Here is a 57442-nt window from a genome sequence, read left to right as displayed (position 1 = left end):
AAGAGCGGTCCGTAGTGGCCGAAGTCGGCCGGCCACCACTCCTGCGAATCGGTCATCAGCGCCTGCAGGTCGCGAATCACGGCGTCGAGGTCGAGGCTCGCGAACTCCTTGGCATAGTCGAACCCCTCGCCCATCGGGTTCGACTTGGCGGAGTGCTGGTGGAGGATCTTCAGGTTGAGCTGGTCGGGCCACCAATCCGCGTTCGTGCGGGCCCCCGCCGCACGGGCATGGCGCGCGGCGCTCGCGTGCGGGCAGCCAGTTTCATTCGACATGGTTGTCTCCTTTGGTGGAACTCGATCGAGGTCCGGACAACAGTCTAGAGGTTCGGCACCGGTCGATCAAAGGGGCACGGCACCGACGCGAGCGTTCGACTCGCCGCTCGCGCCGCGCCCCACCCGCTCGGCGACCGGCGCACTTGGCGTTACGCTTGTCGCAGGGTTGCCCTCCATGCCGACCTTCCTGACCGCCTGCCCGCGCAACTGCTACTCGACCTGTTCAATGCGGGTGACGGTCGAGGAGGGGAAGGTGGTGCGGATCGACGCCGCGCCAGAGAACCGGGCGACGCCCGAGGGGCCCTGCCTCAAGGGGCTCGCCTACGTCGAGCGGGCGCACTCGCCGGAGCGGATCGTCGAGCCGCTCGCCCGGCGCGCCGACGGCTCCTTCGCCCCGATCGGTTGGGAGGAGGCGCTCGACCGCATCGCCACGGCGCTGCTCGCGGCGCGCGCCGAGCTCGGCCCGCAGAGCCTCCTCTACTACACCGGCAGCGGCACCAAGGGACTGCTCAACGGCATCGGCCTGGCGTTCTGGCGTCTCTTCGGCGGCTGCACGACGACCTTCGGCGACCTCTGCTGGCCGGCCGGGCTCGAGGCGACCCGCCTGACGCTCGGCGACAACACCCACAACGCGCCGTGGGATCTCGAGAACGCGCGGCTGATCGTCGTCTGGGGGAAGAACCCGGCGGAGACCAACGTCCACCAGATCGCCCACCTCGACCGCGCGCTCGGCAACGGCGCACGGCTCGTCGTCGTCGACCCACGCCGCACCGAAACGGCCGAGCGCGCCGACCTGCTCGTCCAACCCCGGCCGGGGAGCGACGGGGCGCTGGCACTCGCCCTCGGTCACATCCTGGTGCGCGACGGGCTGTTCGATCGCGACTTCGTCGCCGCGCACGTCCACGGCTTCGCGGCCTACGCCAAGCTCGTCGCCGCCTGGACGCCGGCGCGCGCCGCGGCCGCGACCGACGTGCCCGCGGCGACGATCGAAACGCTGGCGCGCGAGCTCGGCACGCTCGCGCCGGTGACCCTCGTCCCGGGCTTCGGCATGCAGCGCTACACCAACTCGGGGCAGACGATGCGGGCGCTCCTCGCGCTGCTGGCGATCACCGGACAGATCGGCAAGCCGGGTGCCGGCTGGATGTACGCCAATCTGCAGACCGCGGTCTTCGCTCCGGTCAAGGATCCGCTCGACCTCTACCCGCCGGCGCTCCCCGACGGCGTCGTGCGGGTCGGCGTCTCCACCGCGCGGCTCGGTCGCGACATGCTCGCCCAGTCCGACCCGCCGCTCGCCGTCGCCTGGGTGGAGCGCGGCAATCCGATCTCGCAGAACCCCGAGACCGGCACGGTGCTTGCCGCGTTCCGCCGCCTGCGCTTCCGCGTCGTCGTCGAGGAGTTCCTGACCGACACGGCGCGCGAAGCCGACGTCGTGCTGCCGGCCAAGAACCTCTTCGAACAGAGCGACGTCATCGGCGCCTACTGGCATCCCTACCTGCAGCTCCGGCGCAAGCTCCTCGAGCCACCGCCCGGCGTGCTCCCCGAGACCGAGATCTACCGCGCCCTCGGCCGCCGACTGGGGATCGCCGAGGAGCGGCTCGCCGCGACGATCCCCGGTCCGGACGACGCGGGCGTCGACGCCTGGCTCGGCACGCGGCTCGCGCCGCTCGGCCTGACGCTCGACGACTTCGCCGCGGGACCGGTGCTCTCGCCCGGCTTCCGCGAGATCGCCTTCGCCGACCGAGTCTTTCCCACTCCGTCCGGGAAGATCGAGCTGGCGAGCGAGGAGGCGCGGGCACGCTGGGGGGCGGACGAGCTGCCGGACTACCGCGAGCCGACGGAGCGACCCGAGCCCGGCGGTCGCTTCCCGTTCGCCCTCCTCACGCCGAACACCAAGAACCGGATCCACAGCCAGTTCGGCAACCTCGAGACGATCCGCCGGATCGCCCCGGCGCCGTTCGTCGCCATGCACCCGCGCGACGCGGCCGAGCGGCGCCTCGCCGAAGGCGAACCGGCGCGGATCTGGAACGAGCGCGGCGAGCTCACGCTGCCGGTGCGCTTCGACTGGGGGCTCAAGCGCGGCTGCGTCGCGGTGACGAACGGCTATTGGCGCGCCGAAGGCGGCGCGGTGAACCTCCTCTCCGCCGGGCGCGAAACCGATCTCGGCCACGGTGCGGCATTCCACGACAACGCGGTCGAGGTCGAGCGCGCGTGAGCGCGGCCGTGTCGTTCACGGTGCCGCGTGGCTGACACGCGTGCGGCCTTCGTCTTCGACGGCGGACGCTGCACCGGCTGCGAGGCCTGTCGCGTCGCCTGCGGCACCGAGAACGCCGCGGGCGGCGACACCGGCTGGCGCCGCATCCTGACGTCGAATCCGGCCCGTCACCCCGCGCTCCCGACGCTCCACCTCTCCCTCGCCTGCAACCACTGCGACACCCCGGCGTGTCTGCACGCCTGCCCGAGCGCCGCCTACCACCGCGACGAGGCGAGCGGCGCCGTGCTGCTCGACGCGTCGAGATGCCTCGGCTGCCGCTACTGCTCCTGGGTCTGCCCGTACGACGCGCCGCGCTTCGACGCGCGTCGCGGGGTGATGACGAAGTGCACCTTCTGCGCCCCGCGGCTCGCCGCCGGCGGGGAGCCCGCCTGCACCGCCGCCTGCCCGACCGGCGCGCTCGCGCTCGGGCAACGGCGTGACGGCGAGCGCGAGCCGCGAGGGCCCGGGATCGTCCCGACCGGTCTCGGCCCGGCGTTGCGCCTTCTGCCGCGCCGGCAGTCGCTCGCCGTCGCCGGCGGGTCGCTCGAGCCGCCTCCGGCGGAGGGCGCGCTCGTCGCACCGCCGCCGCCGCGGAAGATCGCCCTCGGCAGCGAATGGCCGCTCGTCCTTTTCGGGGTCCTGTTGCCGGCCCTCGCCGCCTGGCTCGCCGCCGGCTGGAAGGTCCCGGCGCTCGCCCCAGCGCCGTGGCTCTTCTTCCTTCCCGGCGCCGCGGCGATCGCCCTCTCGGCGCTCCACCTCGGGCGCCCGCAGCGGGCGTGGCGCGCCCTCGCCAACCTGCGACGCTCGTGGCTCTCCCGCGAGGTCGCCGCGGCGCACGCCTTGCTCGGCTGCGGTCTCTGGCACCGGCTCGCGCCGGACGGCGGCACGGCCTGGCGGCTCTCGGGCGCTCTGGCCGCGCTCGCCGCCGTCGCTCTCGTGCTCTCGATCGACGGCGTCTACCGTGCCGTGCCCAGGGCACGTGCCTCGCGACTCCCCGGGCCGCACCCCGCGAGCGTGGCGCTCGCCGCGCCGTTCCTCTTCCTGGTCGCCGCCGGGCTCGCCCTGCCGGCGATCGCCCTCGCCACGCTGCGGGCGCTGCTCCTCGCCGTCGCCTTCCGACAGGGCACCTGGGGGCTCGGCCGCGGCTGGGCCGGGCTGCGCCTCGTCCTTCTCGCCGTCGCCTGCGCCCCCGGCCTGCTCGCCGCGCCGCCGGCGAGCGCACCGCACCTTCTCGTCCTCGCCCTCGCGCTCGCCGGCGAGTTGCTCGACCGCGCGGCCTTCGTCAGCGCGCTCGAGCCGGTGAGCCCGGGAAGGGTGATGGCGGTCCAGGCTGCGACGGCCCTGGCTCGCGCCAGAACGGCATGACGTCACGACGACCGGACGTCCTGGCGTCAGGCGACGGGCCTTCCGACACGAACAAGCCCAAGCGCGCCACGGTCGACTTCGAGCCGGATCTCCACCAGGCGCTCCGCGTGCGGGCAACCGCGTCGCACCGCTCGATTTCGGCAAGGGTCAACGAGGCCGTACGCGTGGCGCTCGCCGAGGACGGCGCCTCGTGGCCCGCATCCGTGCCCTCGCCGCCGACCCTCGCCCTCCTGGTGCCGGGAAGCCCGATGGCTCCGGCGAGCGATACCGCATCCGCCAAAGGGCCTTTCGCATCCTCGACGAGATCGACGACCGCGGCTGCTGCCTCGCGATCGTGACGGTCGGGCAGCGCCGCGAGGTCTCCCGCCCACGAGGCGCCCCCCGCCGCGGCGGCGCGTCAGACGCGTGCGAAGTCGATGAACCCGCGATCGACGTCGACGCCGAGCAGCTCGACCTGCAGGCGGTCACCGACCTCGAGGCCGGCGGCGCCGCGCACGATCCGCCCTTCGACGGGTGGCCGGAAGACGCGCGCCCAGGTCCCCTTGCTCGCCGCACCGGTGACCAGCGCGTCGAAGCGCTCGCCGACGCGCGAGGCGAGCAGCAGCGCCGCAGCCGACTTGCGCACCTGGCGCTCGACCTTGTTGGCGTTGTCTTCCTGCCGCGTGCAGTGCGTGGCGAGCGCGGTCAGCTCGTCGATCGTGTAGGGCACCGGCTGCCCGACGAGCGCCGCCTTGAGCAGGCGCTGCGTCGCCAGATCGGGGTAGCGGCGGTTCGGCGCGGTCGAATGGCCGTAGTCGCGCATCGCCAGACCGAAGTGGCCGTCGGCGCTCGTGCCTGGCAGGTCGACGGCGTACTCGCCGGCGCCGAGGAGCTTGACGACGGTCAGCGACAGCTCCTGGAAGGTCTCGGGAGCGGCGCTTCTCCGCCGGACGAGGAACCCCTCGAGCGCCGCGCCGTCCGGATCGGGCGGCAGCGTGTCCCCGAGGTCGGCCGCCAGACGCTCGAGCCGGTCCCAGCGTTCGGGGGCGTGCAGCACACGGCGCAGCGACGGGAAGCCGCGCGCTTCGAGGAAGCGCGCCGTCGCCCCGTTGGCGGCGATCATGAAGTCCTCGATGAGCTGCGTCGCGCGGTTCTTCTCGTCGGGGCGCAGGTCGGCGAGCAGGTCGCCGTCGAAGACCGGGCGGGACTCGGGGGTCTCGAGCCCCAGCGCGCCATGGCGATGGCGCAGCGCCTTCATCGCCTGGGCGACGCGGTCCTGGAGGCGCAGCTGCTCTTCGAGACCGGGCACCGCGGCGAGCCGCGCCGGGCTCGGCGCCGCACCGTCGAGCCACGCGGCGACCGAGTTGTAGGCGAGCTTGGCGCGGTTGCGCGCGACGGCCGCGTAGACCTCCGACTTGCCCACCGCCCCTTCGCCGTCGACCTCGAGCTCGACGACGATCGCCAGCCGCTCCTCGCCGTCGCCGAGCGAGGTCAGATCGGTCGACAGCCGCTCCGGCAACATCGAGAAGATCTGCGCCGCGGTGTAGACCGAGGTGGTGTTCTGGCGCGCCCGCAGGTCGACCGCCGAGCCCCGCGGCACCGCGGAGTCGACGTCGGCGATGGCGACGAGCACCCGCGTCGCCCCGGCGCCGAGCGGCTCGGCGACGGTCAGTTGGTCGAGGTCGCGCGAGTCGTCGTTGTCGATCGACGCCCAGAGCAGATGCCGCAGGTCGCGCGGCGCCGGGTCGTGCGACAGGACCGCACCGCTCCACTCGCGCGCCGCGTCGGCCTCGGCCAGCACCGCCGCCGAGAAGTCCGGCTCGAGCCCGCGCTCGCGCATCGCCCGCCGGGCGATCTGCCGCAGCCGTTCGCGATTGGAGGGTGAAGAAGCGTTCATCGTCCGTCTCCCCAGAGCTGCCGCGCGGCCGTCCGCCGGCGGATCCTGCGACGCTACCGCATCCGTTCGCCGGAGGGGACTCCCGGATCTGACCGATTCCTGACACGGGCATGACGCGCTGCCGACGGAACGCGACGAGCCGCGCGCGGCGCGGCGCTAGGCTTTCGCCATGCCGCTGCCGCCGCTGCGCCCGCGCTCCACCTGGCTTCGCGAAATCGGCAAGAGCGTGCGCGGCGCCGTGGTCGCGGTCTCGCTCGTCGGCTCGCTCCTGGCGATCAACCTGCTGCAGACCTCGAGCCTCGCCCTGCGGCCGTTCTCGCGCCGCTCGTTCCGCCGGGTGAACCGCTGGTCGGCCGACCGCTTCTGGGGCTGGTGCGCCCGCACGACGCTCTCGCTCCACCGCACCCGCGTGGTGATCAGCGGCGACGCCCTGCCGGCCGACGAGAACGCCGTGCTGATCGCCAACCACCAGTCGATGACCGACGTCCAGGCGCTTTTCCTCCTCGCCCGGCGCGAGCGTCGGCTCGGCGACCTGAAGTGGTTCGTCAAGAGTTCGCTCAAGTACGTCCCGGGGGTCGGCTGGGGGATGGCGTTCCTCGACTGCCTCTTCGTCAAGCGCGACTGGACGGCCGACCGGCGGCGGATCGAGCGCACCTTCCACCGCGTGACCTCCGGCCGCGTGCCGCTCTGGCTGATCTCCTTCTCCGAAGGGACGCGTCTCTCGGCCGAGAAGCTCGCCCATGCCCGCCGCTACGCCGCCGAGCACGCCCTCGCCGTGCCGCGCCACGTGCTGCTGCCGCGCGCCAAGGGGTTCGTCGCCTCGGTCACCGGCCTGCGCGGCCATGTCTCGGCGGTCTACGACGTGACGATCGGCTATGTCGACGGCCTGCCAACGCTCTGGCAGTGGGCCAAGGGCGAGATGCGCGAGGTCCACCTCCACGTCCGCCGCTACGCCCTCGACGAGCTCCCCGCCGCCCCCGAGGCCCTCGCCGACTGGCTGCGCGACCGCTTCGTCGAAAAAGACGAACGCCTCGACCGCTTCTACGCCGCCGGGTCGTTGGCGTAGGGCAGGGGCCGCGCTCGCGCGCGCCTCACTTGGCTGGTTTCGTCTTGCGCGCCTCTCCGCGCACGCCACGAATCTGGTTCAGGAGTTGCTCGAAGCGCTTGCGGTCGATGCCGAGCGTCTACATTTTGGTGCGAATGACGTCCTCGCCCAGGTCCCGATCCATCTTGATCACGACCGGACGCGCCATTCCGGCCCGCGTCAGGATCAGGTGGTCGCCCTTGACCCGGCCCGGAGCGCAACCGAGCAGGAGGCAGATCTTCTCGAGCTCCTGCCAGGAGACGCGCATCGATCAGGCCGCGGAGCCGCCGACGCCGCGATCGAGAAGCTCCGCAGCCTGGTAGGCGGGGAGCGAAACCTGAAGCGAGAACTCGGCGCCGAGGACCGTCTCGGCCACCGGCCGACGCGAGTGCACCACGCTCTCGCCGACGGCCGAGGCGACGGAATCCGCCCAGGCGACCGGCCGAAACCCGCACTCGCGTAGCGCCTGCTCGAGGGTCCCGCGCTCGATGCAGCTGTCGAACCAGATCTCGACCGCCTGCTGCAGGCAACGCTCGGCGTCGGCTCGGTCTCGCCCCTGCGAGGCCACGCCGACCGCCGGACACACGGCGACCCACTGCCGTCCGTCGCGTCGCACATAGCCTGCCAGCCTCACCTCGAGTCGAATCTCTTCGCGCACAAGTCCTCCCGGACCACGCCGTCGGAGTCGGAGCCTCGAATTCCGTCAGCTTAGCGCCCTCGGTCACCGCGCCGCCAAGGGCCCTGACCAGGGCCTCGATGTCCTGGTACACGCCCGAGGCGAGGGTCGGCTTGGTGAGATTGCCGCGAGCGTTTCGAGGCGGGCCGCCAGAGGCACTCCGGCGCCTTCCGCTACCCCGCCGGCGGGAACAACGACTTGAAGACGAGGTCGTCGAAGTACCGGGCGCTCGCAATGTCGGCGAGGCCGAGCACGACGATGAAATCCTCCTCGTCGAGCGTGTTGCCGTACTCGTCGACGGGATAGGTCGTGTTGAGCTCGACCTTGAGGTTGTCCGCTCGGCGATACCCGCTGAAGGCCGGAAGGATGGCGAGGTCGAGCTCATTGCGGTCCGGGGTCGGCGAGTCCACGACCCATCCGACGTAGACCTTGCGGTCCTTCATCGTCAGGAGGACCATCATCTCGTCCTCCTGTGCCCGTTCGGCGGCCCTGAAGAGGAACGCCTTGAGCTCGCTCTTCGTCCCCTCGAGCGCAGCCGCCAGCGCTTCAGACCGCGCCCGGACGAGCCCCAGCCGGAACGCCTCTCTCAGACCAAGGCGGCCGACCTCTCGGCCGTCGCTGCCCTTCGCCCCTCCTACCGCACCTTCGGACCCTTCCGCAGCGGCTCCCGGCCAGTCTGCCGCCAGCACTTCGCGCACCTGCCACGCCGCCGAAGCGAGGTTCAGTCCGACTCCCGCGAGCGGAGCCATGAGCAGGCAAACCGCCGCCGTGCCGAAGAAGGGCGAGTCCCCCGCGATGAGCGTCCACGCGTCGATGAGCCGCTCCCCGAACGGCATCGAGCGGAAGAGCAGCACCAGCCCGCGTGCGAGGCCGAAGAGGCCGAACCCCGCGATGGCGGTCTCGAAGACCAGCCGATGCCCTTCGAGGGTCTTCGCCCGGAATCGGAAACGGTAGGAACTGTGCAGGAACAGATAGCCCGCAAGCAGCGGGAGGAAGGCGAGGAGGTTCGAGGGCACTGGACTGCCCCGCCGTCAGGTCCGACTAGCAGTTCACCTTGGCGACGTCCGGACCTTCGAAAGAGAGGCTCTGACCCCGGCGCCGAAGCTCTCGGACGAGCGCGGCCACACGGCGGGGCCGCTCGGCCTGCATCAGCAGTCGCGTGTTGACCATGACGCTCCCGCTCGATGTGATGACGAACGCGTCAGCACCGGTCGGCCGGAGGCCTTTCGTCGCTCGCTTTCCCGTTCGAGCCGTCATCTGCCGTCTCCTCTGGAGCTGATGCTAGCCATTCTGCCAGGAAGGCGCAACCGCGCCGCAACATCGGCTTCCCGGCCCGGGTGGGGGATCTATTCAATCTCCCCAGCTCGAGCGCCCGGAGACACTCGCGGTGGGCCAGTCGCTCGGCCCCGAAGTTGGCGCGGCGAGACCTGCCAAGTCAGAAGCGAGCGATGTCTGGAGGGTCGCCCACATCAGAGGCATCGCGAGGCGCAGCCATCAAGGACCGCAGAGGCTGCTCAAGGCCGACGGATCAAGATCCCGCTCGGCTCGAAATCCGCCGTTCCGCTGCGGCGGCCGCTTCCTCACCAAAGAAGTGGGCAAGTGCCACGAGCAGGCGGTACCGCGCCGTCGGATGCCATTTCCCCGATCGAGACCCAAGGTCCGGGACCGAGGAGGCAACGACATCGCCGAGGACCTTCTCATCCAGCGGAATCGCCAGGACGGACGACGCATCGAGCTCATCCGACGGCGGTCGCTTGAGAATCTCGCGCTGCGTCATCGGCAGGTTCGCGATGACGACGGCGGCAGGGTTGACGATGGGCCGTTCGAAGATCACGGACACGACGCGGAACGCATCGAGGCTCATCTGCTCGGCACCGGGCACCAGCTCTTCCGCGAGCCCGCGCCGCGCTGCCCGATGAAAGACTCCATCGGCATCGAGGTCGCTGGGATCCAGCCCCTCCTCGTAGGTCGCGCTCCAGGCGCCCGGATGGTAGTGGAGCGAGTCGCTCCGTCGAATTGCGAGGATCCACCCGTCGCTCGTCGCGACAATCACGTGGACGACGCCGATGTTCGGCACCAACATCTCATAGCCCTGAGGCAAGCGCTTCAAGACTTTGGCGAGGTCGGAAGGCGGGCTCTCGTGAAGAGGCCGCACCTCGTCCCATGCCGTAGGCTGCAAGCTGCAAACGAGCCGGCCTCGCTCATCGCGGCGGAACTCGCGCCAAGCCAACTTCGGATCACTGCGCTCCTGCGGGTTCCGTTCTCGCCACGCCTCTCGGAGCGTCGCGAGCCCGGCAGGAAGGCTGAACCGCTCCGGACTGTAGGTCGCTCGAACGTCTGCCACGGACCATCCGGCCCGGAGGTCGGCGCAGCGCACGAGCTCGATGGCCCCGCCGAGCTCGAGGTGCTCGGGAATTCGATCCTCACTCACGGATTCGGGCCCTCGGCAATCCTCGTCAATGTACCCGCAAGGGCGCGGCGGCGGCGCCACGGCTCGCTGTGCTCCCAAGCCACTGCTGCGGCACCTGCGATTCCAACAAGGAAGGAGGCAACTCGCTGGCCAGTCAACGCCTCACCCCCAAAAGTGGCCAACGCGAGGCCGGCGACCTTTGCCGTGAACTCGACCGGGTTGGTTTTCATGGGCGGGTGCAGGACCCCCGCGACCGCCCGAACGTGCTGCTGCAAGCAATCGATGCGTTCCTGGGCGTCGCCACGGCTCCTTGCAAGCGATAGCGCGATCATGGTCGAAGTCGTCTCTTTGCGCACCTTGCTTATCGCCTTCCAGGAGACTCTGTCGACGTTGCAAAGGAGAGCAACAGGTGTGACACTCGGGAGTAGCGAGAGGTTCAACGAAGCGTAGTCCACTGGTACGAGCACATCCGTTACCGTATCAAGATAAGGCGCAAGAGACGGCGCTCCCGGAAGCCAACCGGCCGAGCCGCCTTCCGGCTTCAGGGTCCGCTGGGTTGCGTAGTTCCAGGCCTGAACCACGGTGTTCCAAACACGAGCCTGCTTCTTCGGGTCCGAGATTCTGTCGAGGCAAGACCGAACTCGCGATCTCGCGTTCCTCGCCTGAGGGTCTTCGATTGCTGAGTCGATGAACTCGAGGGCTTCTTCGACAGCACGACGGTCATCGGGCGACTCTGGGCCGATTCTCTCCAAAGAGCGGCGGAGATACCCATAGTATGTATGGCGCTCTCCGTGCGCTGCGACGAGGCGCTCCGGAGTGTCGACCGCCCCGAAGTGATGAACTGCCTTCCGAATGGCGGCGAGCCACTTCCGTTCTTCCGGATATGCACCAAGGACGGCGCTCCCGCGCGCGAGGTCAAAGTTCCCCTCCTTCACGATCTGGGTGAGAATCTCTTCCGCCAATCGCCGGACCGGGGTCGGATCGTTCACGAACAGCGACGATACCCAACCCGCACTCTGAGTCCGAAGTAGGCCCCTCGCTGATAGGGCATAAGGCGTCTCGCCAAGCTCGCTCGCAGGGTCCACTCTCAGGTCGAGGAAATCCTTGTTCGCCTTTAGGAATTTTCGTGCCTGCTTGTGTCTGAACAGCTCGAGAACTGCTGCACTGTCGAATACCTGAACATCACTCAATACGAACCGTGTACCGAGGAGCGCGTGCACCTTCAGCGCTCGGATCATGTCGAGAGTCTTCTGATTCGGCCCGCTCGCCCCCGAGCAGATCCTCACGAACTCGCCATCAAGCCAGTGCGGATAGAGGAGCATCGCCTCACCTCACAGAGTGATCGGTCGCCGAAGAGGATTGAGAAAAGGCTAAGCGTAAGTGTGCCGCTGTCGCCGATTGGTTCGCTGTTGCCCAGGAGTCTGGACCCGCTGGCACCGGAAGCGCCTCGGTAGTCCCTCCTGCCCGAGACTGCGTAAGGTCACCGTCGTCGCCCTCACCCGAAAGCCGCTCGTCGCGCTCTGGCACATCGTGAATTCGTTCCAAGTCGTGGAACTGCTCATGGCCAGCGTCGTCTAAGCTACCGCAGGGGATCAGGAGACGAGGCGTACACAAGCAACTCGGCCTTCTCTTTGCGCGCAACCGATCGAGTTTTCGCCCTGCGACGGGAGGGTGAGACCCATCGAGAGTCTGGCCTAGTCGGGCGTGAATCGGGCTGAGACCTCCGGCCACTCAAGCTCGAGTCGACGAAAAGCAGGGAGCCACGACTCTTCAACTGTCTCCCCATCTTGAAGTTCGAGACTTCCAGCAGCACCAACCCTCGCGGCGTGGTAGACAAATGCAGCGAAGAACGACAACTCCGACTGGGTGAGGGCCGGACCTCCGGCAGCAAGGACCTTGCGCGATCGCCAAGACACCAGGGCGCTGTTCACTGCGCCAGCGCCAACTCTGCCTGCCAAGTACGCTGCCACGCCGCGCCAACCGCACTTCCACCAACCGATGCCCAACAAGAGAATGAACAGCAGGCCGTACCCGCTTAGTAGCGAGTAGATCCGCGCTGGCTCCACCAGTACTCCACTTACCGGAAACCCACTGATCCGAGAGATGTGAACGAACACGCACACAGTGCCAACCGCGATTGCGATTGCTGTCGGCCCCCAAAGATTCCAAAAGGCGATGAGACCGAGTCCGAACGACCACGCCGCCGGGAGGCTCTCCATTGCCTCGGTCGTCTGCAGGACCTTGAATGCCGATACTCTAGGATGTAGGCGCTGCAAGAGTGGAAACACATAGTCAATTGGCAACCTAAGCTTGAGTCCGCGCGGCGTAAATAGGGCCATCGAAGATCTCCTGGCCGTCCTCCGGAAGGGAACTCAGGCGCTACACTCGCTTGCCGAGCCGGGGGCGCATTCAGTGAGCCAAAGGGAGGGTGAGCGGGTGTTGCCGCCTGCAGCGAAGCATTCCGCGCCCTCCCCAATCTTGGACCATCTCGACTCGTTCTTCAGGTCCACCAGAAGAACAAACGGGGCTGGCCCAGAATCTACACCGCCAGTTCATCCAGAGTCTGAGCCCCCTGATCGGCGATATCAGGGCAGTTGAAATACTTCTCCGTGGCGAACTCAATGGCCTGCTGCTGCGTGAAGGGGCCAGCCGCGCGTCGTGCGCAAGGGATCGAACAAATGGAGTCTCCCGCGAGGACACAAACGTCACCCTGCGAAGGGGTTACTTGACGGGGCCCCCTCATAGGAGGTGGCAGGGCGAATTGTGCCGAACTGACCCTCGGTTCCAGAGGCGATGCCGAGTTCCAGCTTGACGGCGCTAAGGAGCTCGATGCGACGAATAGCATAGGCGTCGGTAGGAAAGGCTTCGTGGTTGCCGTTGACAACAACTGACCCCACGACGCCGGCGAACCCTATCGCCGCCCTGCGAACGGGATCTGTGGAGAGTATCTCGGTGTCGGCGAGCGCTGAGAGGAACCTGGCTCGCGAGTCCGGCGTAGGTTCCTGGCCCCTTGCGCGCTGCTCGATCATCTCGCCGACCGCAGAGAGGAAGCGGCTGTAAACCTCGCGTCGAAGATCGCGCAAGCGCTCCGACTGGTCGCGCCGCCACTTCTTCTCCTCGAGTGACTTGGTTGCGAAGCCAGCCGTCACGGCGCCGACAATAGCTCCAAGAAGGCCAGCAACCGCGCCTATGACTGCTGCGAGAACCTGGTCTGGCATCTAGCAGTCTCCCCTTCCGGAGGCCCCGTCTGGAACACTTGGCGCCCACGAGGCTGCTGAGAACCGCCCTGCCATGCCGCCGAGCGCATAGCAGAAGGGCGATCGAGACGACCCAGATGACCGGAGCACCATGTTTCTCCCTGCGATGTCGCCCACGAGCCCGATCGTTGATTCCTCTCTCTCGTGCCTCGTGGCAATGTCGCGGCCTCCAATCTGCGGCGCATTCGCACGAGGTTGTAAGCCCCGAGGGCGAAGCGGAAGTTCCACTGGACGCGTTCCTGACCTCGGTGTTTCGGCTTTCCTTGTCCGGCGATACTCTTGAGCCAGGCCGGCACTCGTACGATCATCGGCCGCAGCGCCTGGCTGCTTTGGTAGCCGAGGCGCCGAGCCGTTCGGCCATCGATAGCGCTGCGGCGCCCGTTCCGGTTCTGCGACGACCGCGGCGTGACCCCAAGCTGACGCAGCGTGGCGACGAAGGCTATGGTGACCGACCCAGGCCTCGATCGTCGTTGCATCGACGATTAAGTGCTCGTCGGAAAGCAGGCGCTCCTCTCGGGCCAGCCGGACCACTTCGCTCGAGAATCGCGACGCGACGTCGCCGGTGAGCGAGCGGTCCCGGTTCCTCGAGAGCACGGTCGGCGCCCAGCCCTTCTCCTCGAGGTTCATGCCCACGAACCAGCGAAACAGAATGTTGTAGTTGAGCTCCTCCATCGAGAGGCGCTCACTGCACACACTGTAAAGAGCTTGCAGCAGCTGAGCACGAAGGAGACGCTCCGGAGGAATCGAATGGCGGCCCGTCCACGAGTGGAACTCGTCGAACTCCGCCTGCATCCTCCGAAGACCTTGTCCGTCATGCGCCTTAGCGCCCGCAGCGGATGGTCGCCAGGAATGCGCTCCTCTGCTGACGCGTAACTGAACGCCGCGCCCTGACCGACCTCTTCTCCGCGCATCGCACCTCCCGGGGCCCTGCGCTCGACCTTATGCCAAACCTGCACCGCTGTGCGGGTCCTTCAGCAACCTCCCAATCGGAACTAGCCCTGCATCGTCGATGGCGCGCTAACGACGACACAGCCGCTGAGGCCCTCGAGCTTCAGAACGCCCTCCTTGAACTTCGCGTATTCCTGTGTCGCGCGTGTGCAATCCCACAGGAAGCAAATGATCTGTCCGTTCTTGTATCTTGCGTCCGCACGATATAGGGACGCATCCTCAGCAATTTCGCTGATGAGGCTCTGAAATGATCTCTTAGAGTCCTTTCGAAACTTGACCTCGAGGATGGATCGCAGGGACGGGAGGTACAGATCCACGCGCGGCGTCTTCTGCCCGACAGGTTGCAGATACACCTCGTCCGCGATGTCCTCAAAGACAGGCGCAAGCAACACGTATAGCAGATTCTGAACGTGGTACTCATTCTCGACCCGCCACCTGACAGGTTCCGCGCCCTTCGTTCGCCCCGCACCCTCCCACGTCCACCGCTTTAGGCCAGCGGGGACATGGTGCAGGAATCGCAAGAGATCGTCCAGGCCCCACCCCGTTGGCGGCACTATGGCGACTTCCTCGTTCGCCTGGTCGAAGACATAGATCATCACACTGATGAGTGCCGTCGCAGCATCCGCCCGAGCCTGCTCCCGAAACTCGCGCCAAAATCTGCTGACAAGAGACAAGCGCCTCTCGTGATCATTGATCGGGCATATCGCTCGATAGTGTAGAAAGAGCGGAACGCAGGCACTCGCATAAGCGGCTGAAGCCCCGTTGCGGGTATAGGCCGCGATGTCTTTCTCGAAGACACTGAGGTGGTCGCCGCCGACCTCCCGCCCAAAAAAGCCGGACGTCCACTGCTCGAATTCGCGGGCGATGCGCTCCTCGTTCAGCCGTTCGACCAGCCACTTCACGGCCATCACACCGAACACATCCGATACCCAAGGCCGTGGCGTGGAGTCTATCTTGGCAGCCTGCCCGAGCAGACGCGAGAGATCTTGGGCGGAGACTGCTTCATTCAGGACGCCTAGCCCTGCGAGCGCACACCGATGATACAAGGAGAGAGATGCAGCATCGAATGACAGCGGTCCGTCTTTCGACAACCCGAGAAAGTGCAGAAAAGAGGCCTTGAATGGATCGGCATGCGCGCTCTCGCCCACCTTTCGGTAAAGAAAGTCGCGCAACTGGTAAGCGTTCTCCCTCCCTACAGAAACCACTGGGATTGCCCCATCTTTCCGATCATCACCGAGTCGTTCCAGCCTGGGAGTTGGTTAAGCCACCCGAGGCTCCGAGCTATCAAGTCGGAGTAGCTGATCGTCACCGGCATCGGATTCGGGAAATAGCTGCGCCAGGAGTGCGATGCGAAGCTGTAGAGCTGGGAACTCAGATACTTGATGTCTTTGAAGGTTGACTCCTTGTGAACATCCAGGATCACACCGCGCGGGTGCCCGTCCGTATCCTGTCGTAGCTCTCGTTGGCCGATCAGGTAGACGAGCACTTCATGCCTCGAGAGCCTCAGCGTTCTTCCGCGCGGCGGAGCCAGCTTCCCCTTCCTCTCGCCAGCGGTTGCGGAGTCAAACATGTGCAGCCCGTGATCCTCCGAAATCTTCAGGAATGCATACTCGACCTGATAATCGCGGTACCTGTCGATCACGGCGCGCACCGCCTCGATCTCTTCTCTGTTGAATTTCTTGACCTGAGCATGGAAGATCAGGCGGATCGTGTCGCCTCTCTGCCAGTTCATGCGCTTCTGGATCTTCTCGATCGTCTCACCGAGCACTACCTTCAGCGCATTGCAATAGGCTTCCGGCACAACAGCTTTCGAGGTGCTCGACACGATGTAGCTGCCGTCCCCGGAGAACACCGTCGTGATTCCCATGATCCGTTGATTGTCGGCACCGCGCTCTTGACCGATACTTGCGCTGCCGATTCCGACTACCAACTCGTGTGAGAGCGTGGGCGAGGACTTGAGCAACCAAGGGACGCCCCCCATCTTCGCATAGCAGGCTAGCCCCATATTGTTAAGGGCGTATCCCAGCAAGTAGTCAGATTGGCTCAGAAGCTCGATCGTGAAGTCCTGAACGGGAACCTGATGAAGGAGGAAGAGGCTCTTTCCAAGATAGTACGGGTTCCTTGTCGCCTCGAGCTTCTTGAAGGACTGCCGCACTTGCACAAGCGCAAGGTCCCAGCGTCCGCCGTCCTCCGCCTTCTTGCGAATAGCCGTCTCGATGGCGACCTGGTAGGCCTCCACGCTATCAGCTGCCGTAACGAAAACCTCGACGCGGCTGGTTCCCAGAGCGAACTTCCCTTCAAGACCGCTCCGGAAGTACTTGCTGGTTGCTATCCCCTTGAGGAGCTTGCGGACGAATTGCTCGACACGCCCCTTGTCGTGCTGCGCACAGATCACGCAGATAGACGGGTCGTTTCGATCGAAGGTGCGCTTCGTGTAGGGGCCATAGTGGCTCAGACCTCTTTCCGCCCAGTCGGCTTCACCGTTGTCGCTGAAAACGAACACCGGCTTCTGCATCTGCCCGCAGTCCTTCTGAACATCCTGAGCGTCCTCGATCTCGATGCGCGTCCCGTCGATCAAAGCAATGCACTTCGACTGGATGTACTTCTTGAGCGTGCTGATGCGGGCCTTCTTATTCTCCCCGACATTGAATCTCGAGACGGCTAGCCGGATTCGTTCGGCGATCTCGTCCTTCTTCGCTCCGTGCGTGTGAAGGATGTACTCGTCGAAGTTCGTCCGGCTAGCCTCGAGATGCGCATCGCTCGCCTTGACGTGCTGAACCTGTCCGTTGGGCCGTGTGACTTGCAAGGTCTCCCCTTCAATCGCAACCACCGACCCAAGGAGCCTTCTGTACCCGTCCTCGTCTTCCGTGGCGACGTAACGGCCTATGAGATCGAACCCGGTGCGAAGCAAGTAGAGGCAAGCCGTTCTAATCACCCGACGAGTCGTGCAGTCAATGACTAAGCATGGCTGGCCGCAAATGGTGCGCGTGTCGATCGTGTACCTGGCGCAGACCTGAAGTGGATAGTCATTGCCTAGTATCGGGGCCACAAGATTGTCTTCGGGCTTGGCGCTCACAAGCTCGATGGGTTTGAAGCCGGTAGGGCGGCGGCCGAGGCTGACGAGATGCCGCATCAGCCCGTCCTTGACCAGAAAGCAGAAGATGCCGACGTCTTCTGAGAGAGTGACTGTCTGCTGCGTGCCGGGCACCGGAAATGTGCCGTCTCCCGAAAAGACCAGGATATGGCCTCCCTGCCGCCGAATGGCGTGGGTCGCGCCATGCTTTGCTCGGAGGGTGTCGAGCGCGTCCTTGTCGTAGGCGAGCTGACAGGCTTCAAGCTGCCGGCTCGGGACCTTCAGCGGGAACGCGTTCAGGGTAATCGTCAAGTCACGGCTTTCTTGCGCACGTCTTGGCACCGTGCGCCACTGCGGCACGACGGATGGTGTTGATGGTGGGCGACAAGCTCGAAGTTGGCTTCGGGCTTCAACATGACCCTGATCTCAGCCTCGTGCAACAGTGCTCGCCGTAGCGGGGCCAACTCTGTATGCGACACTGGCGCCCCACGACCGAGCCGGAAACCCGGCACTTCCTGTCGTGAAACACCAAGAGTCAAGTGGCGCGGGGCGAGTTGACGTCGCATGGATGGGTGACCCTGGGCGAGTCTAGGCAGCGCCGCCGCGAGTGTCAAACATGGCGTGTAGCGCCACAGATCGACGGCAACCCTCTGGATCGCCTGCTGGCTTTAGCGAGTTGCAAAGAAGGGGGACCGACGCGGAATGCCCCTGATCGCGGTGGACCGTTCCCGGACTCCTCAACCCAGCGCCCTAGCTCCGCCGGCGCGCCGGTGGTGTCCGCGTCGGCTAGACTCCCGGAAGCCTCGATGGACACTTGCCTTCTCGGCGCGCGCTCGAAGGGGACCCTGGCGCTGTTGCTGACCGGGGGAATCGTGCTGTCGGCGGCGGCGCCGGCCTGTGCGATCGACCCGGGCAAGGCGATCACGCAGTACACGCTCAACATCTGGCAGACCGAGGACGGGCTGCCGCAGGATTCGCTGACTGCCGTCGCCCAGTCGCTCGACGGCGCGCTCTGGCTGGGGACGCCGTCGGGCCTCATCCGCTTCGACGGCGCCGAGTTCAGCCGGGTCCCCCAGCCCGGAGAATGGGCACCGGCCAATCGCTACATCACCGGGCTGGTCGCCGATCCGGGCGGCGGGCTCTGGGCCAGCACTCGCGAAGGACTTCTCCACCTGCACGAAGGCCGACTGCTGCGCTTCGGCGCCGAGGCCGGCCTGCCGCCCGGCGGCGCTCTCGCGCTCGTCCTGGCCGACGACGGCGCCGTCTTCCTCGGCACGGAGCGCGGCATCCTGCGCTTCGCAGAGGGCAAGGCCGAGCGCGTCGCCCCCGAGGTGGCCGACGCTCCGGAGGCGAGCATCATCGCCCTGGCGCGCGTGGCCGGCGGGCGGATCTGGGCCGCGACCGGCGGCGGACTGCTCGCGGTCGACGGCCGCGCCTCCCGGCTCTACTCGCGTCGCGACGGCCTGCCGACCGACCAGGTCACCGCGGTGCTCGAAGACCGGCGCGGTCGCCTCTGGGTCGGCACCTCGCTCGGCCTCACCCGACTCGAGAACGGCCGGCTCGAGATCCCGGCCGACCTTCGGCCGCTCGCCGGGCGGTGGATCCGCTGCCTGATCGAGGACTCCGGCGGCAACCTCTGGGTCGGCCTGCGCGGCGGCGGCCTCTATCGCCTGCGCGGCGCCGAGGCCGACCGGCTCTCGGTGCAGGACGGGCTGCCCAGCGACCTCATCCGCCAGGTCTACGAAGATCGCGAAGGCTCCCTCTGGTTCGCCACCGCCGGCGGCCTCGCGCGTCTGATGGACGGCGCGGTCACCACCTGGTCGGTGCCGGAGGGGCTACCGGCGCGGTTCATCTGGTCGATCTACGACGACCCGCAGGACGGCACGCTCTGGATCGGCACCAACGGCGGCGGCGTCACCCGCCTCGGCCCTCGCGGGGTCCTGCCGCCGAGCTTCGACGAACGCGGCCTCGCCGGCTACGAGATCCGCAGCTTCCTGCGCGACCACGAGGGCACCCTGTGGGTCGGCACCGCCGGCAACGGCCTCGCCGCCGTGCGGGCGGGCCAAGTGCGCTGGCTGCGCGAGTTCGAAGGGCTGACGAACCTGAGCGTCTTCTGCCTGTTCGAGGACCGGCACGGGCGACTGTGGGCGGGAACGGGAAACGGGCTCGTGCGGATTGCCGGCGGTCGCGTCGTCGCCACCTACGGCCTCGCCGACGGCCTGCCGCACGCAACCGTGCGCAGCCTCGCCGAAGACGCGAGCGGCGTCCTCTGGGTCGGCACCGGCGCCGGCCTGGCACGCCTCGACGGCGAGCGTCTCGCCCCGGTGGCGCTACCGCCCGAGCTCGCCAACCTGCGCTTCCACTGCATCCTGCCGGAGCGCGACGGCAGCGCTTGGCTGGCGACGGACGGCGGGCTGCTGCGCTACACCGCGGGCGTCTTCCACCAGCTCACGACGAAGATGGGGTTGCCGGACGACATGCTCTATGCGCTGCTCGACGACGGCGCCGAGCGGCTGTGGATGAGCTCCGACCTCGGCGTGATGCGGCTGCCGAAGCGGCAGGTCGACGAGCTCCTCCGCGGGCAGCGCGAGCGGCTCGAGGCGGTCCTGCTCTCGCGCACCGACGGAATGCACGCCACCGAGTGCAACAGCGGCCATCCCGCAGGCGCCCGGCGACGCGACGGCTCCTTCTGCTTCGCCACCACGAACGGCGTCGCCTGCATCGACCCCGAGCGCCTGCGCTCGCTCGAGGACGCCCCGCCGGTGCGCATCGAGAGCATCCGCGTCGACGGCGCCGTGCTCGCCGGCTCGTCGGCGGACAGCAACGGCCAGTCGGGGGTCGCCGGGCCGATCGACATCCCCCCCGGCGCGCGGCGCCTCGAGATCCGCTACGCCGGCCTGGCGCTGATCGCGCCGGAGAAGGTGAGCTTCCGCTACCAGATGGAGGGCTTCGATCCGGGCTGGGTCGAAGCCGGCAAGGCCCGCGTCGCCCAGTTCACCCGACTGCCCCCGGGGCGATTCCGCTTCGCGGTCGAGGCGCGGCGCGGCTCCGGACGCTGGAGCGGACGGACGGCGTCGGTCGTCCTCGATGTCCGCCCCGCCTTCCACCAGACCCCCGCCTTCTACGCGCTGCTCGCCGCGGCACTGCTCGCCGCGGTGCTCGGCGTGATGGCCCTGCGCACCCGGCAGTTGCGCCAGCGCGAGCGGCGGCTGCGCGAGCTCGTCGAGCAGCGCACCCGCGACCTCCATCAGGCCTCGCTCGGCCTCGCCGAGCGCACCCGCGAGCTCGAACACGCCAACGCCGAGCTCGAGCGGCTGTCGCTGCTCGACGGCCTGACCCACGTGGCGAACCGGCGACAGCTCGACGCCCGACTCGGCGCCGAATGGCGCCGCGCCGCGCGCGCCGAGACGCCGATCTCGCTGGTGCTCGTCGACATCGACTTCTTCAAGGCCTACAACGACACCTACGGCCATCTCGCCGGCGACGACTGCCTGCGCGCCGTCGCCGAGACGCTGGCGGCGAACGCGAACCGCGCCGAGGACCTGGTGGCACGCTACGGCGGCGAGGAGCTCGCGGTGCTGCTCCCCGGTACCCCGGCCGACGACGCCGCGCGCATGGCCGAGCGGCTGCGGCTCGCCGTCGAGGCGCTGCACGTGCCCCACGCCGCCTCGACCGCGGCGCCGCACCTGACACTCAGCCTCGGCGTCGCCACCGTCGTCCCACTGCCGCGCACCGGCCCGGAAGCCCTCGTCGCCGCCGCCGACCGTGCCCTCTACCGCGCCAAAGCCGAGGGCCGCAACCGCGTCCGCCTCGGTTCGGTGGTGCTCCATCCGGCGGCGGAGGTCGAGAAACCGGCCTGACGCCGGAACGTGGGCGCCTCGCCGTCCTTCCTCGGCGCCATCGGGCTCGGCTACGCGTGCTACGATCCTCTCGAAAGCCGAGCAGGCGACTCCGGACATCTTTCGGGAGGTGGCCGGGATCGATGGCTCTCCTGCAGTCTTCCAGTCGGGCGATTTCCAGGCCTCCGCCAGGCGGAGGCCGATTCGACGGCCTTCCGCGACGCGCCGGTCTGACGCCGGCCGGGTCGGAACGGCCCCCTCGAGGTCGGCGATGTGGAAGTGCTTCGTCTGCCGCGGTTCCGTCCTACGCTCGGCGCGAGGCGTGCTCGCCGCACTGGCCCTCGCGGGCCTCCTCGCTCCCTCTCTCGTTGCAGCCGCCGACAAGCCGCGCGAGGTCCCTCCTCCCGGCCTGCGCAAGACCACCCTCGCCACCTGGGAGATCAAGGTCGTCGGCGCCCCGTTCGCCGGCCTCACGAACGAGGACGCCGGCCTCGTCCTGCGCGACTGGCTGACGAACGCGCTGCTCGCCACCTCGATCTTCAACGTCGTCGATCGCGACCGGATGCAGGCGGTGCTCTCCGAGCAGCAACTCGCCAGCGCCGGCCTCGCCGTCGACACCGGGCGCCTGGTGAAGGCTGGGCAGCTGCTCAAGGTCAACGAGATCGTCCTCGGCAGCGTCAAGAACCTCGGGCAGACCACCGAGGTCGACTTCAAGCTGCTCGACGTCAACACCACGACCTACACCCTGACCCTCGACTACTCGCTCCCGTTCAGCTCCTCGATCGAGGTGCTCAAGCCGGAGATCGAACGGGTCGTGGCGGGTCTCGCCTCCCGCTTTCCGGTCAACGTCTCGATCGCCGAGCTCGTCGACGAGCGCCACCTGGCGGTGAGCGCCGGCGCCGACGCCGGCGTGGCGGCGGGCTTCCGTGCCGTCGTCGTGCGCAGCGGCTCGCACGACCCGGTCGTCGAAGGACGCGTGGTCGCGGTCGCCGCCGGCACGGCGCAGATCGAGCTCGACGCCCCCGCTGCCGACCTGAACCTCTTCGATTTCGACGTCCAGCTGCGCTTCGCCTCCGAACAGCAGGCGAGCGCCGAGCGCGGGATGCGCAGCTACCAGGAGGGGCACTATGCCGAGGCGGTGGGCGAGCTCGGCAAGGCGGTGACCCTCAACCCGCACGACACGGCCGCCCTCCTCAACCTGGCGCGCTCGGCGTGGAAGCTCGGCGACGTCGATCGGGCGGTGGAGACCTACCGCCGGGCCGCCGTGCTCCGCCCGGACGACGCGACCGTGCTCGACGAGCTGGCGACGGTGCTGCTCGAGAGCGGCCGCCTCGTCGAGGCGCGCCAGCTCGTGCCGCCTTCCCCGGCGGCGACGACCGCCGCCGGGCTCGCGGTGCAGGCCACGCTCGCCGAGCTCTCGGGCGAGCGCGCGGCGGCGCGCAGCGCCTGGAATGGCCTGCGTCAGCTCGCGACGAACGGCGAAGCGCTCGCCGCGCTCGCACTGCTCTCGCGAGAGGAGGGAGACGAAGCGGCGGCCTCGGCCCTGCTCGACTCGGGGGATGCCGCGACGTCGCCGGCGATCGCCCTGCTGCGCGCGGCGCTCCACGAGCCGATCTCGGCGAGCGCGGTGAGCGCCGGACTGCAACGCGCCGAAGCGGCGCGCGACGTCGCCGGACTCACCCGGGCCGCCCGCCTCTACGCGGCACGCCAACAGTGGGAGGCGGCGCGCGAGATCGCCAGCCGCGCCCTCGCGCTGCAGCCGGACGCCACCGCCGCCCGGCTTGCCGCCGCCGACGCCGCCTTCCACGCCGGCGAGCTCGCCGCGGCGCTCGCGCTGCTCGACCAGGGCATCCAGCGGCGCCCGGACAGCTGGCCGCTGCACCGACAGCGCGGGGCCCTGCTGCTGGCGGCCGGCAGCGACCCGGCGGGTGCGGTGGCGAGCCTCGAGAAGGCGCGCCAGATCTCGCCGGGAGAACGCGCCACCCTCGAGCCGCTCGCCGCGGCGTGGCGCGCCACCGGCGACGCGGGTCGTGCCGCCGCCGTGCTGCGCGAGCTGATCGCCGGAGGTCGCGCGGTCGGCGGCGCCGCGCTCGCCTCCCTCGCCGAATCGCAGCTCGAGGTGGGAGACGTCGCAGGCGCGTCGGCGAGCCTCGAGCGCTGTGTCGCCGAAGCGCCGGAAGAGATCTCGTGTCGCTACCGGCTCGGCGTCCTGGCCCTCGAGGGACAACTGCCCGGCGGGGCAGAGCGCGCCCGGGAGCTGCTCGAGCCGGTGTCGACGCACGCCGACGCGGCGCTCCGCCTCGCCCAGGCCTACGAGACCCTGCACCGGCCGACCGACGCGGCGCGTCTGCTGCGACAGTGCCTCGACGCCCGCTGCCCTGGATGGCAACCGGCGGCTGCGAAGCTCGCCCGCGTCGAGGCGCAGATGGGTCGCGTCTCCGGGGCTGCTCCCTGGGACAACAAGCAGGTCTACGTCGACCTCGGCACCAACGTCGGCGTGAAGCCCGGCCAGCGACTCGCCGTGCTCGGCAACGGCCGCCTGCTCGGCGAGCTCACTGTCAGCGAGGTCGAGCCGCAGCGCTCGCTGACCCGCCTGACCCGCGGCAGCGCTCCCGCCGGCGCGACGGTGCGGGGCCGCCCGCTGGCGCCGCACGGCGTCGCGGCGCATCGGCAGAGCGGTCCCGCCGGGGACGAGGTGATCGTCTCCTGGCAGATCGACGAACAGCCCGAAGTCGACGGCTTCCGGGTCGAGAGGCGCGTCGGCAGCGGCAACTGGAGCGCAATGCCGACCGAGCTGCGTCGAACGGAGCGCTCCTTCGTCGATCACGCTCCCGGCGGCGGACCCGCCGCGACCTATCGCGTGCGCGCCGTCTCCCACGCCACCGGCGACAGCGCACCGAGCGAGGCCGCCGAGCTCGCGGCAGCGGGAGCGACGCCATGAGCGGCTCGCGCCTCCTCGCCGCGCTCGCCGCCGCGGCCCTCGCCTGGCCGACGGCCGTCCGGGCCTTCACCGTGCACTCGCCGGTGGGCGTCGTCGGCGACCACGCCGCGGCCACCGCCGCCGTGACCCGGTCACTCGGTGCGCGTTTCCACGATCTGCGCCGCTTCGCCAGCCTCGCGGCGGCGCAGGACGCGGCGCGCGGCGAGGGTGGCCCCGAGGTCGGCCTCGTCGTCTCCGCCACCGAACAGCCGCACGAGATCACCGCCTACGGCGTCGGCATGGCCACCTGCGACGTCTCGCTTACCGTCGAAGTGTTCGCCCTTCCGGCGGGGCGCGCGCTCTTCTCCCACGCCAGCCCGCATCGCGGGCCGAGCTGCGCCGAGGCGCTCGCCGCGGCGGTCGATGGGCTCGCCGACGAGCTCCTGGTGAAGCTCGAGAGCTACCGGCGCGCCGGACCCGCGAGCGCCGAACCGGAGATCCGCGTCGAGCTCGTGCCGGCCGCCGGCCCCGAGGGTCAGCGCGCCGTTGCCGAGCAGCTCCGCCGGGTGATCGGCGTGCGTCGCGTGCGCCCCCTCCCGGACGGCGGGCTGGTCCTCACCGTCTATCGCGAGTTGCGCGAGCTGGCGCGCGCCATCGATGCGCTGCCCGACCTCGCCGTTTCGCGACTCGGCGACGGCGAGCTGACCCTGCGCACCGCCGCCGGAGAATCGACCGGCTCGTCGCGCGAGGCTTCCCGCTCCGACATCGAAGGCGACACACCCCGACGCGACCTCGCCCCTCCGCCGTCGCCAGTGGCCGTGGCCGAGGCGAGGGCCACCTCGTACCCGTCGTCTCGCGAATCCGTTCCCGCCTCTCCCGCAGCGGGCCTCTCGGCCGTCGCTCCGGCCGGGCCGTTCCACGACAAGTGGGCCCTGGTGGTCGGCATCTCGCGCTACGCCGACGCCACCGTGCCGACCCTCGGCTACGCCCGCAAGGATGCCGAGACCTTCGCCTCCACCCTGCGCGACGCCGCGATCGGCCGCTTCCTTCCCGATCGCGTGATCACCCTGCTCGACGATCAGGCCACGCTGCGCAACGTGAAGAGCCAGATCGAGCTACTCGCCCGCGTGGTGACCGAGGACGACCTCTTCGTCGTCTTCCTCAGCACGCACGCGGCGCCCGGCGAAGTCGACCTCGCCGGCGACCCGTACTTCGTCGCCTACGACACCGAGAAGTCCGACCTCTACGCCACCGGCCTGGCGATGCGCGAGCTCACCGACGCGCTGCTCCACCGCATCCGCGCGCGGCACGTCGTGGCCTTCCTCGACGCCTGCTACACCGGCCAGGTGCTCGCCCGCAGCCAACTCGCCCTCACCGGCGCCAAGTCGATGGTCTTCGAGCCCGCGGCGGGCGCTCCGGCCCCCGTCTCCTGGGCCCGCGAATGGGACTCGCTCGCCCGCGGCTCGCGCGATCCCGCCGTGCCGGCCCCGCCGCGGGCGGCGACGCCGTCGGACAAGAGCATCGTCCTGATGACCTCGAGCGACGGCACCGAGCCCTCCTGGGAGTCCGACAGCCTCGGACACGGCGTCTTCACCTACTACCTCGTCGAAGGGCTGCGCGAATCGCGCGGGCTCGCCACGGTCGGCGAGCTCTTCGACCGCCTGCGCACCCGCGTCGCGCAGCAGGTCGCCGCCGAAAAGCAGCGTCAACAGCAACCCCGGCTCTTCTACAGCGACCCACCGCGGGTGGCGATTGGAGCGCCCGCCGTCTCCGGCAGAGGAGGAAGCAATCCATGACGAAGCCCGTACGCATCTACCTGCTCATGGCGCTCACGCTGCTCGGCTGTGCCAGCAGCGGCAAGTCGAGCGACGGAGCGGCACGCGTCGCCATGGAGGCCGGCAAGCAGTATGCCCAGTCCGGCCTCTACGACCAGGCGATCACCCGCTTCAAGGAAGCGATCGCCGAGGACGACGAGCTCGCCGCCGCCTACATGAACCTCGGCGTCTGCTACATCCAGAAGGGGCGCGACTACTACGCGACCGCGCGCGAGGTCCTCGAGCTCGCCGCCAAGCAGGACGACGGCGAGAAGGACCCGCTGGTCTGGTACAACCTGACGGTGATCTACACGCTGACCGACGTCTACGACAAGGCACTCGACGCCCTCGACCGTGCGCTCGGCTTCGGCTTCAACGACTACGACGCGCTGCGCACCGACAAGGACCTGCGCGAGCTGCGCAAGCGCGAACAGTTCCGCGCCGTGCTCGAGCGCCACAACGTGTTCCTCTGATCCATCCAACAACCGGGAGGGATGACATGTCGATTCGCAGCAGCAGCCGCCTCGTCGCCGTTCTGCTCGCCGGCACCCTTGCCGCCGCCGCGGGTCTTCGCGCCGCCGAACCACCGTCGCCCACACCGAAAGGGGCCAAGGCGCTCTTCGGCGAGGGGATGTCGGAGAGGTTCCTGCCGCGGGAAGCCCAGGGGGGCTCGGCAGCGATGAACGCCACCAATCAGGTCACCGAGGCTCAGCTCACGTCGTTCTACAAGCCGCCGGAGTTCCCCGGCGTGGCCTACTCGCTCGAGGTGCTGCAACCGGGCGACACCAACGTGCGCACGGTCGAGGATCCCTACCGCTGGGAGTTCCGCAGCGGCGACCGGATCCGCCTGCGCATCGTGCCGAACTTCGCCGGCTACGCCTACGTCCTGCAGGCCAAAGACCAGGACAACCTCGTCTACCCGGCCTCGTTCGGCTCACAGGAGAACTTCGTCCGTGCCGGCCAGGAGTGCTATGTGCCGGTGACCGGATGGCTGCGCCTGGTCGATCCCGCCGAGCCGTTCACCATGAAGGTTCTCTTCCGCCCCGGCACGGTCGACTATCCGCTGAATCGCCCCGAGCCCAACCCCGCCGTGGCGCGGGTGGCGCTGCAGTCGGCGGTCAGCCGCGAGTGGACGCTGCAGCGTGGCTCGAAGGGGATGGTCTACGAGAGCGACCGCTCTTACGTCGACGTTCCGGCGACACCGGGCACCGCGCCATCCGCCGCACCGTCCGTCGCGGGTGGCGGAACGATCGATCGCGCCACCTACAACACCACCTACGCGGTTCGCACCTCGCGCGACGAGGGGGCGGGCGACGCCATCGCCCTCGAGATCCCCATCCGCCAGGTCGGACGCTAGGCCATGGCTGAATCGGGACACACGCTCGTGAACCCACCGAACCCGGTCTCGGCGTCCTCGCGTCGGCATCTCCACGCCGTCGGCCTCGTCGCCGTCGGCCTCCTCCTCGGCCTCCTGCTCGCCTCCGCGCTCGGCCGACCGAGCGCCGCGGCCGAGCCGGCGGCCACCCCGCTCCCGGCCAAGACCGTCTACATCGACGTCGCCGGCCTCGGCAAGCGCAACTCCGCCGAGAAGCGGATCAACGAGATCCACGCGGCGATGGCCGCGCAGGGCTATGTGTGCGTCGACCTCTCGGTGTACACCGAGAACGGCGACCTCGAGGGCTTCTTCGCCACTTACCGCAAGGAGTGATCTCGAGCGGAGCAACCGGCGCGGGTGGGCGTTCTCAGACGCTCGCCCGCACCGGCAGCACCACCATCGGCACGCCCAGCCACTGCAGGCGCCGCTGAATTGCCGCCGGCGTCTCGTTGTGCAGGATCCCGTGGTACCAGCGCTCGCGGCGGAAGACCAGCTTGCCCGAGATGATCGTCGCCTTGGCGAACTCGTCGGCGATCCGCCGGCAGAGCTCGGTCGCCGGTTCGACGATCTCGATCCCGGTCTCGGTCCGTCCCTCGGCGGCGAAACCCAGGCCGCGGGCCAGCGTCACGTAGCGGTCGAGGTCATCGCGCGTCTTGCGCTGCAGCGCCTCGATCTCCTCCTGCCCCTTGAACGACCCGGAGTCGACCACCGCGACGCTCACGAAGATGAACTGCCGATAGAGGCCGGGGAAGAAGCGCACGGTCGACAGCAGCGTGTGGACGCCGAGCCCGTTGAAGGAGCCGACGAGCAGCACCGCCGTCGGCAGCTTCGGGTCGAGCGGCGCTCGGTTCGGCTCGCCGCGGGTGGGGATCGCGCCGAGGATCTCGTCGAGCTGGCGCAGGCCGTGCTGCGAGCGCTCGTAGTGGCGATGCAGGCGGAAGCAGGCGAGCACCATCGCCGAGGTCAGCGCCACCGTCACCCACCCGCCGTGGCCGAACTTCTCGGCGAGGGTGACCAGGAGAACGCTCACGCAGAGCAGCAGGGAGAAACCGTGGATCGCCAGGTGCCGCCGCCTGCCGGGCTTCTCCCGCCGCGCCCACCAGAAGCGCGTCATGCCGGCCTGCGACAGGGTGAAGGTGAGGAACACGTTGATCGAGTACATGACGACCAGCACGTGGATGTTGCCGTGCGTGTAGGCCAGCACGGCGAGCGCCGCGCCGCCCATCAGCAGCACGCCGTTGTGCATGGCGAGCTGTTCGGAGAGCGCGGCGAAGCGGTGAGGGAAGTAGGAGTCGACCGCCATGTTGGCCATCACCCGCGGCCCGTCGATGAAGCCGGCCTGCGCCGCCACGAAGAGCAGCAGGCCCTCCGAGAGGAGCGTGATCAGCACCAGCCAGTAGCCGACGTTCCAGCCGCCGATCGTCCAGGCGCCGAAGACGGCCTCGGCGAGCACTGCGTTGAGCGTCTTGCCCGATTCGGCGCCGACGTCGAAGAGCAGGTAGGCGACGAGAATGCCGGCGGCGGTGAGCGCCAGCGAGACGGCCATCAGCGCCATCGTGCGGCGACCCGTCTTGACCCGCGGCTCGCGCATGATCTGCAGCCCGTTCGAGACCGCCTCGATGCCGGTGTAGGTGCCGCCGCCGAGCGAGTACGCCTTGAGGAAGAGCAGCAGCATGCCGCCGACGCCGAGCGTCGTCAGGCCCTCGGAGTAGCCGGTCGACATCTGGTGCGCCAGGCGCGGAACCTGCCCGAGGTGGGTGAAGAGCGCCCAGCCGATCAGCAGCGCGTGCGTCGCCAGGAAGACGAGGAAGACCGGCAGCAGCGCTTCGACGCTCTCCTTGACGCCGCGCAGATTGAGGACGATGAGCAGCGTGATCGCCGCGACCTCGACGGGCATCTTCCAGAACTGCCAGGCCTCCGGCAGGAAGCTGAAGACGGCGTTGCCGCCCGAGGCGATCGACACGGCGATCGTCAGGATGTAGTCGACCACCAGCGCACAGCCGGAGACCACGCCGAGCTTCGGGCTGAGCAGGTGCGAGGCGACGACGTAGCCCCCGCCGCCAGTGGGAAACTGCTCGATGATCCCGGCGTAGGACGCCGAGAGGACCATCACCGTCGCGGCGGTCGCCGCGGCAAGCGCCAGGGCGAGGTAGGTGTGGCTCCCCAGCGCCCGGAACGCCTCCTCCGGGCCGTACGCCGACGACGAGAGCCCGTCGGCGCCCAGCCCGACCCAGGCGAGGAAGGCGACGAGCGACATGCGGTGGAGCACGCGGTGATCGGTCGGGTCGCGCGGCGCTCCCAGCACTTTGCGCGCGGCACGTTCTCCCAGCGAATGCGGTGGCTCGGGCGAGGTCAAGAGGCGGCTCCGGGTCGGGTCGACGGTCGAGCCCGGGCCGTCGCGGCCCCGGGCTCGACCCCAGCCTAGAGGGCCGCTCGTCAAGAACTCATAAACGATCCCGAAAGAAACTCGGAAGACGGTGGGCGAGGGGCCCTCGTCGCGCTACTCCACCGGCTCGGCGATGAAGCGATAGCCGACCCAGGGCTCGGTGACGAGGTAGCGCGGGCAGGAGAGGTCCGGCTCGAGCTTGCGCCGCAGCGAACCGACGTGCACCCGCACGGTGTCGGCGGTCGCGTCACCGCTCTCCCAGACGCGCGCCGCGATCTGCCGCGACGAGACCGGCCGCCCGGCGTGGGTGACCAGCACTTCGAGGATGGCGAGCTCGGTCGGCGTCAGGTGAACGTCGCGCTCGCCCTGCGTGACGCGCCGCGTCTCGAGATCGACGACCAGGTCGGGGAAGCGGAAGCGTGTCGCCGGCGGCGCGGCCCGGCGCAGCTGGGTTCGCACGCGCGCCAGGAGCTCGGGCAGCGAGAACGGCTTGGTGACGTAGTCGTCGGCGCCGAGATCGAGGGCGCGGATCTTGTCGGACTCGCCGCCGCGCACCGAGAGGACGACGATCGGCGTCCGATGGCGCCGGCGGATCGCGCGCAGCAGCACGAAGCCGTCGGCGCGCGGCATCGCGAGGTCGGTGAGGACGAGATCGGGCTGCGTCGCCTCGAAGACCTGTTCACCCTCCTCGCCGTCCGCCGCCGCCACCGTGTCGTAACCCGCCGCGGCCAGCTCGTCGCAGAGGGCCCGGCGGATGGAGGCGTCATCGTCGACCACCAGCACCGTCACGCGTCGCGCCATCATCCCTCCCCGCCTGCCGCCGCCGGCAGGTCGACCCACGCGCAGGTCCCGCCCCCCGGCCGGCCGCTCAGGCGCAGCGTGCCGCCGTGCGCCTCGGCGAAGCTCCGGGCGATCTCGAGCCCGAGCCCGCGCGGGAGCACGTCGCCGGCGTCGATCTCCTCGCGCCGGTCGGCCAGCGCCGGCAGGCCGGGGCCGCGGTCGAGCACGCCGAGCCGCACCCGCTGCGGCGCCGTCGGATGGCGCGCCGCGGTGAGCTCGATCGGGCTTCCCGGCGGTGCGGCGCGATGGGCGTTCTCGAGCAGATTGACGACGATCTCCAGCGCCAGCGACGGATCGACCAGCAGGTCCGGACACTCGGCGTCGACCCCCACGCGGAGCTCGCGCGACGCCGCGGCGAACGGCAGGCTTTCGCGGGCGGCGCGGAAGAGATCGGGCGGCGGCGTCGGCTCGGGATGCGGAGCGACGCTTCCCGCCTCGAGCCGGGCGAGCGACAGCAGGTTGCCGATCCGCCGCTGCAACCGGGCGAGTTGCTCGCCGAGCGCGTCGAGCCGGGCGAGGCTCGCCCCCTGACCGCCGAGCTCGCGACGCAGCCCGTCGACCTGCAGGCTCATCGCGGTGAGCGGCGTCGACAGGTCGTGCGAGACCGCCCGCAGCAACGCCGTCTTGAGCGCCTCGCTCTCGCGCAACGCCTCCATGTGCGCGCGGTCGGCGAGCAGCGTCGCCCGCTCGCGCGCCAGGCCGAGCAGTCGCGCCGCCGACTCGAGCGCACCACGGGCCGCCGGCGTGCCGAGCGCCACCAGCACCCCGACGGCCTCGCGGTGCAGCAGCAGCGGGAGGTAGAAGTCGCGACCCGCGGCGGCGACGAACTCGAGCCCCTGCCGGTGGACGCGCACGCTCTCGAGCCGGTGCAGCGCCTCCTCCGCCGGCTCGGCGCCGATCCACGCCGGGGGACGCGAGAGCCCCGATTCCGAGAAGAAGGCGAGTCCCCCCTGGCGGGCTCCGGTCGCCGCGACGAAGTGTCCGGCCGCCGCGGCGAGGTCGTCGTCGTCGCTCTCGGTGGCGAAGAGCTCGACGCTCAGGTCGTAGAGCGCCTGGACCTCGGCGGTGCGGGCGCGTGCCTCCACCGCCTCGCGGCGCGCCGACACCACCAGGCGGCTCGCCAGCACCGCCGTGACCAGGAAGGCGGCGAGCGCCGCCCAGTCTCCCGCCTCGGCGACGTGGAACGTCCCGGTCGGCGGGATGAAGAAGAAGTTGAACCCGGCCGCGGCGAGCACCGCCATCGCGACGCCCACGGCGAGACCGCCCCAGGTCGCGACGAAGAGCACGACGACCAGGAGGAGCAACCCGGCGGTCGCGGGATTGGCCTCGGCGAGGCGGAGCCCGAGCAGACAAACGACGACCACGGCGATCGCCTTCGCGCTGGTGGCGATCGTCCGGCGCATCTCGACGCTTCGCGGAGAGGGTGGCGGCACTCGTTCCTCCACTCCCGGGCAGTGTAGCCCACACCTCGGCGGCCGCGGTCGTCCGCGTCTTTGCAAGTCCTTCCGCCGGCATTCCGGACTTCTTCCGCCGGGCGGCGTCAGCCTCGAGTCCGGGCGACGGGACGACCCCCGCGCCCGGGAGATGCCGCCATGACCCCGCAACCTCGACTTGCCCTCCGCCTGCTCACCGCGAGCGCGGCGATCGGCGTCGCCACGCTCGCCGCCGCGCTGCTTTCACGCCATCTCGCCCCGGTGAACCTGATGATGCTGTTCCTGCTCGCCGTCGTCGCCTGCGCGGCGACGCTCGGCCAGGGCCCCGCCGCCTGGTCGGCGCTGCTCGGCGTGGGGATCTTCGACTTCTTCTTCGTTCCGCCGCACCTGACCTTCGCCGTCGACGACGCCCAGTACCTGCTGACCTTCGTCGGCATGCTGGTCGTGGGGCTCACCGTCTCGACCCTCACCGAGCGCCTGCGTCGCGAGAACGCGGCGATCGGCGAGCGCGAACGGCGGGCCACGGCGCTCTGGCGACTCGGCCGGCGGCTCGCCGACGCCGAGATCGAGGAGGCCCTGGAGCTCGCCGCCGTCGACGAGACACGCGAGGCGTTCGGCGCAGACGCGGTCCTCGTCGCGCTCGACCGCAGCGGTCAGCTCGTCGTGCGCGCCGCCGCCCCGGCGGAGCGGACGCTCCCCGAGACCGAACGAGCTGCGGCGACCGCGACGCTCGACACCGGGGTGCGGAGCGACCGGGCCGACGAAGGTCCGCGCGGCCACCGCGGCATCTACCTGCCGCTGCCCGGGCCGCAGGGCGATGTCCTGGGCGCCCTCGGACTGCTCCCCGCGGCCGGCTTCAAGACACTCTCCGAGGACGACCGGCGTCTGCTCGAGACGTTCGCCAGCCAGATCGCGCTGGCACTCGGTCGACGCCATCGGGAGAGCCCCCGATAGGCCACGCCCCGGCGGCGCGGGCGCGCCGCCGGCGTCGAGCGACCCGCTCCATCAGCTCCGGCTCGACGGCTCCGGCGCTTCGCCGACGAAGCGGTAGCCGATCCCGGCCTCGGTCTGCACGTAGCGGCGACCGGCCGCCTCACCGCCCAGCTTGGTGCGGATCCTCGCCACGACGATGCGCAGGTAGTGCGTGTCTTCGAGGTGCGCCGGCCCCCAGATCTCGCGCAACATCTGCTGCTGGGTGACCACGCAACCCAGGCTGCGCACCAGCAGCGCCAGCACCGCGTACTCCTTGCGCGTCAGGCGGACGGGCTCGCCGGCGACCGAGACCAGCCGCCGCGACAGGTCGACGCGCAGGTGGCCGTCGTCGAACACCGGCGGCGCCTCCTGGGCGGTCGAGCGCTCGCGCAACAGGCCGCGCACGCGCGCCATGAGCTCCTGGATGCCGAACGGCTTGGTGACGTAGTCGCTCGCCCCGCCGTCGAGCGCCTGCACCTTCTCCGCCTCCGACGAGCGCACCGAGAGGACGATCACCGGCACCTTCGTCCACTCGCGCAGCTCACGGAGCACCTCGTGGCCATCCATGTCCGGCAGGCCGAGATCGAGGACGACGAGATCCGCACCGGCCAGCGCCAGCGACTCGAGCCCCTCGCGGCCGGTCCCCGCCTCGGTCACGGCGTACCCCTGGGAGCGCAGGCTGATCGACAGGAAGCGACGGATCTGCGGCTCGTCGTCGACGACCAGCAGGCGCGCCGGCAGGGCGCTGTGCTCGTTCATCCGTCCTCCTCCGCGGCGCGCGAGTGCGGCGGCTCGGTCAGCGGCAACGTCACGCGGATCGTCGTGCCGACACCGCCGGGGCCCGGCAGGGCCTCGACGCGTCCGCCGTGTGCTCCCACCATGCCGCGCACGATCGTCAGACCGAGGCCGCTGCCGCGCTGGCCGCGGTCGCCGCGCGCCGCGCTCCAGAAGAGGTCGAAGATCCGGTGGCGCTCGGCCTCGGGAATCCCCGGCCCACGGTCCGCGATCTCGACCACCAGACTGCCCGATGCGCTCGCCACGCGCATCGTCACCGGCTCGCCCGGCGGTGAGAACTTGCCGGCGTTCTCGAGGATGTTGAACATCGCCTGCTCGATGAGCGCCGGGTGGACGAAGAGCAGCGGCACGTCCGGTGCGATCTCGACCACGACGTCGACCGCCGGGAAGAGCCGCCGCAGCCGCGCCACCGCCGAGCCGACGACGTCCTCCACGCTCACCCAGTCGCGCTCGAGCTTGAGCCCGCCCGAGCCCAGCCGGGTCATGTCGAGCAGGTTCTGGATGTAGCGGTCGAGCCGCTCGCCTTCGCCGCGGATCGAGGCGAGCAGCTCCTGGCGATCGGGCTCCGACATCGCGTCGCCGTAGGCCGAGAGACTCGTCGCCGCGCCGATGACCGAGGAGAGCGGGGAACGCAGATCGTGCGACACCGAGGCGAGCAGCGCCGTTCGCAGGCGCTCCGTCTCGCCCTCGAGATGGGCCTTCTCGAGGTCGGCAGCGAGGTGCGCCCGGTCGGCCGCCAGGGCGACGAGCTGGGTCATCGCCTCGGCGAGCAGCCGCTGCTCTTCGGAGAGCGTGAGCTGGTCGGCCGCGAAACGCAGGCCGACCGCGCCGACGGGACCGCGCTCGAGCAGCAGCGGCAAAAACCACCAGGCCGAGGCCGAGAGCGTGCCGGTGTAGCGGCCGGCCGGCTGGCCGTGGCGAACGCTCCAGTCGGCCACCGCTTCGTCCCGGACCTCGAGCTCGGCGGCGAGCGGCTGTCGTCCGGCGAGACGCAACGTGTTCGCCTCGGTGAGGCGGAGCACGACCGCCTCGCAGCCGAGCGCCGAGGCCAGCTGCTCGGCACCGCAGCGCAGCACCTCGCCTTCGTCGACCGCCGCCGCGAGTCGCTCGGCCAGCCCCTGGATCGCCCCGGCGTGTGCGTTGGCCGCCCGCAAGGCCAGCATCTGGGAGCGCAGACGCGCCGCCAGGTCGCTGCAGACGAGCGCCGCCGCGAGGAAGGCGAACACCGCCACGACGTCGGTCTGGTGGCCGATGCTGAAGCTCCACCGCGGCTCGGTGAAGAAGAAGTTGTAGGCGAGAAAGCAGAAGACGGCACCGAGGAGCGCGACGCTGCGGCGGGCACGCACGGCGATCGCCACCACGGCGGTCAGGAACACCGACGCCAGCCCCGGTGCCGGCAGGAGGCGATCGAGCGCGCTCGACACGGCGATCGCCGCGCCGGTGGCCACGCCTGCGAAGGCGACCTCGCGAGCGCGCGCGGACCACGGCTCCTCGATCCGCTGTCGGCGTCGCGACTCGGCGCGCGAGAACGGCGTGTCGACCAGGGTGAGGTCGAAGCGCCCGCCGCGGGCGAGCAGCTGCTGGGTGACGGTGCGGCCCAGCGCCCGGGCGAGCGGGCGCTCGCGCGTCTTGCCGATCAGGATCGACGAGACGGCGTGGTGGCTCGCGTAGTTGAGGATCTCGTCGGCAACGCTCGTCCCGCGCAGGATCACCGTCTCGCCGCCCAGCCGCTTGGCGAGCTGGAAGGCGGCGCCGAGGCTCTCGCGGTCGGTGCGCCGGCTTCCGGTGTCGACGTAGGCGATCGTCCACGGGGCGTGGCGCTGCTCGGCGAAGCGGCGGGCGACGCGCACCAGGTAGTCGGCGTGGGCGTGACCGTCGAGCGCCGCGAGGACGCGCCGGCGGATCGGTGCGCCCGCCATGCCGCCTTGCGCCGTCTGGTGCTCGCGCACCTCGGCGTCGACGCGATCGGCGGCGGTCTGCATCGCCAGCTCGCGCAACGCAGCGAGGTTCGAGGGCGAGAAGAAGCGGTCGAGCGCCGCTCGCGCCTGCTCCGGGACGTAGACCTTCCCCTGGTGGAGGCGCTCGATCAGCTCGCGCGGCGGAAGGTCGATGAGCACGATGTCGCGCAGCCGGTCGAAGAAGGTGTCGGGGACCGTCTCGCGCACGCGCACGCCGGTGAACTGGGCGACGACGTCGTTGAGGCTCTCGAGGTGCTGCACGTTGACCGTCGTGTAGACGTCGATGCCGGCGTCGAGAAGCTCTTCGATGTCCTGGTAGCGGCGCAGGTGGCGGGCCCCCGGCGCGTTGCGGTGGGCCAGCTCGTCGATCAGGGCGACGCGCGGGCGCCGCCGGAGCAGCGCGTCGAGATCGAGCTCGTCGAGTGAGCGGCCCTTGTACTCCAGCTTCTGTCGCGGCAGGACCTCGAGGCCTTCGAGCAGCGCCTCGGTCTCGGCGCGCCGATGGGTCTCGACGATCCCCACCACCACGTCGACGCCCTGCGCCCGCAGGTCGCGCGCGGCGTTGAGCATGGCGTAGGTCTTGCCGACGCCGGGCGCCGCGCCCAGGAAGACCTTCAGCCGCCCGCGGCGCGCCGCCTCCTCCGCAGCGACGACCTGGGCGAGCAGCGCGTCGGGGTCGGGGCGTCGAGGGTCCATCGTCAGCCTCGAGAGATCGTTTCGATCCTACCGCACCGCTCCCGCCGCCCCGGCGTCGAGCGCGAGATTGAGTCGCAGCACGTTGACTCGCGGCTCGCCGAGGAAGCCGAGCTGGCGCCCCTCGACCTGCTGCTCGACCAACCGTCGCACCGCCTCGACCGTGAGGCCGCGCGCCCGCGCCACCCGTGGGACCTGGTAGAGCGCCGCCGCCGGCGAGAGGTGCGGATCCAACCCGCTCGCCGAGCTCGTCGCCAGGTCCACCGGAATCGGACCCTCTCCGTGGGCCGCCCGCAGCGCCGACACCGTGGCGGCGACGCGCTCGACGAGCGCCGGATTCGTCGGCCCGAGGTTCGCGCCGGCGGAGGCTCCGGCGTCGTACGGCGGCACCGTCGCCGACGGCCGTCCCCAGAAGTACTCCGGCGCGGCGAACGGCTGGCCGACGAGCTCCGATCCGACCACCCTTCCGTCGCGGGTCACGAGGCTCCCGTTGGCCTGCCGAGGGAAGAAGACCTGGGCGAACGCGGTGACGCCGAGCGGATAGAGCAGTCCGGTCAGGACGGTGAGGACGAGCAACAGCAGGATCGCGGGTTTCGTCTGACTCAGCATGGCTCGACTCCTTCACACCCAGCCAAACGCGGCGAGCACCACGTCGATGAGCTTGATCCCGGCGAACGGGGCCACGAGGCCGCCGAGCCCGTAGATCAGCAGGTTGCGGCGCAGCAGCTGCGCCGCGCCCACCGGCCGGTACCGCACGCCGCGCAGGGCGAGCGGAATCAGCGCGACGATGATCAGCGCGTTGAAGATCAGCGCCGACAGGATGGCGCTCTGCGGCGTCGCGAGGTGCATGACGTTCAGCGCGTCGAGGGCGGGATAGGTCACGGCGAAGGCGGCCGGGATGATCGCGAAGTACTTGGCCACGTCGTTGGCGATCGAGAAGGTGGTGAGAGCGCCGCGCGTCATCAGCAGCTGCTTGCCGATCTCCACCGTCTCCAGGAGCTTCGTCGGGTTGGAGTCGAGGTCGACCATGTTGCTCGCCTCCTTCGCCGCCTGCGTGCCGGAGTTCATCGCCACCGCCACGTCGGCCTGGGCGAGCGCCGGCGCGTCGTTCGTGCCGTCGCCGGTCATCGCCACCAGCCGGCCGCCGACCTGGTACTCGCGGATGAGCTTGAGCTTGGCCTCCGGAGTCGCCTCGGCGAGGAAGTCGTCGACTCCCGCCTCGGCGGCGATCGCCGCCGCGGTGAGGCGGTTGTCGCCGGTGATCATCACCGTCTTGATCCCCATGCGGCGCAGCGCCGCGAAGCGTTCGCGGATGCCGCCCTTGACGATGTCCTTGAGGTGGACGACGCCGAGCGCCCGCGCCCCCTCGGCGACCAGCAGCGGCGTGCTGCCGGTGCGCGCGATCGCGTCGACGCGCGCCTGGAGCTCGGCGGGGAGGTCGACGCCCTGCTGGCGCAGCAGCGCCGCGATGGCGTCGGGAGCCCCCTTGCGAATCCGCCGGCCGTCGACGTCGACGCCGCTCATCCGCGTCTGCGCGGTGAACGGCACGAAGGTGGCGTCGATCTCGTGGAGCTCGCGCTGGCGCAGGCCGTAGCGCTCCTTGGCCAGCACGACGATGCTCCGACCCTCGGGAGTCTCGTCGGCGAGCGAGGCGAGCTGCGCGGCGTCGGCGAGCTCCGCCTCGCTCACTCCGGCGGCAGGCACCAGCTCCGACGCCTGCCGATTGCCGAGGGTGATCGTCCCCGTCTTGTCGAGCAGCAGCACGTCGACGTCGCCTGCCGCCTCCACCGCCCGGCCCGACATGGCGATGACGTTGGCGCGCAGCATGCGGTCCATGCCGGCGATGCCGATCGCCGAGAGCAGACCGCCGATGGTCGTCGGGATGAGGCAGACGAGGAGCGCGACGAGCGCGGTGACGCTGACCACCGCACCGCTCCCGGCCGCCCGGACGCTGTAGACGGAGAACGGCAGCAGGGTGACGGTGACGAAGAGGAAGATGAGCGTGAAGGCGGCGAGCAGGATCTGCAGGGCGATCTCGTTGGGCGTCTTCTGCCGGCGCGCGCCCTCGACCAGACCGATGATGCGGTCGAGGAACGTCTCGCCGGGATCGCTGGTCACCCGGACGATCATCCAGTCCGACAGCACGCGCGTGCCGCCGGTCACCGAGCTGCGATCCCCGCCCGCTTCGCGGATCACCGGGGCGCTCTCGCCGGTCACCGCGCTCTCGTCGACCGAGGCGATCCCCTCGAGGATCTCGCCGTCGGACGGGATGACCTCGCCGGCCTCGACCAGCACCAGGTCGCCGCGGCGCAGGCTCGCCGACCCGACCCTCTCGGCGGCGGACGACCGGCTGGCGCTCGAGAGACGCCGCGCGATCGTCTCCTGGCGGGACTTGCGCAGGGCCGCGGCCTGCGCCTTGCCTCGCCCCTCCGCCATCGCCTCGGCGAAGTTGGCGAAGAGGACGGTCGCCCAGAGCAGCAGCGAGACAGCGAGGATGAACCCGGCCGGCGCCTCCCCGTGTCCGGCGAGCGCCTGGATCCACAGGCCGGTGGTCAACACGCTCACCACCTCGACGACGAACATCACCGGGTTCTTCAGCTGCACGCGCGGGTCGAGCTTGCGAAAGCTGGCGACGAGCGCCGGGGCGACCAGCGCGGGGTCGAACAGAGAGGGTCGCTTGCGAGTCATGGCCTCTACCTCGTGGCGGAGAAGAGCTGCAGATGCTCGACGACGGGGCCGAGCGCCAGGGCCGGGAGGAACGCCAGCGCGCCGACGAGGAGGATCGTGCCGACCAGGAGCACGACGAAGAGCGGCGTGTGAGTCGGCAGCGTGCCGGGTCCCGGAGGGGTGAAGCGCTTCGCGGCGAGCGAGCCGGCGATCGCCAGGGCCGGCACCGCCACCCAGTAGCGCGCGAAGAGCATCGCCAGGCCGAGCAGGAGGTTGTAGAAGGGCGTGTTGGCCGAGAGCCCGGCAAAGGCGCTGCCGTTGTTGTTCCCCGCCGACGAGAAGGCGTAGAGGATCTCCGAGAAGCCGTGGGCGCCGGGATTGGCGAGTCCGGCGAGACCGGCCGGCGTGACCGCGGCGATGGCGGCGCCGAGCTTGACGACGAAGGGTGGCACCAGGATCCCGAGCGACGCCATCTTCATCTCGTGGGCGCCGATCTTCTTGCCCAGGTACTCGGGCGTGCGACCGACCATCAGGCCGGCGATGAACACCGCGACGAGAACGAAGAGCAGCATGCCGTAGAGGCCCGAGCCGACGCCGCCGTAGATCACCTCGCCGAGTTGCATCAGCCCCATCGTCACCAGCCCGCCGAGCGGCGTGTAGGCGTCGTGCATCGCGTTGACCGAGCCGTTGGAGGCAGCGGTCGTCGCGGTCGACCACAGCGCGGAGTTGACGATGCCGAAGCGCACCTCCTTGCCCTCCATGTTGCCGCCCGACTGCGTCGCCGACGGCTGCTGGTCGAGGCCGAGCCGGGCGAGCCGGGGATTGCCCGCCTGTTCGGCCCAGACACAGACGCCGAGCAGGACGACGAACACCAGCCCCATCGCCGCCAGGATCGCCCATCCCTGACGCTCGTCGCCGACCATGCGGCCGAAGGTGTAGCAGAGGGAGCCGGCGACGAGCAGGATGGCCAGCAGCTCGAAGAAGTTGGAGAGCGGCGTCGGATTCTCGAACGGGTGCGCCGAGTTGACGTTGAAGAAGCCGCCGCCGTTCGTCCCCAGTTGCTTGATGGCGACCTGCGAGGCGGCGGGACCGACGGCGAGCGTCCGCTCGGTGACGGCGTGCCCCGCGGCGTCCGCAGCCGGCTCCACCAGGGTCGTCTTCGCGTAGGGCGCGAGCGTCTGCACCACGCCCTGCGAGACGAGCGCGAGCGACAGCACGAACGACAGCGGCAGCAGGATGTAGAGCGTCGACCGCGTCAGGTCGGTCCAGAAATTGCCGATTCCCGACGCGTTGCGGCGCACGAAGCCGCGAATGAGCGCCGCGAGAACCGCCATCCCGGTGGCCGCGGAGACGAAGTTCTGCACCGTGAGGCCGAGCATCTGGGTGAGATAGGAGAGCGTCGTCTCGCCGCCGTAGCTCTGCCAGTTCGTGTTGGTGGCGAAGCTCACCGCGGTGTTGAACGCCAGGTGGGCGGTGGTCGACGACAGGTGCTCGGGGTTCCAGGGCAACACCCCTTGCAGCCGTTGCAGGAGATAGACCCCGAGGAAGCCGACGAAGTTGAAGGCCAGCATGGCGCCGGCGTAGGTCTTCCAGCCCATGTCCTCGTCGGGGCGGATCCCGCAGAACCGGTAGATCGTCCGCTCGAGGCCGCCGAGCACCCGGTCCAGCCCGCAGGGCTGGCCTGCGAACACCCGCGCCATGTACGCCCCGAGCGGCCTGGCCAGCGCCGTGAGCACGACGACGTAGACGGCGAGTTGGAGGTAGCCGTTGGCGGACATGTCAGAACTTCTCCGGCTTGAACAGCGCGACGAAGAGGTAGGCCGCCAACAGCAGGGTGAGAACCGCTCCGATCCAGTAGAGCGCGCTCATGACCTGCCGTCCCCCTTGTCGCCCGTCTCGAGGCGCCCGGCGAACGCCACCAGCGCCCAGGTGAGCGCGAAGAACGCGACCGCTACCGACAGATAGATGACGTCTTGCACGATCAGGCCTCCTGCGGGTCGACCCGCCCGCTACTTGCCACCGAACCAGGGATGGTTGATGTCGAGCTGAAGGGTCCACTTCCACTTGCCGTTGATCGCCTCCTCGTTGAACCAGACCGGTCCGGCAAGCAGGCTGATGTCCTTGGTGAAGAAGTAGTAGAGGCCGGCCGAGCCGCCTCCCAGCGCGTTGTTCCCCGAGGCGTAGTCGGCGGCGAAGACGAAGCGGTTGAACTCGCCGTCGGGCCCCGGGACGGAGTGGAAGCCGCGGTCGAAGGCGATCATCCAGCCGCTGTTCTCCGCTTCGCCCTGCGCGTCGACGAGCACCCTGGGGTTGCCTCGGTAGGGCCCGGCCGAGAGCCTGCCGATTCCGCGGATCGTCTTGCCGACGACCAGGTAGGTCGTGTTCTGGTCGGTCACGCCGCGCTTCGTGCCGACGTTGACGATGCCGAGTTGCAGGGCCGGGGCGCCGTCGAACAGGGCGCCCTCGGGCAAGCCCAGCTTGGCGTTGAAGAGCAGCGGGTGGTCGCTCGCTTCGAGCAGATCGACCCCGAGCTCGAGCCGGAGCTTCTCGCAGGGGAGCACGCCGAGGGTCAGGCCGACGTCGGTGGGGAACGAGCCACCGCCGTCGACCGTCCGGCGTCCGACGGTGAAGGTGTTGTCGACGCCCCAGTGGGCGACGCCGTAGGGCTGGATGTCGAGCGTCATCGGCGTCCAGACGGTCGACGAGGACGTCGCGCCCGCGGCCGCCGGGATCAGCGCCGCCAGCGCCCACGCGCCGAAGCGCTTCTTCTTCGCGAGATCGCCGCCGAGATTCGCTTCCATGCCGGGGTTCCTCCCGGCAACGATTCTCCGCAGCGCCCTCGTAACGGCTCTAGGCGGAGGAGCGTCCCCCCGCGTAAAGAATCCGCAAAGCCCGCTCTTCGGAAGTGTCCCGTCCCGGCGCTAGGGCGCGGGCGCGAGGAAGCTGGTGGCCACCATCATCCCGGTGAGCACGACGAGGGCCGCGGTCGTTCCCCACACCACGACGTTGTAGATCGGGCCGTTGACGAAGCGCCCCATCAGCGACTCGCGATTGACCAGGATGGCCATGAAGACGAGGACGAACGGCAGCAGCACGCCGTTCATGATCTGCGACACCAGGATGATGCGCAGCAGCGGCACGCCGGGGATGAGGATCGCCCCGGCGCTCGCCCCGATGATCAGCGTGTAGAGCCAGTAGAATTCCGGTGCCTCGCTGAACTTCTTGCTCACTCCGGCCTCGAGACCGAGCCCCTCGCAGACGCTGTAGGCGGTGGCGAGCGGCAGGATCGACGCGGCGAAGAGCGAGGCGTTGGCGAGGCCGAGGGCGAAGAGGATCGAGGCGTACTTGCCCGCCAGCGGCGCGAGCGCCTGCGCCGCCTCCGCCCCCGAGGCCAGCGTCGTCACCCCCGCCTCGTGCAGCGTCGCGGCGCAGGCGATGACGATGAAGGCCGCCACCAGCACCGCGAACAGCGAGCCGAGGACGACGTCGAGCCACGACTTGCGGTAGTCGCTGATGCGGACTTCCTTCTCCACCACCGACGACTGCAGGTAGAACTGCATCCACGGCGCGATCGTCGTCCCGACGATGCCCACCAGCATCGAAATGCCCGGCAGGTCGAGCGGCACCGTCGGCACCAGAGCGCCGTGAAGCGCCGCTCCCCAGTCGGGCTTGGCGAGCAGACCGGAGATCGGGTAGGCGAGATAGAGCGCGCAAGCGACGAGAAAGGCCTTCTCCACCGACTTGTAATTGCCGAAGACCACCAGCCACCAGACGAACGCCGCGCCGAGCGGCACCGAGAGGTAGCGGCTGACGCCGAAGAGCTCGAGGCTCGAGGCGAGGCCGGCGAACTCCGCCACGGCGTTGCCGAAATTGGTCACCAGCACGGCGAGCATGACGACCGCGGTCACCCGCAGGCCGAAGTGCTCGCGGATCAGGTCGGCGAGTCCCTTGCCGGTGACCGTGCCCATGCGCGAGCACATCTCCTGCACGACGATCAGCGCCACGGTGACGGGCAGCAGGATCCAGAGCAGCGAGTAGCCGTAGCGCGCTCCGGCGAGCGAATAGGTGTAGATGCCGCCGGCGTCGTTGTCGACGTTGCTGGTGATGACCCCGGGGCCCATCACGGCGAAGAGCGCCGCGACGCGGGCCCAGAGGAGCGCGGTGCGGCTCGGCGGGCGCACGCTCAGCGCTCTCCGACCAGCAGCGACAGCACGTCCTCGATGCTGATCAGGCCGACCAGCGCGTCGAGCTCGTCGACGACGCAGAGCGCTCGCAGGTGGTACTTCTCGAAGCGCTCGACGACCTCGTCGAGCGGCGTGCCCGGCGTCACCGCGCGCGCCTCGCGCCGCATCACCGCCGTCACCGGGGTCTCCTCCGCCGCCCGCGCCAGGCGGACCAGCGGAGCGATGCCGACCAGCCGGTCGCCGCCCTCGACGATCGGGATCTCGTCGAGCTCGGAGACCAGGTCGGCGTCGAGCGCGCGCAGGCGGGCGAAGGTCTCGCCGACCGTCCAGCTCGAGCTCGCCGCGAAGAAGTCGCTGGTCATCAGACCCCCGGCGGTGTCTTCGGCGTACTCGAGCAGCTCGCGCACCTCCTCGGCCTCCTCCTCCTCCATCGCCTCGAGCAGCTCGCGCGAACGCTTCTGCGGCAGGTCGCCCAGCAGGTCCGCCGCCTCGTCGGGCTGCATCTCCTCGAGCACGTCGGCGGCCGCCTCGGTTCCCATCGTCTCGACCACGGCCGCCTGCACCGACGGCTCCGCCTCGGAGAGCGCGTCGGCGGCGACCTCCGGGTCCATCTGCGTGACGATGGCGCGTCGCTCGACCCGGCCGAGGTCCTCGATGATGTCGGCGAGGTCCGCGGGATGCAGCCGGGCGAGCTGCTGGTGGACCTTCAGGCGGATGGCCGCCGAGCGCGGCTCGACGAGGCCGACGTAGTCCCAGGGGATGCCGCGCTCGGAGAGACCGGCGGCGATCCGTCGCACCGCCTGGGGAGAGACGAGCCCGGCCAGTAGCCGGCGGACCGCCCCGGCGAGCCCCACCTCGACCTGGCGCACCGCGAGGTCGCCCTCGCCCGCCGAGACCAGCAGCAGGTCGTTGACCCGCACCACCTTGCGGCCGTGGATGTCGATGATCTGGCGGTCGAGGACGTCGCGCTTGAGCAGCACCGAGTCGTTCTCGCCCGAGAGTGGCGCCAGCACGGCCCCCTCGGCGAGGGTGACGCGCCGGTGCTCAGTCGAGAAGAGCTCGACCGCCGCCCAGGACCCCGTCGAGAGCTCTTTGCCGCAGCGGACGAGTATCCGCTCGACGCGGTTGCGCTCGGCGTCCACCTGCAGGTCGTCGAGCCGGCCCAGCCGGCGCCCGTCGGCGTCGACCACCGGCATTCCCAGGACTTCGGAAAGATGGATCAAGGCAGCCCCTCCGAACGCGCGGGGGCCCCGCGGAGTCGGCCGGCGGATGTCCCGGTCGACGCGGAGACCGCCCGAGGCGGCGCCCCTAGCGTCTCACATCGCGGGCTGTCGGATCACTCGTAGCGCAGGGCCTCGATCGGGTCCTGGCGGGCCGCCTTCATCGCCGGCCAGAGGCCGAAGACGAGGCCGACCAGGGTCGACACGCCGAAACCGAGGAAGATCGACCAGGCCGGTGCCGCCGCCTGGAAGTCGAGCGTCGCCCGCACCAGGAACGCCGCGCCGAGACCGAAGGCGATGCCGAGCGCACCGCCCACCCCGGTGAGCGTCACCGCCTCCATGAGGAACTGCTGCAGCACGTCGCGTCGCGTCGCGCCGAGCGCTTTGCGCAGACCGATCTCGCGCGTCCGCTGGGTGACGTTGACCAGCATGATGTTCATCACCCCGACGCCGCCGACCAGGAGCGCGATCGCCGCGATGACCAGCATCGCCATGCCGACGCCCCCCGAGATCTGCTGGAACTGCCGCAACTGCCCGACGCTGGTGAAGATGGCGAAGTCGTTCGCCTGCCCCGGGCGCAGACCGCGCCGGGCGCGCAGGATCGCCGTCTCCTCCTCGATCAGGGCGTCGACGTCCTCGGCGCGGCGCGGCACGGTGGCGATGTGGATCGTGTCGCCACCGCCGTTCTTCACCTGCGGGAACTGCGCGTCGAAGGCGGTAATCGGGATCGCCACGTGGTTGTCGTTGCTGCCGCCGAAGGCGCTCCCCTTCTTCTCGAAGAGACCGACGACCTCGTACTCCTGCGCCCCGACGGTGATCCGTCGGCCGATCGGATCGCGCAGCGGGAAGAGCGCGTCGGCGACGTCCGGGCCGATGACGCAGACTTTCGCCGCCAGCCGCACGTCGGCGTCGGTGATGAAGCGGCCGTCCTGGGTGAAGTGGACGTTGGCCTCCGGGTAGTCCGGATTCGTGCCGAAGACGCGCGCGCCGTTGGCCTCGTTGTGGCCGGCCTTGACCGACGGCGTCTCGAAGAACAGGTAGCGCTCCTGCGAGACCGCGCGGGCCAGCCGGGAGAGACGCTTGAGCGCCTCGGCGTCCTCGATCGTCAGGTCGCGCCGGTTGCGCTCCTCCTCCGGCGGCGGCCCGCCGCCGCCGAAACGGGCCTCGTACTTCTGGAACTGCACGAGATGCGTTCCGAAGGAGGTGAACGCCGAGGTGACCTGGCGGTCGAAGCCGACGACGAAGCTGACCATCATGATCACGGTGGCGACGCCGGCCATCACCCCGAGCAGGGTGAGGAAGCTGCGCAGCTTCTGTTCGCGCATCGCCCGCAGCGCGAAGCGCACGTTCTCGAGCCAGCCGGAGCGCATCGCTCTCATGTCTCGTCCCTCAGCGCGTCGACCACCAGCAGGTTCGAGGCCCGCCGGGCCGGGAAGTAGCCGGCAAGGATGCCGATCAAGGTCGACAGCACCAGCCCGGCGATCAGCAGGGCCGGGGTGACTCGCGCCGGGAAGGAGAGCGCCGCCTGCACCCCGTACGCCGCCGCCGCGCCGAGCGCGATGCCCACGACGCCTCCGCCGGTCGAGAGCATCGCCGCCTCGAGGAGGAACTGCCGGCGGATGTCGCGCTTGCGCGCCCCGACGGCGAGGCGCAGGCCGATCTCACGCGTCCGCTCGGCGACGCCGACCAGCATGATGTTGGTGATGACGATGCCGCCGACGCCGAGCGAGACGCCGGAGATCAGGAGCGTCATGAGGAACGCCGCGGTCGAGATCTGCCGCCAGAGCTCCTGCAGGTTCTCCGCCGTGACGACGCCGAACGGGTCTTTGTCGCGGAACGGCGTGTGGCGGAGCGCCCGCAGCACGGCCCGCGCCTCGTCCACCGCGCCCGGCACCGCCGGCACCCCGCCGCGCGCCTTGACGAACAGGGTCACCGAGTTGCGACGCCCCCAGTTCTTGCGGTAGGCGCTCATCGGCACCCAGACCTGGTTGTCCTGGTTCTGCCCCAGCGTCCGCCCCTGCTGCGACACCACGCCGACGACGCGGAACGCCGCGCTGCCGACGATCAGGTCGCGCCCCACCGGGTCGACGCCGGGGAAGAGCTCGTCGCGGATGTCCCAGCCGATCACCGCCACCGCCGCGCCGGCTCGCTCGTCCGCCTCGGTGAAGAAGCGCCCGGCCTCGATGTCGAGGTTGAGCAGCGCACCGAGGTTGGGCGTCGAGCCGTGCAACCGCATGTCGGCGAGCCGCTTGCCGCTGCGGCGCACCGCCACCCCGGTCTGGATGTCGGCGCCGACCGCCTCGGAGCGCGTCAGCCGGTCGCGCAGCACCTCGTAGTCGTGGAAGTCGATGTCGGGGCGCTTGAGCGCCTCGAGGAACTCCTCGCGCCCGCGGATGATCCCGAACTTGGTGATCACCGCCACGTCGGGCGAGAGCTGGATGACGCGCTCCTGGACGTACGCCTCGAGCCCCGAGATCACCGCCGCGACGCCGACGATCGTCGTCACGCCGATGATGATGCCGAGCAGCGTCAGGAAGCTGCGCAGCTTGTGGGTGCGGAGCGAGCCGAGCGCAATGCGCGCGAGCTCCGAGGTGGCCATGTCAGTCTCTCGCTTGCGGAGTCGGAGTGCCGCCCGCCGGCGCCTTCTCCTCGCGGACCGCGTCGCCCGCCTTGAGGCTGCGCAGGGCGCGGAACGGCCCGGTGACGATCTTCTCGCCGCCCGAGAGCCCCTCGAGCACCTCGAGCGACAGCTCGCCGAGGAGGCCGACCTTGATCGGCCGGAAGACCACCTTGCCGCTCTCCACCACCCAGACGCCCTCTTCGTCGCGCGCCTCGCCGCGCTTCGGCGTCTCGCCCTCCTTGCGCTCCTTCTCGCGCAGGACGAGCGCCTGGATCGGCACGGTGAGAGCCTGCGGGCGGAAGCCGGTGAGGATGTCGGCCTGCACCGAGAGCCCGGGCTTGATCCCCGCCGGCGGGTTCTTGATGCGGATCTTGACCTTGAACTTGATCGCCTCGGTCGTCGCGCTGGTGCCGAGGATCGGCGAGCTGCCGACCTCGGTGACCACGCCGTCGAAGGTCTGGTTGGGATAGGCGTCGATGCGCAGCAGCGCCTCCTGGCCCACCGCCACGGTGGGGATCGAGGTCTCGTCGACCTCCATCTCCGGCTCGACGACCGACATGTCGGAGATCGTCAGCAGGACGGTGCCGGGGCTGTTCTGGACGCCGATGACGGCGACCTCGCCCTCCTCGACCCGCCGCGCCGTCACCACGCCGTCGATCGGCGAGCGCACCGTCGTCTTCGCCAGGGTGTCGCGCGCCCCTTCGAGGGTGGCCCGGGCCTGCTCCACCCGCTGTTCGGTGGCCAGCAGGCCGGCCTCCGCCGTCGCCACGGCGGTGCGGGCCCGCTGCACCTCGGCGAGCGGCACGATGCCGGCGCGGAAGTTGGTCTCGGCGCGCTCGGCGTCGATCTTCGCCTGGTCGCGCGTGGCGCGGGCCGAGTCGATCTCCTTGCGCAGCGCCTGCATCGAGAACTCGGACGAACGGGCGACGGCCCGGGGGTTGGTGGCGTCGATCTGCAGCAGGAACTGGTCTTTCTTGACCACGTCCCCCTCGTTGACCGCGAGCTGGGTGATCTGCCCCGGGATGGTAGCGGAGATCTCGACCTTCTTCTGCGCCTGGACCTTGCCGTTGGCGGTGACCTTGGCCTGGAGGTCCTCGTGGCCGACGGTGGCCATCTGCACGGCGGTGGCCTTCGGGCCCCGCTTGATTCCGAAATAGATCGAAGCGCCGACGGCGGCGACGACGACTCCTGCCACGATCCAACGAACACTCTTGCTTGCCATCGGGCTCCCCGCTGGGCTGGTAGTTCTGCTCCAGACCTCAATACGTGCGTCGGCCGGAACGGTTTCGTCCCTCCGGGGCGACGGATTGCCCCCCGGGAGGTCCGTTCCGCCCCACCAGGCCGTAAACTCCCCGGAACCGAAGAGCGGCGTGCGGCCGGAGGGCTCCGACCCGCCGGCCGCCGAGACGCCCCTGCCATCCTCTCGAAAGGAGCCCCGCATGCCCGAGCCGAGCGCGCAGAGCTACGCCAATCACACCCGCTACGTCCCTCTCTACCACTTCGGGGCCTTCGGCGTCTTCGTCGTCAACCTCTTCTGGACCCTCTGGCGCCTCTTCCGCGCGCCGAGCGCCGACACGGCGATGGCGGCGCTGATGGCCTTCGCCCTGATCGGCCTCTTCTTCTACACCCGGCTCTTCGCCCTCACCGTCCAGGACCGGGTCATCCGGCTGGAGATGCAGCTGCGGCTCCAGCAGATCCTCCCGCCGGAGCTCCGCGGCCGGATCGACGAGCTGCGCCGCGGCCAGTACGTCGCCCTCCGCTTCGCCGGCGACGACGAGCTCCCGGAGCTCTTCACCGAGGTCGTCGACGGCAAGCTCACCTCTTCTGACGAGATCAAGAAGCGGATCCGCAACTGGCGCGCGGACGATTTGCGGGCGTAGAGGGGAGACTCCGGGGGACTCCCGCCTGCCGCTCGGAAGCGGCGCAGAGGGCGCGCTGGCACTCCGCCAGGCCCGAGGACCCAGGCCCCGTATCAGCCTCGCGCCCCTGAGCCATCCCGTGTGGAAGCCAGGGCGACCGTTGCGCCGTGGGCCACGAGTACCCAAAAGAGGCCCCCGAAGAGAGAGTGGGCCGCCGTCTCGAGGATCACGACAGTCCACCGAATCCCGAACGGCCAGACCCCTGGAACGCCCGTGATGGCGCGGAGAGCGCCGTCGATCGGCCACAGGACTGCGGCGTCGAGGACACGCAGGAACCGACCCGCGTCGACGGCCAGAGGATACATTCCCCACTGAAACGTCTCGATCCAAGTGCACAGGGCGGCTACTGCTGCGTGCACGGTGAACACGAGGAATGGTAGTCGCCGAGGCACTTTCATTTCGTCGCCCCCTGGTCTGCGGGCTCCTCCTCGACGTGCGGAGGAATCGACATCGATGCCTTGGATTTCTAGGCCCTCGGCCTTTCACCAGCGCGTCACGAGAACGTAGCCCAACGCTCCGGCGATCGCTCCCAAGACAACAGCGAACCCTGCCACGAGCTTGGCTACCGCTCCCCTGCCCTTCGCGAGGGCGAAACACCCAGCAAGGACGAGGATAGTTCCGAGTGGCAGGAGCCATGCATCGAGAAGCTCTTCGCCATTGCTCCCCGTCGCCACTTGGTATCGGGAATAAGACAGCTCACCGGCGACAAGCAACCCGAGAATCACGAGCAACAGAAGCCAGTTCTTCATGAGCCTAGCTAGTCCTCAAGGGCATCGCTATCGACAACAACTCCGGCGAAAGTAGGCGGCTGGCCTCGAGGATCTCGATCCCCAGGAGTCCACGCCAGCGTGTGACGTGCCACAGCTCGCGTCTTCATGTCTCGCTCCGTTTCCTCCGAGGGACCGAACGAAATCCGTCGCAGCGCGCCAGGAGAACCGCTCACTCTCCATCCTTCGGCAGCCTGGCGGTCATCGATAGACGAAGCTGGAGAATCGCGGCCAGAACCAACAGGATCGCTGCTCCACACGTTCGCCCGAGCCACTCACCTGATTCCAGCGTTGCGACAGCCGCGCGGGGAAGCAGAAGCACGAGGGAGCCGACGGCGTCCGCACACAGTCCAGACTGTAGGCTCAGCTGAGCGTTTCCGCTGCGCGTCACCTCACACACCAACGCGAGTACGCCGAAGAGCCCAAGCAGGAGAACACCACGCTGCAGGGGTTGCCCGAGAACGCGCGAGGCGGCGACGAACACGAGACCGAATGCTCCCCCGAGGAGCAGGGCCACTCGATTCGCGGACAGAACGAGTTTCTCGAAGAGCGTCAACGAATTCCCCCCGGTTGCTCCGCTCAGGTCACTTCAGTAGACGGCGGAGAACTCGACGATCCGCCAGGGTGCACCGGGCGTGGGCCTCGCAACTCGGATCCAAAGAGGGCGCCTCTCGTCATCCGGCCAATCACTGCGCGCACCCTGGTACGACAATTCGATACGGTCGCCGAAGTCCTGCCGTCCCATCAAACGCCAGGAGAGGAGCCTCAGCCTGAGTTCACTGTCGACCGTGCCCTGGTCTATTGGGGTGCCGGTTGACAGTCGACTGAGCGCCGGGCGCACGTTGCCAGCGGCGAGCTCTCGCAGGAGGAGCTCTGCCGGCCCTTCGGGTGCGCGGTCGCGCAGTGGGTTGAGAACACTCCATACTGGCTGTGGCGCGCAGCTGTATCGTTCGACGTACGAGAAGAGGACGGGACCGGCGGTGGCGAGGTAGATGAACATGGCCGCCGCGAGAACCAGGACGAGCGCACCGGCTCGAGGCGCCGTGACCCTCATCCTCGCCATCGGTCCCTTTCGGAATCACCACTCATTGTCGAGCTCGATGCAGAAGAATGGCTCCCGACCTCGATAGCCTTTCGCCTCCTCGCCGCATCTTCCAACGGGCGGGGCCCACGAATAGAAGTCCGGGGTCGGGATGATCGGGCCATTCGCAGACGGCATCCAGATCTCGATGCCACGGATTCCGATCCCCTCGCTGGCGAGCCACTCGAGCACCGCCAGCGCCGCATCTCGCGGCCAAGCGCCCTCCGACTCTGTCCAGAAGCCATGTGCCGCCAGCTCTCGCGGCATCTTCTCTCGGATGCCAGTCACCTTCGTAAGACGCGTGGCTGCTGCTCCGCGCGAGCGTGAAGTACCTCCGCACTTCAGCGTCCCAGTCAAGTCTACGACACCGCGCCGATCGCGAGGGCTCCGAATCCCCCCCCTCCGAGCACCGCCTCCAGGGGAAGGGCTCACTGCCGCTTCACAACCCGGACTATCGCATCGAAGGTCGTCGTCACGTTGGCGAGAAGCGTCAGGTTGCCCGCCGCGTCGTAGGTCGCGCCGCTCCTCAGGCGATTGGTCGCGCCGTTCGTCGCGTGGGTGCGGAAGGTCGCGCCGTTGCGCTTCTCGGTCAGCAGACTGCCGTGCTCGTCGAAAACGTAGCCAAGCAGCGTCGAGGTCTCCCAGTGCTGCGTGCGGTTCCACTTCGACGTGTCTCCCGTCTCGAAGCTATCGACGAGCAGATCCGTGTCCAGCGGGTTCCGCTTTTGCACGAAGAACCGACTCTCTCGCAACCGGCTCGTGCCGTATTAGGCAAAGAGGTCCGTCCCTCCGTCCTCACTCGGGCCGATCGAGAGGATGTTGCCGGCCACGTCGTAGCTGAACAGCCCGGGCTTCCAGAGCACCTGCGAGCCTCGCACGGTCGACAAGGACCCCGCGCGCAGGCGCCGCGAGCCGTCCTGTGCCTGAACGTCGGTCACTCCGTTGGCGTGTCGGATCTCCGCCCACATCCCGCCTGGATGGTAGGTCACGCAGTGGCACCCGACACGAAGTCCTCAACCGTAAACATCAACCTCCAGCGAAATTCCGAACTCTGCAAGAGCCATCATCGTCCGATTGTCGACAGAAAAGCCGAAATTGCCACCTCCGTCGCCGAAAACACCGAGGAAGAGATCGAGCTCGTAGCCGAGCTCCTTGATTTGCCGCAAGACCTGCCCTCGACCCTCCAGACGAGCCAACAGCCCGGCCGCATGGTCTCCCGGTGGCATTCGTTGATCGACCTGGGAAACCAACGACCAGATGCCGGCCGAGTAGGCCGAGTACGTCCGCCCCAAGCTGCTAGGTCTCGGATCTCCGGCACGATGCGCTTCATCGGGCTCTAGGCCGAGGAGCCTGGAGACCTCCGATGGATCCAAGTCCTTCCCCATGATCCGGAAAGAAGCAGAAAACGTCGCATCGGCCATCTGTTTCTCCCATTTCAAAGATCGTCAGCTAGATTACCAAGCACTTCGCCCGTTTGCGGCGAAATGATGTCGCCCGTAACTGTGTCAAAGACCACATCGGCATTTCCCCCACGCCCCGCTGCTCGCTTCACAGCATGAAGAACGGCGCTGGCCTTCTTCGCATCCAGACCGAGCTTCTTGACTGCGTACGCGAAGCTCTTGGTCAGTCCCTTGCCAACTCTTCCGAACGGAAGAAGCGTTGCGCCAAGGTCGAAACCGAGGTCACCGTTGCTCTCCGGAATGAAGAACTCGAGGCCGATGAAGTCGACCGCAGCCGCGAGGTAGTTCCCTTCGACCGCCATCTCTTCGAATCGAAGTTGGTATGCACTACGAAGAGGACCAACGCCCTCGCTGGGAAACGCGGCGGCAGCAGCCTTGAGGCGCTCCATCGCGTCCATCAGCGATTCCCAGTCTCTGCACGAGTAGCTGGCCGGTGTCCCTGGGCAAGGATCCTCACCGGTGACGGTGATGACGGCACCAGCGGCTAGGCCGAACCGATCGACATATCGCAGGGGGTTCCCCTTCACGTAGGCGAATCGATTCAAGCTCTGCGGCACTCGTGTATTCCCAAGGAGTAGATCCGCGCTGAGCAGTCTCCCGGTCAAGGGCAGGAAGTACCGTGCATGCATGTAGTCTCGGTCGTCCCCCGTCGCCGCCGGGTCGTACGCATCCCGCTCGTGCCCGGTGTACTTGAGCGCGATCGCGGCCTGCTCGAAGAACGGCGTCGCCTCTTCGCCGAAGGGGTAGTACTTCTTCTTCGCCACAACCGCACCGCTGCCGCTCGTCGTCATCCGCACCGAGCCGAGGTGGTCGAGGGAGAGGTGGAAGGAGGTGGGCGCGACGTCGAATGTCTCTCTGCCGAGAGGCTGATCGCCGCGGAAGATGACGTCTTCGTCGGCGACCAGGGTGGAGCTCGAGGTCTCATCGACCTTGCGGATCAGCTTGCCATCGAAGTCCCGCAGCGTGAAGCGTAGCCACACGGGGTGGGCGGACTCCGAGTCCCAGGTGATCGTCCGCTCGTCGTCGGCGGTGTAGAGGAAGTAGAGCGGTGTGCCGCCCGAGGCTTGGCGCTTCACCACCCGGTTCAGCGCATCGAAGGTCGTCGTGACGTTGTCGTAGAGCGTCCGGTTTCCGGCCGCGTCGTACGTGCCGCTCGTCAGGCGGTTGGTCGCGCCGTTCGTCGCGTGGGTGCGGAAGGTCGCGCCGTTGCGCTTCTCGGTCAGCAGATTGCCGTGCTCGTCGAAAACGTAGCCAAGCAGCGTCGAGGTCTCCCAGTGCTGCGTGCGGTTCCACTTCGACGTGTCTCCCGTCTCGAAGCTATCGACGAGCAGATCCGTGTCCAGCGGGTTCCGCTGTTGCACGAAGAACCGACTCTCTCGCAACCGGCTCGTGCCGTATTAGGCAAAGAGGTCCGTCCCTCCGTCCTCACTCGGGCCGATCGAGAGGATGTTGCCGGCCACGTCGTAGCTGAACAGCCCGGGCTTCCAGAGCACCTGCGAGCCTCGGACGGTCGACAAGTACCCCGGGCGCAGGCGCCGCGAGCCGTCCTGAACCTGGACGTCGGTCACCCCGTTGACGTGCCGGACTTCCGCCCACATCCCGCCTGGATGGTAGGTCACGCCCGGCTGGGTGGCGTGTGGCATCGTCCACCCGGGCGCGTCTCGCAAGCGGCCCAGCTCGTAGACCCAAGTCTGCGGCCGCGCCGGTAGCGTCGTGCTCGCCGAGCACTTGTAACTCCCGGCCAGGCATTGCGGGTAATCGAGCCCCACGCGCTGCCCGAGGGCGTCGAAGCTCTCGCTGTGGCGGAATTCCTGCAGATTCATCTGCCGGGCGTGGAACGCCTCGAGCGCCCCGGCGCCAGGGAAGAACCGCAGGGTCCGCTCGCTCTTGCGGCCTCTGACGCCCCCATAGACGAAGGTCTCCTCCAGGCGGGTCTCCGCCTCCGTGCTCGATCCAGTCGGCCGGTAGTTCAGTGCTCGGTTTGTCGCCTGAGGCCTCCTCCACTTGCACCCGCCTTCGAGCCAAATCACCGTGCGGGCCGTAGAGACTGGCGAGAGGGAGACGCTTGGCTCCCGAGGAGGCTCGTCGATGCCCGCGTCGTTCCCGTTCGTTCCTGATGGGCCCCTGCATCGCTTCGGTCGGCTGGGTGCGATGTCGGCGCTTGCCCTTTTCGCGCTCGGCTGTGCGGCGCTGCGTCCGGCGCGGGTGCCGATGCCGGCGGAACGGCTCGCCACGGGATCGGCCGCGGGCCGGTGTGCGGTGGTGCTGTTGCCCGGGCGCTACGACCGCCCGGAGTCGTTCGCCAAGGCGGGGTTCGCCGAGGCCCTCGCGGCGCGGGGGATCGACGCGGAGGTGGTGGCGCCCGACGCGCATCTCGGTTACTACACGCGGCGCACGGTGCTCGAGCGGCTGCACGAGGACGTGATCGCGCCGCTGCGCGCCGCCGGACGGGAGCGGATCTGGCTGGTGGGCGTGTCGATGGGCGGCACCGGCTCGCTGCTCTACGTGCAGCGCTACCCGGGGGAGATCGCCGGGCTCGTCGAGCTCGCGCCGTACCTCGGCGAGCCGGAGGTGGTGCGCGAGGTCGCGTCGGCCGGCGGCCTCGCGAGCTGGCCGGCGCCGGAGGTCCTCGCCGAAGACGACTTCCAACGCTCGCTCTGGCGCTCGCTGCAGTCGATCGTGCGCGGGGGTGGGCCGACGCTCTTCCTCGGTTTCGGCCAATCCGACGACTTCGCACCGGGGCATCGCCTCCTCGCCGCGGCGCTACCGCCAGAGCGCGTCGCCGCGCTGCCCGGCGGGCACGACTGGCGCACCTGGCGCCGACTCTGGCAGGCCTATCTCGACACCGGCGAGCTGACCGCCCCGTGCGGGCGGCCGTGAGCGCGGCGGTCAGTTGACCACCGCGCCGGGCATCGGCGCGGCGGCTGCGACGCGGCGCGCGACAAGCGAGGGCGGAATGCGGAACGCCTCCTTGAAGCGCTTTGAGAAGTGCGACGGGTCGGCGTAGCCGAGCCGGGCCGCGACCTCGGTGACCGAGAGTCCTTCGTCGCGCAGCAGCCGCTCGGCTTCGCGCAGCTTCACGGCGGCGATGAGCTGGCGCGGCGTGCAGCGGTGCGACTCGGCGAGCGCGCGCTCCAGCGTGCGGGTCGAGACGTAGAGCTGGCGCGCCAGTGCGTCAACGCTCAGCGGTTCGGCGAGGTGGCGGAGGATGCAGTCCGTCGCCCGCTGCGCCAACTGTTCGACCGCCGCGCGCGGCCGGAGGGCCGGCGCCTCCGGGCGCGGCGCCGGAGCCTCGAGCTCGCCGTCCTCGACCGCCGCGCTCCACCTGGTGCCGTCGCTCGCCACGGGCGGGGGTGCCGTCGCGAGCTGCTCCTCGAGTCGCTGCATGCGCACGAGCAACTCGCGCAGCCGGCGCCGTTCGTCCCAACGCAGGAGCAGCAGCAGGCCGCTGCCGAATCCCAGCAGACCGAGCACGACACCGGCGGCCAGCCGTTCGGCGCCGAAGCGCTTCACCCAGCGCGTCGGCAGCGGCGGCTCCCCCGCCAGGCGCATGGTGTGCCAGGTTCGCGGGTAGCCGAAGCTGCGCCGCCCGGCGAGGCTCCAGGGGAAGTAGGCGCGGGCGACGATCGCCTCGCGCTCCTCCCACGAGATCGTCGGCGGCAGCGGGCGCACCCGCGACTTCTCGTGGTGCTCGAGAGCGGCGAGGTTGTGCAGATCGAGCGGAATCTCCGGCAGCAGAGGGTGATCCTCGGTCCAGTCGTTCCAGGCGAGGTCGAGATCGAAGCGCTGCCCGCTCTGCGGTGCCAGCACGCCGAGCTCCACCCAGGGAACGGCGATCTCCACCACGTAGCCGTCGGCGCGGTGCGCTCCGCCGACCTCGAGGCGGACCTCCGGTCGCACCCGTTTCGGCACCTCGAGCTGCTCGATCTCGCCCGCCAGCGGATCACCCTGCAACACGGCGAAACGGCCGTCCGGAGCGGCGACGATCTGGTAGCAGCAGAGACCCATGCGAGCGGTGCCGCAGGAGTCGAGATGGAGATAGAGCTCGACGCTGTCGCCCTGGTAGAGCGTCGCGCCGGCGGCTTCGGTCGGCGCCGGCACCCGATCGAAGTCGATCACTTCGAAGGCGGCCCAGAGCCGCTCGAGGTCCCACGCCAGCCGCACCGTGACCTGATTGGCCAGGGGCGGCAGGAGCTCCGGCTCGCGCAGGACGAAGGCCGGCTCGCTCCGCCCCCAGTCGGCGAGGTCGCCGTCGGCGCGCAGCGACATCGCGCGGTAGGCGATCGCCTCGCCCGTCGCCGGTCGCGGGACGGCGAGCGAGACGATCAGGCAAACGAGCGGCCCGAGCCGGCGCAGCGACCGGCTCCCCGACCGCTGCGCCGGACACCCGGAGGCCCTCGTCCCGTCCGGCGAGATCATCGACTCGCTCCTCGGGGCGATTGTCCCACCGGAGGGGCGACCTTGCACCTGCCGGCCACCGACCTCACGGCGCGGCGTACGACCAGGCCGAGGTCGTGCCACGCTCGAAGGCGTCGGAGAGGAGCTGACCACCGAAGGCGCCGAAGGCGATCGCCTTGGTCGCCACCGCGCTCCGCGTCTCGACCTGCAGCGCGAGGTCGTGGTCGCGATCCTGCACCGTCCAGCACTCCGCCGGCGAGGTGATGCGCAACTGGTTCGGCACCTGCGACGAGGCGTTGGCGGTCGCACTCAGCACGACGAAGTAGCCCCAGGTCACCCCGGGCTCGATCGACGCGGCGGCGGCCCCGTCGGTCAGGGTGAGCGTGACCCTCCCGCCGCTCGAGGTCAGGGTCGAATCCGACCCGACGAGCGTGTCGGCACCGGTCAGCGTCGCGTCGCGATCGGTATCCTGCCAGAGCTGGATCTCGTCGATGACCGCGTTGGCTTGCGCCGTGGTGAGCGGCGTCCCCGCCGTGTCGGTGATGTCGAGCCGCATCTGCGCCAGCTCGCCGTCGGGATCGTAGCCGGCGCGCCCGTTGTGACTCACCACCGGGTGGAAGAGCACCGCGCTGCCGCCGTTCGGAATCGTGCCCGGCGCCCACATCTCCGCCAGGTCGGAGACCTGATCGCCGACGTCCGGGTACCAGACGATCCGGTTCGCCGCGCCGCCGGCCGCGACCACGAGATCCTCCTTGGCGTCGCCGTTGACGTCGCCCACCACCACGTCCCAGGGCGTGTCGATCGACTGCTCGACGTTCAGGCGCGTCCAGCTCGTCCCGTCACCGCCGTTGAGCCAGACGGTGACGTCACCGTCCGACTGGCTCGTCCC

Annotated in this window: 48 protein-coding genes and 1 pseudogene (2 of these 49 cut by a window edge); 12 read left to right on the top strand and 37 right to left on the bottom strand. The window is 69.5% G+C overall.

Features of this window, described 5'->3' with window-relative positions; all coding sequences use genetic code 11:
- Positions 1 to 272: the start of a catalase/peroxidase HPI gene (gene katG / locus IPJ17_08725; protein ID QQR75637.1), read on the bottom strand. The gene continues 1924 nt to the left of window position 1, outside the view; only the first 272 of its 2196 coding nucleotides appear in the window; the start codon lies at positions 270 to 272; its stop codon lies off the left edge, out of view.
- 175 nt (positions 273 to 447) lie between these two features.
- Here katG and IPJ17_08720 point away from each other — a divergent pair, with 175 nt between their 5' ends.
- Complete coding sequence (locus IPJ17_08720) at positions 448 to 2484, top strand: molybdopterin-dependent oxidoreductase (protein ID QQR75636.1); 2037 nt, start codon at positions 448 to 450, stop codon at positions 2482 to 2484.
- A gap of 27 nt (positions 2485 to 2511) precedes the next feature.
- Positions 2512 to 3888, top strand: a complete 1377-nt coding sequence (locus tag IPJ17_08715; protein ID QQR75635.1) for a 4Fe-4S dicluster domain-containing protein — start codon at positions 2512 to 2514, stop codon at positions 3886 to 3888.
- Between the two features lie 397 nt (positions 3889 to 4285).
- Here the strand turns inward: IPJ17_08715 and IPJ17_08710 are convergent, their stop codons facing one another.
- Entirely contained in the window at positions 4286 to 5764 is a 1479-nt protein-coding gene (locus IPJ17_08710; protein ID QQR75634.1) for an RNB domain-containing ribonuclease, read from the bottom strand.
- Between the two features lie 169 nt (positions 5765 to 5933).
- Here IPJ17_08710 and IPJ17_08705 point away from each other — a divergent pair, with 169 nt between their 5' ends.
- Positions 5934 to 6830, top strand: a complete 897-nt coding sequence (locus IPJ17_08705) for an acyltransferase (GenBank protein ID QQR75633.1) — start codon at positions 5934 to 5936, stop codon at positions 6828 to 6830.
- A gap of 118 nt (positions 6831 to 6948) precedes the next feature.
- Here the strand turns inward: IPJ17_08705 and IPJ17_08700 are convergent, their stop codons facing one another.
- The 10 genes and pseudogenes from IPJ17_08700 to IPJ17_08655 all read right to left on the bottom strand — a co-directional run bounded on the left by IPJ17_08700 (position 6949) and on the right by IPJ17_08655 (position 17524).
- Positions 6949 to 7116, bottom strand: a complete 168-nt coding sequence (locus tag IPJ17_08700) for a hypothetical protein (GenBank protein ID QQR75632.1) — start codon at positions 7114 to 7116, stop codon at positions 6949 to 6951.
- Positions 7117 to 7119: 3 nt separating this feature from the next.
- Positions 7120 to 7506, bottom strand: coding sequence for a hypothetical protein (locus tag IPJ17_08695; GenBank protein QQR75631.1), 387 nt, complete (start codon positions 7504 to 7506; stop codon positions 7120 to 7122).
- Between the two features lie 191 nt (positions 7507 to 7697).
- Positions 7698 to 8540 carry a hypothetical protein gene (locus IPJ17_08690; GenBank protein QQR75630.1) on the bottom strand — a complete coding sequence of 281 codons (843 nt, stop codon included), beginning with the start codon at positions 8538 to 8540 and terminating at the stop codon, positions 7698 to 7700.
- Positions 8541 to 8565: 25 nt separating this feature from the next.
- Entirely contained in the window at positions 8566 to 8781 is a 216-nt protein-coding gene (locus IPJ17_08685) for a hypothetical protein (protein QQR75629.1), read from the bottom strand.
- A 271-nt stretch (positions 8782 to 9052) separates the two neighbouring features.
- The gene (locus tag IPJ17_08680; protein ID QQR75628.1) at positions 9053 to 9754 is read right to left on the bottom strand and encodes a hypothetical protein; all 702 of its coding nucleotides are present in this window, start codon (positions 9752 to 9754) and stop codon (positions 9053 to 9055) included.
- Between the two features lie 197 nt (positions 9755 to 9951).
- A complete protein-coding gene (locus IPJ17_08675; protein ID QQR75627.1) occupies positions 9952 to 11256 on the bottom strand; it encodes a hypothetical protein in 1305 nt (434 codons plus the stop codon).
- Positions 11257 to 12639: 1383 nt separating this feature from the next.
- Positions 12640 to 13152, bottom strand: a complete 513-nt coding sequence (locus IPJ17_08670; protein QQR75626.1) for a hypothetical protein — start codon at positions 13150 to 13152, stop codon at positions 12640 to 12642.
- A 209-nt stretch (positions 13153 to 13361) separates the two neighbouring features.
- Positions 13362 to 14102 (bottom strand): annotated as a pseudogene (locus tag IPJ17_08665) (transposase).
- 81 nt (positions 14103 to 14183) lie between these two features.
- Entirely contained in the window at positions 14184 to 15344 is a 1161-nt protein-coding gene (locus tag IPJ17_08660; protein QQR75625.1) for a hypothetical protein, read from the bottom strand.
- Positions 15332 to 17524: a stem cell self-renewal protein Piwi domain-containing protein gene (locus IPJ17_08655; GenBank protein ID QQR75624.1), complete on the bottom strand. Its 2193-nt coding sequence runs from the start codon at positions 17522 to 17524 to the stop codon at positions 15332 to 15334. The genes IPJ17_08660 and IPJ17_08655 overlap by 13 nt, the downstream gene beginning before the upstream one ends.
- A 494-nt stretch (positions 17525 to 18018) precedes the next feature.
- Between IPJ17_08655 and IPJ17_08650 the strand changes: the two genes are divergently transcribed.
- The 6 genes from IPJ17_08650 to IPJ17_08625 all read left to right on the top strand — a co-directional run bounded on the left by IPJ17_08650 (position 18019) and on the right by IPJ17_08625 (position 27493).
- Complete coding sequence (locus IPJ17_08650; GenBank protein ID QQR75623.1) at positions 18019 to 21072, top strand: diguanylate cyclase; 3054 nt, start codon at positions 18019 to 18021, stop codon at positions 21070 to 21072.
- Positions 21073 to 21322: 250 nt separating this feature from the next.
- On the top strand, positions 21323 to 23992 hold the full coding sequence (locus IPJ17_08645) for a tetratricopeptide repeat protein (GenBank protein QQR75622.1): 2670 nt from the start codon (positions 21323 to 21325) through the stop codon (positions 23990 to 23992).
- A complete protein-coding gene (locus IPJ17_08640; protein ID QQR75621.1) occupies positions 23989 to 25767 on the top strand; it encodes a caspase family protein in 1779 nt (592 codons plus the stop codon). The genes IPJ17_08645 and IPJ17_08640 overlap by 4 nt, the downstream gene beginning before the upstream one ends.
- Positions 25764 to 26258, top strand: a complete 495-nt coding sequence (locus tag IPJ17_08635; GenBank protein ID QQR75620.1) for a tetratricopeptide repeat protein — start codon at positions 25764 to 25766, stop codon at positions 26256 to 26258. The genes IPJ17_08640 and IPJ17_08635 overlap by 4 nt, the downstream gene beginning before the upstream one ends.
- Positions 26259 to 26284: 26 nt before the next feature.
- A complete protein-coding gene (locus IPJ17_08630) occupies positions 26285 to 27142 on the top strand; it encodes a DUF4384 domain-containing protein (protein ID QQR75619.1) in 858 nt (285 codons plus the stop codon).
- Positions 27143 to 27169: 27 nt separating this feature from the next.
- Positions 27170 to 27493, top strand: a complete 324-nt coding sequence (locus IPJ17_08625; GenBank protein QQR75618.1) for a hypothetical protein — start codon at positions 27170 to 27172, stop codon at positions 27491 to 27493.
- Between the two features lie 34 nt (positions 27494 to 27527).
- Here the strand turns inward: IPJ17_08625 and IPJ17_08620 are convergent, their stop codons facing one another.
- The 3 genes from IPJ17_08620 to IPJ17_08610 all read right to left on the bottom strand — a co-directional run bounded on the left by IPJ17_08620 (position 27528) and on the right by IPJ17_08610 (position 31789).
- Entirely contained in the window at positions 27528 to 29417 is a 1890-nt protein-coding gene (locus tag IPJ17_08620; protein QQR76127.1) for an APC family permease, read from the bottom strand.
- A gap of 243 nt (positions 29418 to 29660) precedes the next feature.
- The gene (locus tag IPJ17_08615) at positions 29661 to 30347 is read right to left on the bottom strand and encodes a response regulator transcription factor (GenBank protein QQR76126.1); all 687 of its coding nucleotides are present in this window, start codon (positions 30345 to 30347) and stop codon (positions 29661 to 29663) included.
- Positions 30347 to 31789: a DUF4118 domain-containing protein gene (locus tag IPJ17_08610; GenBank protein QQR75617.1), complete on the bottom strand. Its 1443-nt coding sequence runs from the start codon at positions 31787 to 31789 to the stop codon at positions 30347 to 30349. Before IPJ17_08610 ends, IPJ17_08615 begins: the two co-directional genes overlap by 1 nt.
- Positions 31790 to 31978: 189 nt before the next feature.
- On the opposite strand from IPJ17_08610, the gene IPJ17_08605 reads away from it, so the two are divergent.
- Positions 31979 to 32773: a DUF4118 domain-containing protein gene (locus IPJ17_08605; GenBank protein QQR75616.1), complete on the top strand. Its 795-nt coding sequence runs from the start codon at positions 31979 to 31981 to the stop codon at positions 32771 to 32773.
- 51 nt (positions 32774 to 32824) lie between these two features.
- On the opposite strand, the gene IPJ17_08600 is transcribed toward IPJ17_08605, so the two are convergent.
- The 12 genes from IPJ17_08600 to IPJ17_08545 all read right to left on the bottom strand — a co-directional run bounded on the left by IPJ17_08600 (position 32825) and on the right by IPJ17_08545 (position 48150).
- Positions 32825 to 33550 (bottom strand): response regulator transcription factor, encoded by a 726-nt coding sequence (locus tag IPJ17_08600; protein QQR75615.1) that lies wholly within the window; start codon positions 33548 to 33550, stop codon positions 32825 to 32827.
- The gene (locus IPJ17_08595; GenBank protein ID QQR75614.1) at positions 33547 to 36240 is read right to left on the bottom strand and encodes a sensor histidine kinase KdpD; all 2694 of its coding nucleotides are present in this window, start codon (positions 36238 to 36240) and stop codon (positions 33547 to 33549) included. Before IPJ17_08595 ends, IPJ17_08600 begins: the two co-directional genes overlap by 4 nt.
- Positions 36241 to 36267: 27 nt before the next feature.
- On the bottom strand, positions 36268 to 36846 hold the full coding sequence (kdpC, locus tag IPJ17_08590; GenBank protein ID QQR75613.1) for a potassium-transporting ATPase subunit KdpC: 579 nt from the start codon (positions 36844 to 36846) through the stop codon (positions 36268 to 36270).
- Positions 36847 to 36858: 12 nt separating this feature from the next.
- On the bottom strand, positions 36859 to 38925 hold the full coding sequence (gene kdpB / locus IPJ17_08585) for a potassium-transporting ATPase subunit KdpB (GenBank protein ID QQR75612.1): 2067 nt from the start codon (positions 38923 to 38925) through the stop codon (positions 36859 to 36861).
- A gap of 5 nt (positions 38926 to 38930) precedes the next feature.
- On the bottom strand, positions 38931 to 40682 hold the full coding sequence (gene kdpA, locus IPJ17_08580; protein ID QQR75611.1) for a potassium-transporting ATPase subunit KdpA: 1752 nt from the start codon (positions 40680 to 40682) through the stop codon (positions 38931 to 38933).
- A gap of 1 nt (position 40683) precedes the next feature.
- Positions 40684 to 40773, bottom strand: a complete 90-nt coding sequence (kdpF, locus tag IPJ17_08575; protein ID QQR75610.1) for a K(+)-transporting ATPase subunit F — start codon at positions 40771 to 40773, stop codon at positions 40684 to 40686.
- Positions 40774 to 40913: 140 nt separating this feature from the next.
- Positions 40914 to 41705, bottom strand: a complete 792-nt coding sequence (locus IPJ17_08570) for a hypothetical protein (protein ID QQR75609.1) — start codon at positions 41703 to 41705, stop codon at positions 40914 to 40916.
- A 120-nt stretch (positions 41706 to 41825) separates the two neighbouring features.
- Positions 41826 to 43025: an Nramp family divalent metal transporter gene (locus IPJ17_08565; protein ID QQR76125.1), complete on the bottom strand. Its 1200-nt coding sequence runs from the start codon at positions 43023 to 43025 to the stop codon at positions 41826 to 41828.
- A gap of 62 nt (positions 43026 to 43087) precedes the next feature.
- Positions 43088 to 44311, bottom strand: coding sequence for a CBS domain-containing protein (locus tag IPJ17_08560; protein ID QQR75608.1), 1224 nt, complete (start codon positions 44309 to 44311; stop codon positions 43088 to 43090).
- Positions 44312 to 44424: 113 nt separating this feature from the next.
- A complete protein-coding gene (locus IPJ17_08555; GenBank protein QQR75607.1) occupies positions 44425 to 45687 on the bottom strand; it encodes an ABC transporter permease in 1263 nt (420 codons plus the stop codon).
- Positions 45684 to 46907 (bottom strand): ABC transporter permease, encoded by a 1224-nt coding sequence (locus IPJ17_08550; protein QQR75606.1) that lies wholly within the window; start codon positions 46905 to 46907, stop codon positions 45684 to 45686. Before IPJ17_08550 ends, IPJ17_08555 begins: the two co-directional genes overlap by 4 nt.
- 1 nt (position 46908) lies before the next feature.
- Positions 46909 to 48150 carry an efflux RND transporter periplasmic adaptor subunit gene (locus IPJ17_08545; GenBank protein QQR75605.1) on the bottom strand — a complete coding sequence of 414 codons (1242 nt, stop codon included), beginning with the start codon at positions 48148 to 48150 and terminating at the stop codon, positions 46909 to 46911.
- Positions 48151 to 48367: 217 nt separating this feature from the next.
- Between IPJ17_08545 and IPJ17_08540 the strand changes: the two genes are divergently transcribed.
- Positions 48368 to 48808, top strand: a complete 441-nt coding sequence (locus IPJ17_08540; GenBank protein QQR75604.1) for a hypothetical protein — start codon at positions 48368 to 48370, stop codon at positions 48806 to 48808.
- A 521-nt stretch (positions 48809 to 49329) separates the two neighbouring features.
- Here the strand turns inward: IPJ17_08540 and IPJ17_08535 are convergent.
- The 8 genes from IPJ17_08535 to IPJ17_08500 form a co-directional block, all read right to left on the bottom strand.
- On the bottom strand, positions 49330 to 49596 hold the full coding sequence (locus IPJ17_08535) for a hypothetical protein (GenBank protein ID QQR75603.1): 267 nt from the start codon (positions 49594 to 49596) through the stop codon (positions 49330 to 49332).
- A 190-nt stretch (positions 49597 to 49786) separates the two neighbouring features.
- Entirely contained in the window at positions 49787 to 50170 is a 384-nt protein-coding gene (locus IPJ17_08530) for a hypothetical protein (GenBank protein ID QQR75602.1), read from the bottom strand.
- 522 nt (positions 50171 to 50692) lie between these two features.
- Positions 50693 to 50962 (bottom strand): hypothetical protein, encoded by a 270-nt coding sequence (locus IPJ17_08525; GenBank protein QQR75601.1) that lies wholly within the window; start codon positions 50960 to 50962, stop codon positions 50693 to 50695.
- Between the two features lie 161 nt (positions 50963 to 51123).
- Positions 51124 to 51426, bottom strand: a complete 303-nt coding sequence (locus tag IPJ17_08520) for a hypothetical protein (GenBank protein ID QQR75600.1) — start codon at positions 51424 to 51426, stop codon at positions 51124 to 51126.
- 36 nt (positions 51427 to 51462) lie between these two features.
- Positions 51463 to 51684 carry a hypothetical protein gene (locus IPJ17_08515; protein QQR75599.1) on the bottom strand — a complete coding sequence of 74 codons (222 nt, stop codon included), beginning with the start codon at positions 51682 to 51684 and terminating at the stop codon, positions 51463 to 51465.
- A gap of 24 nt (positions 51685 to 51708) precedes the next feature.
- Entirely contained in the window at positions 51709 to 52116 is a 408-nt protein-coding gene (locus IPJ17_08510; protein ID QQR75598.1) for a DUF4279 domain-containing protein, read from the bottom strand.
- A gap of 14 nt (positions 52117 to 52130) precedes the next feature.
- Complete coding sequence (locus IPJ17_08505; protein ID QQR75597.1) at positions 52131 to 53516, bottom strand: RHS repeat-associated core domain-containing protein; 1386 nt, start codon at positions 53514 to 53516, stop codon at positions 52131 to 52133.
- Positions 53517 to 53552: 36 nt separating this feature from the next.
- Positions 53553 to 53978, bottom strand: coding sequence for a hypothetical protein (locus IPJ17_08500; protein QQR75596.1), 426 nt, complete (start codon positions 53976 to 53978; stop codon positions 53553 to 53555).
- Between the two features lie 265 nt (positions 53979 to 54243).
- Here IPJ17_08500 and IPJ17_08495 point away from each other — a divergent pair, with 265 nt between their 5' ends.
- Positions 54244 to 55035, top strand: coding sequence for an alpha/beta fold hydrolase (locus IPJ17_08495; GenBank protein ID QQR75595.1), 792 nt, complete (start codon positions 54244 to 54246; stop codon positions 55033 to 55035).
- A 9-nt stretch (positions 55036 to 55044) separates the two neighbouring features.
- Here the strand turns inward: IPJ17_08495 and IPJ17_08490 are convergent, their stop codons facing one another.
- Positions 55045 to 56574: a helix-turn-helix domain-containing protein gene (locus tag IPJ17_08490; protein QQR75594.1), complete on the bottom strand. Its 1530-nt coding sequence runs from the start codon at positions 56572 to 56574 to the stop codon at positions 55045 to 55047.
- A 64-nt stretch (positions 56575 to 56638) separates the two neighbouring features.
- On the bottom strand, positions 56639 to 57442 hold the 3' portion of the coding sequence (locus IPJ17_08485) for a VCBS repeat-containing protein (protein ID QQR75593.1). 2055 nt of this gene lie beyond the right edge of the window; 804 of the gene's 2859 nt are visible here — the last part of the coding sequence; its start codon lies beyond the right edge, outside the window — the gene reads right to left on this strand; its stop codon occupies positions 56639 to 56641.

The organism is Holophagales bacterium (assembly GCA_016699405.1).
In the GTDB taxonomy this organism is placed as follows: Bacteria; Acidobacteriota; Thermoanaerobaculia; order Multivoradales; family JAGPDF01; genus JAAYLR01.
The sequence above is the reverse complement of the archived record's forward strand: the minus strand, read 5'-3'. Positions and strand labels throughout refer to the sequence as shown.

What these genes read in the sequence shown, in the direction of transcription:
- IPJ17_08720 (QQR75636.1), top strand. Translation starts at nt 448, where the DNA reads ATGCCGACCTTCCTGACCGCCTGCCCGCGCAACTGCTACTCGACCTGT.
- IPJ17_08710 (QQR75634.1), bottom strand. Translation starts at nt 5,764, where the DNA reads ATGAACGCTTCTTCACCCTCCAATCGCGAACGGCTGCGGCAGATCGCC.
- IPJ17_08705 (QQR75633.1), top strand. Translation starts at nt 5,934, where the DNA reads ATGCCGCTGCCGCCGCTGCGCCCGCGCTCCACCTGGCTTCGCGAAATC.
- IPJ17_08700 (QQR75632.1), bottom strand. Translation starts at nt 7,116, where the DNA reads ATGCGCGTCTCCTGGCAGGAGCTCGAGAAGATCTGCCTCCTGCTCGGT.
- IPJ17_08685 (QQR75629.1), bottom strand. Translation starts at nt 8,781, where the DNA reads ATGACGGCTCGAACGGGAAAGCGAGCGACGAAAGGCCTCCGGCCGACC.
- IPJ17_08675 (QQR75627.1), bottom strand. Translation starts at nt 11,256, where the DNA reads ATGCTCCTCTATCCGCACTGGCTTGATGGCGAGTTCGTGAGGATCTGC.
- IPJ17_08670 (QQR75626.1), bottom strand. Translation starts at nt 13,152, where the DNA reads ATGCCAGACCAGGTTCTCGCAGCAGTCATAGGCGCGGTTGCTGGCCTT.
- IPJ17_08650 (QQR75623.1), top strand. Translation starts at nt 18,019, where the DNA reads ATGGACACTTGCCTTCTCGGCGCGCGCTCGAAGGGGACCCTGGCGCTG.
- IPJ17_08645 (QQR75622.1), top strand. Translation starts at nt 21,323, where the DNA reads ATGTGGAAGTGCTTCGTCTGCCGCGGTTCCGTCCTACGCTCGGCGCGA.
- IPJ17_08640 (QQR75621.1), top strand. Translation starts at nt 23,989, where the DNA reads ATGAGCGGCTCGCGCCTCCTCGCCGCGCTCGCCGCCGCGGCCCTCGCC.
- IPJ17_08635 (QQR75620.1), top strand. Translation starts at nt 25,764, where the DNA reads ATGACGAAGCCCGTACGCATCTACCTGCTCATGGCGCTCACGCTGCTC.
- IPJ17_08630 (QQR75619.1), top strand. Translation starts at nt 26,285, where the DNA reads ATGTCGATTCGCAGCAGCAGCCGCCTCGTCGCCGTTCTGCTCGCCGGC.
- IPJ17_08620 (QQR76127.1), bottom strand. Translation starts at nt 29,417, where the DNA reads ATGTCGCTCGTCGCCTTCCTCGCCTGGGTCGGGCTGGGCGCCGACGGG.
- IPJ17_08615 (QQR76126.1), bottom strand. Translation starts at nt 30,347, where the DNA reads ATGGCGCGACGCGTGACGGTGCTGGTGGTCGACGATGACGCCTCCATC.
- IPJ17_08610 (QQR75617.1), bottom strand. Translation starts at nt 31,789, where the DNA reads ATGCGCCGGACGATCGCCACCAGCGCGAAGGCGATCGCCGTGGTCGTC.
- IPJ17_08605 (QQR75616.1), top strand. Translation starts at nt 31,979, where the DNA reads ATGACCCCGCAACCTCGACTTGCCCTCCGCCTGCTCACCGCGAGCGCG.
- IPJ17_08600 (QQR75615.1), bottom strand. Translation starts at nt 33,550, where the DNA reads ATGAACGAGCACAGCGCCCTGCCGGCGCGCCTGCTGGTCGTCGACGAC.
- IPJ17_08595 (QQR75614.1), bottom strand. Translation starts at nt 36,240, where the DNA reads ATGGACCCTCGACGCCCCGACCCCGACGCGCTGCTCGCCCAGGTCGTC.
- kdpC (QQR75613.1), bottom strand. Translation starts at nt 36,846, where the DNA reads ATGCTGAGTCAGACGAAACCCGCGATCCTGCTGTTGCTCGTCCTCACC.
- kdpB (QQR75612.1), bottom strand. Translation starts at nt 38,925, where the DNA reads ATGACTCGCAAGCGACCCTCTCTGTTCGACCCCGCGCTGGTCGCCCCG.
- kdpA (QQR75611.1), bottom strand. Translation starts at nt 40,682, where the DNA reads ATGTCCGCCAACGGCTACCTCCAACTCGCCGTCTACGTCGTCGTGCTC.
- kdpF (QQR75610.1), bottom strand. Translation starts at nt 40,773, where the DNA reads ATGAGCGCGCTCTACTGGATCGGAGCGGTTCTCACCCTGCTGTTGGCG.
- IPJ17_08570 (QQR75609.1), bottom strand. Translation starts at nt 41,705, where the DNA reads ATGGAAGCGAATCTCGGCGGCGATCTCGCGAAGAAGAAGCGCTTCGGC.
- IPJ17_08565 (QQR76125.1), bottom strand. Translation starts at nt 43,025, where the DNA reads ATGGGCCCCGGGGTCATCACCAGCAACGTCGACAACGACGCCGGCGGC.
- IPJ17_08555 (QQR75607.1), bottom strand. Translation starts at nt 45,687, where the DNA reads ATGAGAGCGATGCGCTCCGGCTGGCTCGAGAACGTGCGCTTCGCGCTG.
- IPJ17_08550 (QQR75606.1), bottom strand. Translation starts at nt 46,907, where the DNA reads ATGGCCACCTCGGAGCTCGCGCGCATTGCGCTCGGCTCGCTCCGCACC.
- IPJ17_08545 (QQR75605.1), bottom strand. Translation starts at nt 48,150, where the DNA reads ATGGCAAGCAAGAGTGTTCGTTGGATCGTGGCAGGAGTCGTCGTCGCC.
- IPJ17_08540 (QQR75604.1), top strand. Translation starts at nt 48,368, where the DNA reads ATGCCCGAGCCGAGCGCGCAGAGCTACGCCAATCACACCCGCTACGTC.
- IPJ17_08535 (QQR75603.1), bottom strand. Translation starts at nt 49,596, where the DNA reads ATGAAGAACTGGCTTCTGTTGCTCGTGATTCTCGGGTTGCTTGTCGCC.
- IPJ17_08525 (QQR75601.1), bottom strand. Translation starts at nt 50,962, where the DNA reads ATGCCGCGAGAGCTGGCGGCACATGGCTTCTGGACAGAGTCGGAGGGC.
- IPJ17_08510 (QQR75598.1), bottom strand. Translation starts at nt 52,116, where the DNA reads ATGGCCGATGCGACGTTTTCTGCTTCTTTCCGGATCATGGGGAAGGAC.
- IPJ17_08500 (QQR75596.1), bottom strand. Translation starts at nt 53,978, where the DNA reads ATGAATCTGCAGGAATTCCGCCACAGCGAGAGCTTCGACGCCCTCGGG.
- IPJ17_08495 (QQR75595.1), top strand. Translation starts at nt 54,244, where the DNA reads ATGCCCGCGTCGTTCCCGTTCGTTCCTGATGGGCCCCTGCATCGCTTC.
- IPJ17_08490 (QQR75594.1), bottom strand. Translation starts at nt 56,574, where the DNA reads ATGATCTCGCCGGACGGGACGAGGGCCTCCGGGTGTCCGGCGCAGCGG.